Source organism: Novosphingobium sp. CCH12-A3, assembly GCF_001556015.1.
GTDB classification, from domain to species: domain Bacteria; phylum Pseudomonadota; class Alphaproteobacteria; order Sphingomonadales; family Sphingomonadaceae; genus Novosphingobium; species Novosphingobium subterraneum.
Map to the genome: position 1 here is coordinate 1 of NZ_LSIA01000268.1, position 53558 is coordinate 53558.

Annotated in this window: 67 protein-coding genes and 1 tRNA gene (1 of these 68 running past the window's edge); 52 read left to right on the forward strand and 16 right to left on the reverse strand. The window is 62.8% G+C overall.

Features of this window, described 5'->3' with window-relative positions:
• Positions 1 to 422: 422 nt before the first annotated feature.
• From AX703_RS21430 to AX703_RS21440, 3 genes are read left to right on the forward strand one after another with little or no spacing between them, the layout of a single operon-like run.
• Entirely contained in the window at positions 423 to 857 is a 435-nt protein-coding gene (locus AX703_RS21430) for a TIGR01244 family sulfur transferase (RefSeq protein ID WP_062347231.1), read from the forward strand.
• An 18-nt stretch (positions 858 to 875) separates the two neighbouring features.
• Entirely contained in the window at positions 876 to 1319 is a 444-nt protein-coding gene (locus tag AX703_RS21435) for a hypothetical protein (protein WP_231735653.1), read from the forward strand.
• Positions 1316 to 2203, forward strand: a complete 888-nt coding sequence (locus AX703_RS21440) for a sterol desaturase family protein (protein WP_062347088.1) — start codon at positions 1316 to 1318, stop codon at positions 2201 to 2203. Before AX703_RS21435 ends, AX703_RS21440 begins: the two co-directional genes overlap by 4 nt.
• Here the strand turns inward: AX703_RS21440 and AX703_RS21445 are convergent.
• From AX703_RS21445 to AX703_RS21455, 3 genes are read right to left on the reverse strand one after another with little or no spacing between them, the layout of a single operon-like run.
• Positions 2200 to 2988, reverse strand: coding sequence for an SGNH/GDSL hydrolase family protein (locus AX703_RS21445; protein ID WP_062347090.1), 789 nt, complete (start codon positions 2986 to 2988; stop codon positions 2200 to 2202). The genes AX703_RS21440 and AX703_RS21445 overlap by 4 nt on opposite strands.
• Positions 2988 to 4187: an aminotransferase class I/II-fold pyridoxal phosphate-dependent enzyme gene (locus AX703_RS21450; RefSeq protein ID WP_062347092.1), complete on the reverse strand. Its 1200-nt coding sequence runs from the start codon at positions 4185 to 4187 to the stop codon at positions 2988 to 2990. Before AX703_RS21450 ends, AX703_RS21445 begins: the two co-directional genes overlap by 1 nt.
• A gap of 4 nt (positions 4188 to 4191) precedes the next feature.
• A complete protein-coding gene (locus AX703_RS21455) occupies positions 4192 to 4431 on the reverse strand; it encodes an acyl carrier protein (RefSeq protein WP_039332481.1) in 240 nt (79 codons plus the stop codon).
• A gap of 167 nt (positions 4432 to 4598) precedes the next feature.
• Here AX703_RS21455 and AX703_RS21460 point away from each other — a divergent pair, with 167 nt between their 5' ends.
• On the forward strand, positions 4599 to 5183 hold the full coding sequence (locus AX703_RS21460) for a Pycsar system effector family protein (RefSeq protein ID WP_062347094.1): 585 nt from the start codon (positions 4599 to 4601) through the stop codon (positions 5181 to 5183).
• A 3-nt stretch (positions 5184 to 5186) separates the two neighbouring features.
• On the opposite strand, the gene AX703_RS21465 is transcribed toward AX703_RS21460, so the two are convergent.
• Positions 5187 to 5549, reverse strand: coding sequence for a response regulator (locus tag AX703_RS21465; RefSeq protein ID WP_062347096.1), 363 nt, complete (start codon positions 5547 to 5549; stop codon positions 5187 to 5189).
• A 127-nt stretch (positions 5550 to 5676) separates the two neighbouring features.
• On the opposite strand from AX703_RS21465, the gene AX703_RS21470 reads away from it, so the two are divergent.
• The 5 genes from AX703_RS21470 to AX703_RS21490 are packed head-to-tail and all read left to right on the forward strand — an operon-like array spanning position 5677 to position 8859.
• Positions 5677 to 5880, forward strand: coding sequence for a DUF3572 family protein (locus AX703_RS21470; protein WP_369821050.1), 204 nt, complete (start codon positions 5677 to 5679; stop codon positions 5878 to 5880).
• On the forward strand, positions 5877 to 6509 hold the full coding sequence (locus AX703_RS21475) for a hypothetical protein (RefSeq protein ID WP_062347100.1): 633 nt from the start codon (positions 5877 to 5879) through the stop codon (positions 6507 to 6509). Before AX703_RS21470 ends, AX703_RS21475 begins: the two co-directional genes overlap by 4 nt.
• The gene (locus tag AX703_RS21480) at positions 6506 to 6973 is read left to right on the forward strand and encodes a RidA family protein (RefSeq protein ID WP_062347102.1); all 468 of its coding nucleotides are present in this window, start codon (positions 6506 to 6508) and stop codon (positions 6971 to 6973) included. Before AX703_RS21475 ends, AX703_RS21480 begins: the two co-directional genes overlap by 4 nt.
• Positions 6945 to 7721 carry a glycerophosphodiester phosphodiesterase family protein gene (locus AX703_RS21485; RefSeq protein ID WP_062347104.1) on the forward strand — a complete coding sequence of 259 codons (777 nt, stop codon included), beginning with the start codon at positions 6945 to 6947 and terminating at the stop codon, positions 7719 to 7721. The genes AX703_RS21480 and AX703_RS21485 overlap by 29 nt, the downstream gene beginning before the upstream one ends.
• A gap of 7 nt (positions 7722 to 7728) precedes the next feature.
• Positions 7729 to 8859: a GNAT family N-acetyltransferase gene (locus AX703_RS21490; RefSeq protein ID WP_062347106.1), complete on the forward strand. Its 1131-nt coding sequence runs from the start codon at positions 7729 to 7731 to the stop codon at positions 8857 to 8859.
• Between the two features lie 9 nt (positions 8860 to 8868).
• On the opposite strand, the gene AX703_RS21495 is transcribed toward AX703_RS21490, so the two are convergent.
• Positions 8869 to 9207 carry a sel1 repeat family protein gene (locus AX703_RS21495; RefSeq protein ID WP_062347108.1) on the reverse strand — a complete coding sequence of 113 codons (339 nt, stop codon included), beginning with the start codon at positions 9205 to 9207 and terminating at the stop codon, positions 8869 to 8871.
• 294 nt (positions 9208 to 9501) lie between these two features.
• Here AX703_RS21495 and dksA point away from each other — a divergent pair, with 294 nt between their 5' ends.
• From dksA to AX703_RS21520, 5 genes are all read left to right on the forward strand, one after another.
• A complete protein-coding gene (dksA, locus tag AX703_RS21500; RefSeq protein ID WP_039332497.1) occupies positions 9502 to 9960 on the forward strand; it encodes an RNA polymerase-binding protein DksA in 459 nt (152 codons plus the stop codon).
• 180 nt (positions 9961 to 10140) lie between these two features.
• The gene (locus AX703_RS21505) at positions 10141 to 10497 is read left to right on the forward strand and encodes a PilZ domain-containing protein (RefSeq protein ID WP_174544592.1); all 357 of its coding nucleotides are present in this window, start codon (positions 10141 to 10143) and stop codon (positions 10495 to 10497) included.
• Positions 10498 to 10537: 40 nt separating this feature from the next.
• A complete protein-coding gene (locus tag AX703_RS21510) occupies positions 10538 to 12004 on the forward strand; it encodes an ABC transporter substrate-binding protein (RefSeq protein WP_062347110.1) in 1467 nt (488 codons plus the stop codon).
• Positions 12005 to 12009: 5 nt separating this feature from the next.
• Positions 12010 to 12438 (forward strand): DUF4112 domain-containing protein, encoded by a 429-nt coding sequence (locus tag AX703_RS21515; RefSeq protein ID WP_062347112.1) that lies wholly within the window; start codon positions 12010 to 12012, stop codon positions 12436 to 12438.
• A 97-nt stretch (positions 12439 to 12535) separates the two neighbouring features.
• Positions 12536 to 13330, forward strand: a complete 795-nt coding sequence (locus tag AX703_RS21520; RefSeq protein ID WP_062347237.1) for a triacylglycerol lipase — start codon at positions 12536 to 12538, stop codon at positions 13328 to 13330.
• A 203-nt stretch (positions 13331 to 13533) separates the two neighbouring features.
• Here AX703_RS21520 and AX703_RS21525 read toward each other — a convergent pair whose 3' ends face one another.
• Positions 13534 to 15591: a molybdopterin oxidoreductase family protein gene (locus tag AX703_RS21525; RefSeq protein ID WP_062347114.1), complete on the reverse strand. Its 2058-nt coding sequence runs from the start codon at positions 15589 to 15591 to the stop codon at positions 13534 to 13536.
• Positions 15592 to 15786: 195 nt separating this feature from the next.
• Between AX703_RS21525 and AX703_RS21530 the strand changes: the two genes are divergently transcribed.
• From AX703_RS21530 to AX703_RS21550, 5 genes are all read left to right on the forward strand, one after another.
• Positions 15787 to 17220: a circularly permuted type 2 ATP-grasp protein gene (locus tag AX703_RS21530; RefSeq protein WP_039332505.1), complete on the forward strand. Its 1434-nt coding sequence runs from the start codon at positions 15787 to 15789 to the stop codon at positions 17218 to 17220.
• 16 nt (positions 17221 to 17236) lie between these two features.
• On the forward strand, positions 17237 to 18184 hold the full coding sequence (locus AX703_RS21535; protein WP_062347116.1) for an alpha-E domain-containing protein: 948 nt from the start codon (positions 17237 to 17239) through the stop codon (positions 18182 to 18184).
• Positions 18181 to 19008 carry a transglutaminase domain-containing protein gene (locus tag AX703_RS21540; RefSeq protein ID WP_369821047.1) on the forward strand — a complete coding sequence of 276 codons (828 nt, stop codon included), beginning with the start codon at positions 18181 to 18183 and terminating at the stop codon, positions 19006 to 19008. Before AX703_RS21535 ends, AX703_RS21540 begins: the two co-directional genes overlap by 4 nt.
• A 46-nt stretch (positions 19009 to 19054) precedes the next feature.
• Complete coding sequence (locus tag AX703_RS21545) at positions 19055 to 19804, forward strand: proteasome-type protease (RefSeq protein ID WP_062347118.1); 750 nt, start codon at positions 19055 to 19057, stop codon at positions 19802 to 19804.
• Positions 19805 to 20081: 277 nt separating this feature from the next.
• Positions 20082 to 20702: a response regulator transcription factor gene (locus AX703_RS21550; RefSeq protein ID WP_062347238.1), complete on the forward strand. Its 621-nt coding sequence runs from the start codon at positions 20082 to 20084 to the stop codon at positions 20700 to 20702.
• Positions 20703 to 20772: 70 nt separating this feature from the next.
• Here the strand turns inward: AX703_RS21550 and AX703_RS21555 are convergent, their stop codons facing one another.
• From AX703_RS21555 to AX703_RS21570, 4 genes are all read right to left on the reverse strand, one after another.
• On the reverse strand, positions 20773 to 21441 hold the full coding sequence (locus AX703_RS21555) for an extensin family protein (protein ID WP_062347120.1): 669 nt from the start codon (positions 21439 to 21441) through the stop codon (positions 20773 to 20775).
• A gap of 82 nt (positions 21442 to 21523) precedes the next feature.
• Positions 21524 to 21599 (reverse strand) — tRNA-Val (locus AX703_RS21560).
• Positions 21600 to 22327: 728 nt separating this feature from the next.
• On the reverse strand, positions 22328 to 23437 hold the full coding sequence (locus tag AX703_RS21565) for a phage portal protein (protein WP_082734729.1): 1110 nt from the start codon (positions 23435 to 23437) through the stop codon (positions 22328 to 22330).
• A 10-nt stretch (positions 23438 to 23447) separates the two neighbouring features.
• Entirely contained in the window at positions 23448 to 25298 is a 1851-nt protein-coding gene (locus AX703_RS21570; protein WP_197423800.1) for a terminase large subunit domain-containing protein, read from the reverse strand.
• Between the two features lie 237 nt (positions 25299 to 25535).
• Between AX703_RS21570 and AX703_RS21575 the strand changes: the two genes are divergently transcribed.
• From AX703_RS21575 to AX703_RS21620, 9 genes are all read left to right on the forward strand, one after another.
• On the forward strand, positions 25536 to 26375 hold the full coding sequence (locus AX703_RS21575) for a GPO family capsid scaffolding protein (protein WP_062347123.1): 840 nt from the start codon (positions 25536 to 25538) through the stop codon (positions 26373 to 26375).
• 50 nt (positions 26376 to 26425) lie between these two features.
• Positions 26426 to 27526, forward strand: coding sequence for a phage major capsid protein, P2 family (locus AX703_RS21580; protein WP_062347126.1), 1101 nt, complete (start codon positions 26426 to 26428; stop codon positions 27524 to 27526).
• Between the two features lie 157 nt (positions 27527 to 27683).
• Complete coding sequence (gpM, locus tag AX703_RS21585) at positions 27684 to 28475, forward strand: phage terminase small subunit (protein WP_062347128.1); 792 nt, start codon at positions 27684 to 27686, stop codon at positions 28473 to 28475.
• A 119-nt stretch (positions 28476 to 28594) separates the two neighbouring features.
• Complete coding sequence (locus AX703_RS21590; protein ID WP_062347130.1) at positions 28595 to 29098, forward strand: head completion/stabilization protein; 504 nt, start codon at positions 28595 to 28597, stop codon at positions 29096 to 29098.
• Positions 29098 to 29313 carry a tail protein X gene (locus AX703_RS21595; RefSeq protein ID WP_062347132.1) on the forward strand — a complete coding sequence of 72 codons (216 nt, stop codon included), beginning with the start codon at positions 29098 to 29100 and terminating at the stop codon, positions 29311 to 29313. The genes AX703_RS21590 and AX703_RS21595 overlap by 1 nt, the downstream gene beginning before the upstream one ends.
• Before the next feature lie 4 nt (positions 29314 to 29317).
• Positions 29318 to 29794 carry a phage tail protein gene (locus AX703_RS21600; protein ID WP_062347134.1) on the forward strand — a complete coding sequence of 159 codons (477 nt, stop codon included), beginning with the start codon at positions 29318 to 29320 and terminating at the stop codon, positions 29792 to 29794.
• 6 nt (positions 29795 to 29800) lie between these two features.
• Entirely contained in the window at positions 29801 to 30280 is a 480-nt protein-coding gene (locus AX703_RS21605; protein ID WP_062347136.1) for a phage virion morphogenesis protein, read from the forward strand.
• A gap of 380 nt (positions 30281 to 30660) precedes the next feature.
• Positions 30661 to 30936, forward strand: coding sequence for a hypothetical protein (locus tag AX703_RS21615; RefSeq protein WP_156452163.1), 276 nt, complete (start codon positions 30661 to 30663; stop codon positions 30934 to 30936).
• A 12-nt stretch (positions 30937 to 30948) separates the two neighbouring features.
• On the forward strand, positions 30949 to 34557 hold the full coding sequence (locus AX703_RS21620; protein WP_062347142.1) for an Ig domain-containing protein: 3609 nt from the start codon (positions 30949 to 30951) through the stop codon (positions 34555 to 34557).
• A gap of 4 nt (positions 34558 to 34561) precedes the next feature.
• On the opposite strand, the gene AX703_RS26935 is transcribed toward AX703_RS21620, so the two are convergent.
• Positions 34562 to 35146 (reverse strand): PEPxxWA-CTERM sorting domain-containing protein, encoded by a 585-nt coding sequence (locus AX703_RS26935; RefSeq protein WP_082734730.1) that lies wholly within the window; start codon positions 35144 to 35146, stop codon positions 34562 to 34564.
• A 171-nt stretch (positions 35147 to 35317) separates the two neighbouring features.
• On the opposite strand from AX703_RS26935, the gene AX703_RS21625 reads away from it, so the two are divergent.
• Genes AX703_RS21625 through AX703_RS21645 form a run of 5 tightly spaced genes read left to right on the forward strand, consistent with a single transcriptional unit; the run spans position 35318 to position 40027 of the window.
• The gene (locus AX703_RS21625) at positions 35318 to 36178 is read left to right on the forward strand and encodes a baseplate J/gp47 family protein (RefSeq protein ID WP_062347144.1); all 861 of its coding nucleotides are present in this window, start codon (positions 35318 to 35320) and stop codon (positions 36176 to 36178) included.
• Positions 36178 to 36816 carry a phage tail protein I gene (locus tag AX703_RS21630; protein ID WP_062347147.1) on the forward strand — a complete coding sequence of 213 codons (639 nt, stop codon included), beginning with the start codon at positions 36178 to 36180 and terminating at the stop codon, positions 36814 to 36816. The genes AX703_RS21625 and AX703_RS21630 overlap by 1 nt, the downstream gene beginning before the upstream one ends.
• Entirely contained in the window at positions 36816 to 37865 is a 1050-nt protein-coding gene (locus tag AX703_RS21635; protein ID WP_062347150.1) for a hypothetical protein, read from the forward strand. The genes AX703_RS21630 and AX703_RS21635 overlap by 1 nt, the downstream gene beginning before the upstream one ends.
• Before the next feature lie 2 nt (positions 37866 to 37867).
• On the forward strand, positions 37868 to 38098 hold the full coding sequence (locus tag AX703_RS21640; protein ID WP_062347240.1) for a hypothetical protein: 231 nt from the start codon (positions 37868 to 37870) through the stop codon (positions 38096 to 38098).
• Between the two features lie 3 nt (positions 38099 to 38101).
• A complete protein-coding gene (locus AX703_RS21645; RefSeq protein WP_062347151.1) occupies positions 38102 to 40027 on the forward strand; it encodes a hypothetical protein in 1926 nt (641 codons plus the stop codon).
• A gap of 5 nt (positions 40028 to 40032) precedes the next feature.
• Here AX703_RS21645 and AX703_RS21650 read toward each other — a convergent pair whose 3' ends face one another.
• Positions 40033 to 40656 (reverse strand): DapH/DapD/GlmU-related protein, encoded by a 624-nt coding sequence (locus tag AX703_RS21650; RefSeq protein WP_062347154.1) that lies wholly within the window; start codon positions 40654 to 40656, stop codon positions 40033 to 40035.
• 266 nt (positions 40657 to 40922) lie between these two features.
• Between AX703_RS21650 and AX703_RS21655 the strand changes: the two genes are divergently transcribed.
• From AX703_RS21655 to AX703_RS21710, 14 genes are all read left to right on the forward strand, one after another.
• A complete protein-coding gene (locus tag AX703_RS21655) occupies positions 40923 to 41120 on the forward strand; it encodes a hypothetical protein (protein ID WP_062347156.1) in 198 nt (65 codons plus the stop codon).
• A complete protein-coding gene (locus tag AX703_RS21660) occupies positions 41120 to 41731 on the forward strand; it encodes a hypothetical protein (RefSeq protein WP_062347157.1) in 612 nt (203 codons plus the stop codon). Before AX703_RS21655 ends, AX703_RS21660 begins: the two co-directional genes overlap by 1 nt.
• Positions 41728 to 42084 carry a hypothetical protein gene (locus AX703_RS21665; protein ID WP_156452164.1) on the forward strand — a complete coding sequence of 119 codons (357 nt, stop codon included), beginning with the start codon at positions 41728 to 41730 and terminating at the stop codon, positions 42082 to 42084. The genes AX703_RS21660 and AX703_RS21665 overlap by 4 nt, the downstream gene beginning before the upstream one ends.
• Complete coding sequence (locus AX703_RS27575; protein ID WP_156452165.1) at positions 42050 to 42196, forward strand: hypothetical protein; 147 nt, start codon at positions 42050 to 42052, stop codon at positions 42194 to 42196. The genes AX703_RS21665 and AX703_RS27575 overlap by 35 nt, the downstream gene beginning before the upstream one ends.
• A 3-nt stretch (positions 42197 to 42199) precedes the next feature.
• Positions 42200 to 42778, forward strand: a complete 579-nt coding sequence (locus AX703_RS21670) for a phage baseplate assembly protein V (RefSeq protein WP_062347160.1) — start codon at positions 42200 to 42202, stop codon at positions 42776 to 42778.
• Positions 42779 to 42857: 79 nt separating this feature from the next.
• Positions 42858 to 43229 carry a GPW/gp25 family protein gene (locus tag AX703_RS21675; protein ID WP_062347162.1) on the forward strand — a complete coding sequence of 124 codons (372 nt, stop codon included), beginning with the start codon at positions 42858 to 42860 and terminating at the stop codon, positions 43227 to 43229.
• A gap of 11 nt (positions 43230 to 43240) precedes the next feature.
• On the forward strand, positions 43241 to 44404 hold the full coding sequence (locus tag AX703_RS21680; protein ID WP_062347164.1) for a phage tail sheath subtilisin-like domain-containing protein: 1164 nt from the start codon (positions 43241 to 43243) through the stop codon (positions 44402 to 44404).
• A gap of 41 nt (positions 44405 to 44445) precedes the next feature.
• Entirely contained in the window at positions 44446 to 44955 is a 510-nt protein-coding gene (locus AX703_RS21685) for a phage major tail tube protein (protein ID WP_062347166.1), read from the forward strand.
• 132 nt (positions 44956 to 45087) lie between these two features.
• Positions 45088 to 45438, forward strand: a complete 351-nt coding sequence (locus tag AX703_RS21690) for a phage tail assembly protein (protein WP_062347168.1) — start codon at positions 45088 to 45090, stop codon at positions 45436 to 45438.
• A complete protein-coding gene (locus AX703_RS26940; RefSeq protein WP_082734731.1) occupies positions 45438 to 45569 on the forward strand; it encodes a GpE family phage tail protein in 132 nt (43 codons plus the stop codon). The genes AX703_RS21690 and AX703_RS26940 overlap by 1 nt, the downstream gene beginning before the upstream one ends.
• The gene (locus AX703_RS21695) at positions 45566 to 47734 is read left to right on the forward strand and encodes a phage tail tape measure protein (RefSeq protein ID WP_062347170.1); all 2169 of its coding nucleotides are present in this window, start codon (positions 45566 to 45568) and stop codon (positions 47732 to 47734) included. Before AX703_RS26940 ends, AX703_RS21695 begins: the two co-directional genes overlap by 4 nt.
• Positions 47734 to 48162 (forward strand): phage tail protein, encoded by a 429-nt coding sequence (locus AX703_RS28070; RefSeq protein WP_197423801.1) that lies wholly within the window; start codon positions 47734 to 47736, stop codon positions 48160 to 48162. The genes AX703_RS21695 and AX703_RS28070 overlap by 1 nt, the downstream gene beginning before the upstream one ends.
• A gap of 2 nt (positions 48163 to 48164) precedes the next feature.
• On the forward strand, positions 48165 to 49157 hold the full coding sequence (locus tag AX703_RS21705; protein ID WP_062347172.1) for a contractile injection system protein, VgrG/Pvc8 family: 993 nt from the start codon (positions 48165 to 48167) through the stop codon (positions 49155 to 49157).
• Positions 49158 to 49378: 221 nt separating this feature from the next.
• Positions 49379 to 49951: a hypothetical protein gene (locus AX703_RS21710; RefSeq protein ID WP_062347174.1), complete on the forward strand. Its 573-nt coding sequence runs from the start codon at positions 49379 to 49381 to the stop codon at positions 49949 to 49951.
• Between the two features lie 75 nt (positions 49952 to 50026).
• On the opposite strand, the gene AX703_RS21715 is transcribed toward AX703_RS21710, so the two are convergent.
• The 4 genes from AX703_RS21715 to AX703_RS21730 are packed head-to-tail and all read right to left on the reverse strand — an operon-like array spanning position 50027 to position 51694.
• Complete coding sequence (locus tag AX703_RS21715) at positions 50027 to 50467, reverse strand: HIRAN domain-containing protein (protein ID WP_156452166.1); 441 nt, start codon at positions 50465 to 50467, stop codon at positions 50027 to 50029.
• Positions 50446 to 50742: a hypothetical protein gene (locus AX703_RS21720; protein ID WP_062347176.1), complete on the reverse strand. Its 297-nt coding sequence runs from the start codon at positions 50740 to 50742 to the stop codon at positions 50446 to 50448. The genes AX703_RS21715 and AX703_RS21720 overlap by 22 nt, the downstream gene beginning before the upstream one ends.
• Positions 50742 to 51005: a hypothetical protein gene (locus AX703_RS21725; RefSeq protein ID WP_062347178.1), complete on the reverse strand. Its 264-nt coding sequence runs from the start codon at positions 51003 to 51005 to the stop codon at positions 50742 to 50744. The genes AX703_RS21720 and AX703_RS21725 overlap by 1 nt, the downstream gene beginning before the upstream one ends.
• Positions 51005 to 51694: an XRE family transcriptional regulator gene (locus tag AX703_RS21730; protein WP_082734733.1), complete on the reverse strand. Its 690-nt coding sequence runs from the start codon at positions 51692 to 51694 to the stop codon at positions 51005 to 51007. Before AX703_RS21730 ends, AX703_RS21725 begins: the two co-directional genes overlap by 1 nt.
• Before the next feature lie 83 nt (positions 51695 to 51777).
• On the opposite strand from AX703_RS21730, the gene AX703_RS26945 reads away from it, so the two are divergent.
• From AX703_RS26945 to AX703_RS21750, 5 genes are all read left to right on the forward strand, one after another.
• Positions 51778 to 52134: a YdaS family helix-turn-helix protein gene (locus AX703_RS26945; RefSeq protein WP_082734734.1), complete on the forward strand. Its 357-nt coding sequence runs from the start codon at positions 51778 to 51780 to the stop codon at positions 52132 to 52134.
• Entirely contained in the window at positions 52131 to 52298 is a 168-nt protein-coding gene (locus tag AX703_RS27580) for a hypothetical protein (RefSeq protein ID WP_156452167.1), read from the forward strand. The genes AX703_RS26945 and AX703_RS27580 overlap by 4 nt, the downstream gene beginning before the upstream one ends.
• Positions 52295 to 52753, forward strand: a complete 459-nt coding sequence (locus AX703_RS21740; RefSeq protein ID WP_062347183.1) for a hypothetical protein — start codon at positions 52295 to 52297, stop codon at positions 52751 to 52753. Before AX703_RS27580 ends, AX703_RS21740 begins: the two co-directional genes overlap by 4 nt.
• Positions 52743 to 53108 (forward strand): ogr/Delta-like zinc finger family protein, encoded by a 366-nt coding sequence (locus AX703_RS21745; RefSeq protein ID WP_062347185.1) that lies wholly within the window; start codon positions 52743 to 52745, stop codon positions 53106 to 53108. Before AX703_RS21740 ends, AX703_RS21745 begins: the two co-directional genes overlap by 11 nt.
• Before the next feature lie 80 nt (positions 53109 to 53188).
• On the forward strand, positions 53189 to 53558 hold the 5' portion of the coding sequence (locus AX703_RS21750; protein WP_156452168.1) for a hypothetical protein. The gene runs 29 nt beyond the window's last position; only the first 370 of its 399 coding nucleotides appear in the window; it begins with the start codon at positions 53189 to 53191; its stop codon lies beyond the right edge, outside the window.

Consider the following 53558-nt stretch of genomic DNA (forward strand, 5'->3'; position numbering starts at 1 on the left):
CCATAACCGCCGCCGCCAAAGCCGCCACCGCCGCCGCCGTAGGGATCAAAACCGCCTTCGTCGCCGAATCCGTCGCGCTTGTCTCTGCCGCGACCGCGCCGCCCTCTGTCAAAACCCATAGAAATCAATAGACCTTCAATCCGCCCCAACCTTCACGGCACCGCAGGCCGGACGCGGGAACCGGCGGCGCGACGAGGGAATCAGTGCCGGACTCAAGAGGCCGGACCTTACCTTTGCGGCCAAGACTATAGAGCAAAAATGCAGGACCGCTAACGGAATCGACAAGGCGGCCACAATTCGTCCCGAAAACTGTGGCATTTGTGCCGATCTGCCCAATGCTCGTGCCTGCGGCTAGCGCCGTACTTGCCCCGGGCATGAGCATTGGGCAGAAGCGTGGCGAACAGATTGTCAGGACCCACCAGATGTTTCGCAAGATCGACGACAAGACTTATGCCAGTCCGCAGATCGGCCTCGCCGAAGTGGCCTATGCCAAGGCGCTGGGCATCGGCATGATCATCAACAACCGTCCTGAAGGTGAATCCGACGATCAGACTCCGGGCGCCGATATCGAAGCGGCCGCACGCGATGCGGGAATCGCCTATGTCGCGATTCCGGTCAGCCACGCCGGCTTCTCGATGCCGCAGGTCGAGGCGATGCAGGCGGCGCTGGCTCAGGCGGGCGACGCCCCCGTGCTCGCCTACTGTCGCTCCGGCACCCGTTCGACCCTGCTCTGGGCGCTCGCGCAGGCTCGCTCTGGCCTCGATCCTGACGAGATTGCAGCTAGGGCGGCCGGTGCCGGGTATGACATTTCGCCGATCCGGGCGACAGTCGACATGCTCGCCGGGCAGGCCGGATAACGCGCACCGGGGGCGGGGGTGAACACTCTGATCGAAACCGCACTGGGCAATCCGGTCGTGGCCAAGGTTCTGCAATTGCTGGGGTCGCTTCTGGCGATACTCATGCTGGCATGGCTGGCGCGCCGCATGCAACTCGGCGGCGACCCCCGCATTCACGGCGCCGACGAAGCGCGCGCTTTGGCCGAGGATGCGATCTGCGGCTTCGAGGCTCAGGACATCGTCGTCGACCGCGCCGGCATCGGTGCGCTTGCCCGCGACGGGCTCGGCCGGGTCCTGCTCATCCGCCAGCATGGCAGCCATTTCGCCACACGCCAGCTGACCAGCCACGCCGGGGTGCGGCTCGATGGGCGCTTTCTTACCATCGCCACCGATGACCGACGCTTCGGCACGGTCACACTGGACCTGGGCGATCAGGCGCAGGTCTGGGCTGCCAGCCTCCGCCGCCTCGGAGCAGCCGCATGAAGTCGATCGATGTGGTCACCTATGCGGTGCCGTTCTTCGTCATCATGGTGCTCGCCGAGATGATCTGGGCCGCACGCAGCGCCCCCGAAAAGTACGAACCGCGCGATACCCTGACCAGCCTGGCGCTGGGCCTTGGCAGCACCGTTGCCGGGGCACTGACGGCTGGCGTCGTCTTTGCGGCGGCGATGTGGCTTTACGATCACCGTGTGGCAACGGTGCCGTCCGCGTGGTGGGCATGGATCGCCTGCTTCATGCTCGATGACTTCAACTACTATTGGGCTCACCGCACCGGACACCGCGTGCGCTGGTTCTGGGCGAGCCACGTCAATCACCATTCGAGCCAGCACTACAACCTGTCGACCGCGCTGCGGCAGACCTGGACCGGCTTTTTCGCCCTGTCTTTCATCTTCCGCATCTGGCCGGCGTTTCTCGGCTTCCATCCGGCGATGATCGTCACCGTCGGCGGTGCCAACCTGATTTACCAGTTCTGGATCCACACCGAGGCGGTCGGGCGCATGCCACGCTGGTTCGAGGCGGTGTTCAACACGCCGTCGCACCACCGCGTTCATCACGCCACCAACCCGATTTACCTCGATCGCAACTATGCCGGGGCGCTGATCGTGTGGGATCGCCTGTTCGGAACGTTCCAGCGCGAGCGCGACGATCTTGCGATCCGCTACGGCATCGTCAAGCAATTGGGCAGCTTCCACCTGCTGCATGCCGCGTTCCATGAATGGCGGGGAATGCTAGCCGATTTCTGGCACGCGCCGTTCCGGCACAAGCTCTCGTACCTGGTGCGCGAGCCGGGCTGGAGCCACGATGGCAGCCGTGAAGGCTCGGACGCAATCCGCGCACGCTGGCTTGAGCGCAACGGCGCCGATTAACGCTTCTTCGCTGCCTGCTTCTCGGCTTCGGCAATCGCCGCCTTGGCGATGGGCTCCATTACCGCATAGCCTTTGGCGTTCGGATGAATGCCATCGGGTGCCAGCTCCGGATTGATCCCGCCCTCGGCGTTGACCAGCGCTGCGTGGTAATCGGCATAAACCGCACCACGAGCCTTGGCATAGTCCTTGAGCCAGGCATTCAGCGCAACGACCTGCCTTGCGGGCGAAAGCGCCGGTTTCCACGGGAACTTGGCGGCTGGCAGAATGCTGCCGATCACCACGGCGATGCCGTTCGCCTTGGCCAGATCAACCATTGCCGCGATATGGTTGGTGTACATCTCGGGGCTGTTCGGTCCGGTGTTGCCCGCAAGGTCGTTGGTACCGATCATGATGTGCACGACCTTGGGCCGCAGCCTGACCACATCCTGATAGAACCGCACCAGTATCTGCGGGCTGGTCTGTCCGCTGATCCCCCGCCCGACAGCTCCTGCGACGAACAGCGACGGTGCGAGGCCCACCCAGTTCTCGGTGATCGAATCCCCGATGAAGACCACGCGCGGCGCCTGTGCCAACTGCTTGTCAGCCTCGGCATAGCGGCATTGCCACGCCCAGTCGTACTGGCGCACATAGGGATGGCCGAAGAACAGCCCGCGCGTGTCGGTGGGGCAGGGCTTCTCGATCATTCCGTCGCCCGGCGGGGTCACCGTGGGCGCAACGGGAGGACGGTTCTGCGCCCGTGCCGGAAGCGCTGCCAGAGCCAGAACTGCTCCCAGAACCAACCGCATCAGATGATTCCCACGGCCTTTCCGGCGCGTTCGAACATGCCGATGATCTTGCCGACCTGCTCGGCAGAATGCTCGGCGCAAAGCGAACAGCGCAGCAGTGTCATGCCTGCGGGCGTTGCCGGGGGACGGGCAAGGTTCACGTAAAGCCCTTCGTGCAGGAGCGCTTCCCACATTGCCGCGCCCCGCTCGAGATCGGGCATGATCACGGCAATGATCGCGCTCTGCGCTTCGCTGGTGCCCAGCTGGAAGCCCTTGTCGCGCAGGCCCTTGTGCAGCGTCTTCGAGTTCTCCCACAGGTGTGCCCGCTTGTTTCCGGCGTGCATAAGCTTGCGGATAGACGTTGCAGCCGTGTGCACCACGCTCGGCGGAAGTGAGGCGGTGAACACGTAGGGACGGCACACTAGCCGCATAATCTCGAACTTGGGATGGTTGGAAACGCAGAAGCCGCCGACGGTGCCGACCGACTTCGAGAACGTGCCGATCACGAAATCGACGTCCTCGAGACACCCTTGATCCTCGGCCACGCCGCGCCCGTTGGGGCCGATGAAGCCCATCGAGTGCGCCTCGTCCACCAGCACCATCGCGCCATGTTCCTTGGCAACGCGGATCATGTCCTTGAGCGGGGCGATGTCGCCCAGCATCGAGTAGACGCCTTCCAGCACCACCAGCTTGCCCGCACCTTCCGGCACGCGCTTCAGGCGCTTTTCCATGGCCTCGATGTCGTTGTGCTTGAACGGCACCACTTCGGCATCGCCCATCTTGCAGCCGTCCCAGATGGAAGCGTGGCTGTCGATGTCGAGGATGATGTAGTCACCCTTGCCGGCGATCGTGCTGATGATGCCGAGATTGGCCTGGTAGCCGGTGGAGAACACCATGGCATGATCCATGCCATAGAACTCCTTGAGCGCTTCTTCGCAGGCCTTGTGCCCGGCATAGGTTCCGTTCAGCACGCGGCTGCCCGTAGTGCCCGAACCGAAATCATCGAGGGCCTGCTTGCCCGCCGCGATCACGTCGGGGTCGAAGGTCATGCCCATGTAGTTGTAGGTGCCGAGCAGGATCGTCTCGCGCCCGTTGCACACCGCAACGGTCGGGCTGATCACCCGCTCCATCACGAGGTTGAACGGATCTTCCACCCCACCTGCCAGCAGCGCGCGGCGCTGTTCGATCAGTGGGTCGAACTTGCTGAAAAGATCGGTCATTGGCTTATCCCTGCAGCTTCGTCACTGCATCGATCAACTGGCCGTAGGTTTCGATCTCGGCCTGCTGGTTCATGCTGATGATGATGTCGAAGTCATCCTCGATGGCCGCGACGAAATCCATCACGGTCAGGCTATCCCATTCCAGATCGCCAGCAAAAGTGGTCGCTTCGGTGATTGCGATGCCCTTCTTGTTGAAGGGTTCGATCAGTTCGGCGATCTTTTCGGCGGTTGCGGCGCGATCCATCAATTCTTCTCCAAGGAGCAGGAGAGGCCCCCTGCCAGACGATTAAGGCCGAAAAGCGGCCAATGGCACTGCTTGTCAAGCACGCTGCCTCTGTGTCATCCCCGGAATTACGGATAACCGCACAGAACGGCGGCCAGAAACGGCGCACAGAACGGCAGGGGGGAATGATGGCACAAGTCGAGGAACAGGCCGAGCAACCGCTGGCCGCACCATCGATGCCGTCGCCCTCGGGATACTCCAATCACGCCATTCACCTGGTGCGCACATCGCAGCAGATCAACCTGACGCTAAGCCAGATGGCCGATGCCAAGGCCTCGATCCTGATGGGCGCGACGTTCCTCGTGTTCACCATCGCGGTGGGGCAGGCGAAGAGCGGCGCAATGCCGTGGTCGCTGGGCGTGCTGGCGCTGTTTGCGTTCATCTCGGCCATGTGCGCGGTGTTCGCGGTCCTGCCATCGGTCAGCAACCCCAAGTCTGCAAAGCTGAACGATGGCAAGCCCAACAAGCTGTTCTTCGGCTACTTCACCCATATGGACGAGGGCGAGTGGACCGATTCAATCCTGTCCGAATTGCGGGCCGACGAAACCGTGTTCCGCACCATGCTCCACGATATCTACCAGAACGGGCAGGTCCTGCAGCGCAAGAAGTACAAATACCTCGCCTACGCCTACAAGAGCTTCATGACCGGCCTGTGCCTGACAGTCGTCACCTTCGTGATCGAACACGCGAGCAGCGTTGCGGCGGCGATGTAACTCTCAAACCAAGGCGTTCACCGCCACCATGAACGGCCCGATCGACACCGGCTTGGCAAGATAGCCCTCGGCGCCTGCCGCGCGGATAGTCTCTTCGTCGCCCTTGCCGGCATAGGCCGTCACGGCAAGTATCGGAATCGCCTTCAGCTCCTCGTCCGCCTTGATCGCCTCGATCAGGTCAATGCCCGAGAGGTTCGGCAGCTGGATGTCCATGATCACCAGATGCGGCATGAACAGGCGCGTCTTCTCGATCGCCTCGCGGCCGTCGGCCACCGGTTCCACCTCGAAACCCTTGGCGCGCAGCAAGTCGCAGAACAGCTTGCGGTTGAGGTCGTTGTCCTCGACAACCAGAATTCTTTTTGCCACTGACACGCCTGTTTTCGAAAGCTGACGGCGCCACCCTTATTGCCCGCGAAAGGCCCTGACAATCATCCGCGAGCCTTCCTCCCCCATCGATGCCGCTGCCCTTGCGCTGCAGGCTCTCGGCTGGGTCCTGTCCGATGGTGACCGCGCCGAGCGGTTCCTCAGCCTCACTGGCCTGACACCCGACGAGTTGCGCGCGGGCCTTGGCGATCCCTCCATGCTGGGTGCCGTTCTCGATTTTCTTGCCAATCACGAGGCAGACCTTGTCAACGCGGCTTTCGCGCTCGACATCTCGCCCGAAACCCTGATTGCCGCGCGGAAGGAATTGTCATGAGTAGCCGCCCCCTGATCGTCAGCGATTGCGACGAGGTGCTGCTGCACATGGTCGCCCCGTTCCGTGATTGGCTGGACGAAAGCCAAGGCGTCAGCTTCAAGATGGACAGCGCCGATTTCTCCAAGGCGATGCGCTACGCCAAGGATGGCGAGCTGGTGCCGCCACAGGAAATCTGGAACCTGCTCAACAAGTTCTTCGATACCGAGATGTATCGCCAGCAGGCCATTGCCGGTGCCGTCGCCGGGATCAACGCGGTCGGGCAGGATGCCGACGTGGTGATCCTGACCAATCTCAACGATCACCGCCGTGACATGCGCGCGCGCCAGCTGGCCGATGTCGGCATCAACGCTCGCGTCTTCACCAACCAGGGGCCGAAAGGCCCGGCGCTCAAGGCGATCCTCGACGAGTACAATCCCTCGCGCGCCCTGTTCATTGACGACCTGCCGCAGCACCACGATTCGGTTTCGCAACTGACTCCCGAGGTAATCCGCCTGCACTTGTGCGGCGAACCGCTGCTCAGCCCCCATATCGACTGCGCCCACAAGGCCGGCCACGCCCACGCCCGGATCGATGACTGGGAAGCGGCACTGCCCTGGATCATGGCGCAAATACATGGAGAAGACGCGTGACCGATTCCGTTGAAGCAAAGCTGGCCGCCCTCGGGCACACGCTGCCGCAGGCCGCCGCGCCTGTTGCCGCCTATGTGCCGACGGTCGAGGCGAACGGGCTGCTCCACGTCTCGGGCCAGCTTCCCTTCATCGATGGCAAGCTGGTGACTGGCCGCCTCGGCGAGAACGTCAGCCTTGAGGATGGCACCGCCGCCGCCCAGGCTTGCGGGTTGATGATCCTCGCCCAGGTCAAGGCGGCATTGGGCTCGCTCGATCGCGTGGAGCGCGTGGTCAAGCTTGGTGCGTTCATCAGCTCGACCGCAGACTTCACCGATCAGCCGAAGGTCGCCAATGGCGCGTCCGAGCTGATGGCTGCGGCTTTCGGCGACGCTGGCAAGCACGCCCGCAGCGCGGTCGGCGTGCCTGTCCTGCCCTTGGGCGCTGCGGTGGAAGTCGATGCTGTCCTTGCTGTTCGCCCTGCTTGACCGCTTTCTGGTCCCCGCGCCGGATCAGGCGCGGGTCGGCTGGCTGCGAGGCGTAAGCTACGCCCATCGCGGCTTGCACGGGGCCGGCGTTCCCGAAAACTCGCCCAGCGCGTTCGCCCTTGCCATCGAGCGGGGCATGGGCATCGAATGCGATGTCCAGCGCACCGCTGATGGTCAGGCAGTGGTCTTCCACGATTGGGAGCTCGATCGCCTAACCGCCGAAACCGGTCTGGTGATCGAACGCCGCGCCAATGCGCTGGCCAAGATCCAGCTGACCGGCAGCAGCGACTGCATCCCCACCCTGCGCACCTTCCTCGATTCTGTCGCCGGTCGCGCGCCGCTGCTGATCGAACTCAAGTCGAAGCGGGAAATCCGGGTCGCGCCATTGTGCCTGGCCGTGCGCCGTGGGCTTGAAGGCTATCGCGGGCCCGTTGCCGTCATGAGCTTCGACCCGCGCGTGTGCCGCTGGTTCGGTCGCCATTCGCCGCACGTGGTCCACGGCCTTGTCGTGACCGAGGAGGGCAAGCGCACGCTCCTCGCCACGCTCAAACTGCACTTTGCCTTCTGGCGGGCTCGCCCCCAGTTTCTTGCATGGGACGTGCGCGATCTGCCGAGCAAGTTTGCCGCCGCCCATCGCAAGCGCGGCTTCCCGGTCCTGACATGGACCGTCCGCTCCGCCGAGCTCGCCGCACGTGCGGCAGACTGTGCCGATGGACCTATTGCCGAGGGCGCAGGCGTCGGGGCATGACCGCCGGGTGACCTACACCGCACGCATCCACAAGTCCGTCTCGGAAATCGCCGCCGAGGACTGGGACCGGCTGGCAGGTGACGGCAACCCCTTCGTTTCCCACGCTTTCCTGAAACTGCTTGAGGATTCTGGATCGGTCGGCGGCCGCTCCGGCTGGTCACCACTGCCCATCGTGATCGAGGGCGAAGGTGGCAAGCCCGCCGCAGCACTGCCCGCCTACCTCAAGAGCCACAGCCAGGGCGAGTACGTGTTCGACCATTCGTGGGCGGACGCTTGGGCCAGGGCAGGGGGCAACTATTACCCCAAGCTGCAGATCAGCGCTCCGTTCACTCCCGCCACCGGCCCCCGCCTGCTGCTCGGAGATCGCCCGGAACTCGCAATCCCGCTCCTGCGCGCCGCTGAACAGCTCTGTAACAGCAACGGCCTGTCCTCAGCCCACGCCACCTTCATCGAGCCGGGTCAGTTGCCGCTCTTCGAACAGGCCGGCTGGCTCCCCCGCTCGGACATCCAGTTCCACTGGGAGAACCGTGGCTACGAGAGCTTCGCCGATTTCCTCGGCGCGCTGAGTTCCGAAAAGCGCAAGAACCTGCGCAAGGAGCGGGCCAAGGCGCAGGACGGCGTCAAGATCCGCCAGCTGACCGGCGATGCCATCCGCCCCCAACACTGGGACGCGTTCTGGGTGTTCTATCAGGATACGGGGATGCGCAAATGGGGCCGCCCCTATCTGACCCGTGCCGCCTTCGACCTGATCGGCAAACGCATGGCTGACAAGGTCCTCCTCGTCCTCGCCTTCGATAGCGACGAACCCGTGGCGGGCGCGCTCAACTTCATTGGCAGGGACGCGCTCTACGGCCGTTACTGGGGCGCAGTGGTGGAGAAGCCCTTCCTCCACTTCGAACTCTGCTATTATCAAGCAATCGATGCTGCCATCGCGCTCGGCCTGTCGCGGGTGGAAGCAGGCGCCCAAGGGGGCCACAAGCTTGCAAGGGGTTACGAACCCGTCCGCACCTGGTCAGCCCATTACATCGCCGATCCAAACTTCCGCAGCGCGGTCGCCGATTTCCTCGAACGTGAACGCGCAGGCATCGCGCAAGACCAGATGTATCTTGGAAAGCGGACCCCGTTCAGGAAGGGATGAATTGGCAGTTCAAGCCGCCGCGCGTCCTGCCCGCAGCCATTCACGTGCTCGGCGCTGCGCTTCGGCAATCTCGCGCGCGGTCATCTCGTCGGCCACGTCTGCCCGGCATTGGGCAGCTTCGTCATGACCGCCGACGGCTGCAAGGTTGAACCACTTGTGTGCCTCGATCAGGTCGCAGTCCACGCCGTGACTGCCGGTCGAATAGGCAACGCCCAGATCGAACAGCGCGCTCGTGTCGCCTGCGGCGGCGGCAGCAAGGCAAGTTGCCACCAGCATGTCGGCAACATCGCGCGATTCACTGATCGGTGTCCCTTCGTTGGTAATCAGCTTTATCCAGGTCTGTCCCATAACCTCTACCCCCTGAAAGGAAGGCCGAACCCCCGGTCTTCCGACAGGACGAAGGTCAACGATCTTGGTCAACAAATGGTTAATGCTGAAACAAATCAGCTTTCGGATGAAACAGATTGGGAAAACCCTGTGCGTCTTCTCACGCTTAAGTCGTCATTAATGCATCATGGCCGCCTAAGTGCTTGTGTGCGTCACGGGCCAATCCTATAGGCGCGCGAAGACAAGAGCTTGCACGCCTGACAAGGGAATGATGCAGGCCGGGAGGGGCGGATAGCTTGTTATGCGGAGGGCCGAATGGCTGGGGTCTTGAGTGACGAGATTGACGTTCTGGCAAAAGCGCGTCGTGCGATGCCGAGCGATTATGTTCCCAATGACGACGAACCCTACATGAATGAAGCCCAGCAGGATTGGTTTCGCCGCCTGCTGATGGAATGGAAGAAGTCGATCCTCTCCGCTGCGGCTGGCACGCTGACCGCGCTGCAGGACGGACCGATCCGCGAACCCGACCTCAACGACCGCGCCTCGAGCGAGACCGACTGGGGCATTGAACTGCGCACCCGTGATCGCCAGCGCAAGCTCATCGCCAAGATTGATTCCGCCATGCGCCGGATTGATGAAGGCGAATATGGTTACTGCGAAGTGACCGGTGAGCCCATCGGCCTCGGTCGCCTCATCGCCCGCCCGATCGCGACGATGACAGTCGAAGCGCAGGAAGCGCATGAACGCAGGGAAAAAATTTCCCGCGATATGTAAGGCATGCGTCCCGGCCACACCGTGTCCGGGACCATGACATTCAGGTTAACAAAGAGCGGCAGCAACCTCTTGTTTACCCTCGACGTTTAGGAAAGTTCTACGAATTATCGGAAGTTCGGTGCGTGCGGGCCCACATGGGTTGGCATGCGTGGGTTTCCTCGAAGGAAGACAGGACCTTTGGTGACAGACATCGACCATCGGCAACTGGGGCGCGACAGCCTTTTCCTGATGGCCGAAGTGCGCCTTTCTGGGAGCGAGGCCGAGCACCGCGTAAAGGTTCGCAACCTTTCCGCAGGCGGCATGATGGCCGAAGGCGAGATGAAGGTGATGCGGGGAACTCCGGTTCAGGTAAACTTGCGAAACATCGGCTGGGTCGAAGGGGTTGTTGCCTGGATTCAGGATAACCGTTTCGGCATTGCCTTCGTCGAGGAGGTCGATCCCAAGCTCGCTCGCGCTCCTGTCGGCAACGGGCCTTCGACACCGCGTTTCGTGAAGGTCCCGATCGCCACGCAGACGGGGCCATTGCGCAAGATCTGACCTTCTGGACGCTGGCGCGCTGCTGGCTTAGGCTGGCGCCATGATCCCGCGCCATGCCGTTATGACTGCCTTGGCCCTTGCGCTCGGCGCTTGCGGCCAATCGCGTGAAGGCACCCTCGAAATTGCCGTGATGGGCAATTCCTCCGCGCTCAAGGAGTCTGGCCAGCGCCTTTCGCCTGCCGCGCAACTCCTGCGCTCCGCCACCCACGAAGGCCTTGTCAGCTTCGATGAGCAAGGCCGCGTTGTGCCCGCGCTGGCCGACCGCTGGATCGTTACCGACAACGGGCAAAGCTACATTTTCCGCCTGCGCGACGGCACCTGGCCCGATGGCAAGCGCATTACCGCCGATGCTGCCGCCGCTGCCCTGCGCAAGACGATTGCCGGGTTGAAGGGCAGGGCCCTGGGGCTCGATCTGGCCGCGATCGACGAAGTGCGCGTGATGGCCGATCGCGTGATCGAGATAGACCTGTCAGCTCCAGTTCCAGAATTGCTGATATTGCTGGCCCAGCCTGAAATGGCGCTGCTGTGGCAGGGCAAGGGCACCGGGCCCATGGCGAAGGGACAGGATGAGGAAGGTGCCAGCATCTTCACGCTCATTCCGCCCGAACAGCGCGGCTTGCCCAAGCAGCCCGATTTCGCGCGGCGCGCGCGCAAGCTTGCACTGACTTTCGCCTCGCCCGACAAGGCTGTGGCTCTTTTCAACGACGGTTACGCCGATGTCCTGCTCGGTGGGCGGATCGATACGCTGCCCCTGGCCGGCTCGATCGGGCTCACGCGGGGCAACGTCCAGCTTGATCCGGTCATCGGCCTGTTTGGCCTGATGGTCGATAGCACCCAGGGTTTTCTCGGCGCGTCCGCCAATCGAGAGGCGCTGGCCATGGCGATCGACCGGGAAGCAGTGATCGGCCGCTTCAATATCGGCGGCTGGCAAGGCACCACCCGCGTCGTTTCGCCCGATGTCGAGGATGATCTCGGCACGATTGGCGAACGATGGCAGGGCATGTCGGTTGAGCAACGCCAGGATCAGGCCGCCGCCCGCGTTGCGGCCTGGAAAGGCGCGGGCAAGGCCATCCCGACGCTGAATATAGCCATGCCGGCGGGACCTGGTTCAGGACGGGTCTTCGATCAGCTGCAAAGCGATTTTGCCCGCATCGGCCTGTCGATCCGGCGCGTGGGCGAGCGTGACCGTGCGGACCTTCGCCTCGTTGACATCGCCGCGCGATATGGCCGTGCGACGTGGTTTCTCAATCAGTTGTCATGCACGGTGCAGAAGGCGGTGTGCAGTCCGGTAGGAGACGAGCGCGTGGCCGAAGCCCGCAAATCGATCGATCCGGCAGCCCGTGCCGCATTGCTGGCCGAGGCCGAGGCGGAAATCACTGCGGCCAACGGTTTCATCCCTATCGCCCGGCCCTTGCGCTGGTCGATGGTCCGCAGCGGCACATCGGGCTTCGCGGCGAATCCCTGGGGCTGGCATCCCTTGCCGCCGATGGCATGGCTTCCCAGATAAGGGGCATGGATAACAATGCTTCTGCCACCCGCCCGCAACCGCTGCGCCCGGAAATTCCGGGGCTGGGCTCGGATGCCGCTTCGGTACGGCAGCGCGTCGAAATGCTGGAGCGTGTGCTGGAGCGTAGCTTCACCATCCCCGGCATCCGGCGCGATGTGGGCCTTGATGCGATTGCCGGTCTTGTCCCCGTTCTTGGCGATGTGCTGACCGCCGCGATGGGCGCCTACATTGTGTGGGAAGCGCGCAACCTTGGCCTGCCGAAATGGAAGCTGTGGCGCATGGGCGCGAATGTTGCGTTCGACACTGCACTCGGCGCCGTGCCGCTGGTGGGCGACGCCTTCGACCTGTTCTTCCGCTCGAACTCGCGCAATCTCCGGATTCTGCGCAAGCATCTCGACAAGCACCATCCCCAGAGCCGCGTCATCGAGGGTTGATATCGCGCTCGCTTGTCAATTCTTGACGCGAATTTGAAACAATTGCCAAATGCTGGCGTTCATCGCCGGTTCGGTCGATAGCGGGCAGGCAATGGCAATGATCTTCAATCTTCAGCAAGGGGCGGCGGGACTCGGGCAGGCGACTGCCCGCCTTTCGCTGCTGCGCGAGGAGATCGCGCGGCGCGGAAGTCTTGCCTTGCAGTCGCGCCCTGTGGATGTGCGTGGACCGAAGTGGCAGGCGTTTCTGGGTGAGTTGCGCACGCCGATAGAGCATTGGCAGGCCTCGCGGCAGATGCCTGTGCAAGATGAACCTGCCGGCGAATCGCGCGCTGTGATGCTGCTGCCCGGCTTCGGCACCCATCCGGTGCGGATGAAGCCGCTGCGCCTTGCGCTTGAAGCCGCAGGGCACCGCGTCAGCGACTGGGGCCTGGGCTTCAACTTCGGCCCGACCGAGGACCGCTTCGAACGGCTGTGCGAACGTGTCGTCGCCATGGCGCGCAAGGAAGGCGAGCCGCTGGTGCTGGTCGGCTGGAGCCTCGGCGGCCTGTTCGCGCGCGAGGTGGCCAAGGCCCACCCCGAAGCGGTGCGGCTGGTCGTCACCATGGGCACGCCCTTTTCCGGAGACCGCCGCGCCAACAATGCCTGGCGCGCCTACCAGTTGATTGCGGGCCATTCGGTGGACGAACCGCCCATCGGCCGCGACATGGCAACCAAGCCGCCGGTGCCGACTGTCGCCCTGTGGAGCCCCCGCGACGGCATCGTATCCCACCGCTCCGCCTGCGGGCGCAAGGGTGAGCGAGACCTGGCAATTCCAATGCGTTGCACCCACCTGGGCTTCGCCGCCCATCCCGATGTGGCCGCGATGCTGAAGCGGCTGGTGGCTGTTTACTAAAGGAACGATCTTGAAGAGCGGTCAGTGTTGCTTCTGTTCTGAACCCGTTGAAACTGCAGGGCTCGACCCTTGTACGCTTTCAATCATGACCACTGACGGCGGTCAATCATGGTCCTGCCACTCTGCTTGCTTCGCTCAACGACTTGGCGATCTTCCTTATGCTGATGCTTTATTCAGCGCTGAGGATTAAGCCGCAAAGCAAGTCAAGCCAGTTCCACTTCCACCGCGATGCCGCTCAGTGCGGCGTTGCCGGAGAGCGGGTCGATTTCGTTCAGCGTGATATCGTTGACGCTGACGCCGGGCTTGCCGAGGGCATTGGCCATGGCGACGCCGGGGAGGGCGTGGCCCCAGCCGTGGGGGATGGAGACGGTGCCGGGCATCATGTCTTCGGTGACCTCGGCAGAAAGCCTTATTTCTCCAACACTTGAGCGGACCTTGACGGTGGCACCATCAGCGATGCCGCGGCGTTCTGCGTCGGCCGGATTGATCATCACCGTGCAGCGATCGGGGCCCTTGATGAGGCGGCGGCTGTTGGCGAGCCAGGAGTTGTTGGTGCGCAAGTGGCGTCTTCCGATAAGTCTCAGAGAAATAACGGAATCATCATTTTCGGGGATTTCCAACTCTTCGAGGCAAACCATGAACTCTGGTATGGCACAGGCCACACTCTTCGAGGCGGAACGCAGGCGGGCGGGTAACTGACCGGTGGGCGGTGGACCCAGATCGATGCCCGAAGGCGAGGCTTCTACCTGTTGGAGAGTGAGGGCGTAGGGCCCGGTTTGGAGAAGTCCGTCAAGCGCCTCGCGCGGGGTGGGCGCTTGCACCGATTCACCGCTGATCGCGCTGGCGAGGCCCCGCAGGATTTCCCAGTCGTGCAAGCTTCCTTCGGCCTGCGGCAGGGTGGGGGGCGAATAGACCGCAATGGTGCGCGCGGCCATGGGCAGGAGGAACAGGCCGTAGTGGTCGCGCTCCAGCGGGCCAGTGGGTGGCAGGATGTAGTGGGCGTGGGCGCTGGTGGCGTTGCGGTAGATGTCGATGGACACCATCAAGTCCAGCGATTCCAGTGCTTTGGCCAGGCGCGAGCCGTTGGGCGTGGACAGGACGGGGTTGCCGGCGACGACGAACAGCGCCTTGATCTGGCCTTCGCCGGGCGTCTCGATCTCTTCGGCCATGGCGGCGGCGGGAAATTCGCCGAGGACCGAGCGGTGGCCGGAAACGCGGGAGGTGTGCTTGCCGATCGAGCCCGGCGGGAGGACGCTGACGGTGTCTACTGCAGGCCGTCCGAAAACCCAGCCTCCTTCGCGATCGAGCTGGCCTGAGGCAATGTTTATCAAGGAGATAAGCCAGGCGTTAAGCGTGCCGTGCGCCTGCGTGGCAACTCCCATGCGGCCGTAGAGCGCGGCTGGCCCTGCGGCAAAGCGGTCAGCCAGGCGCTCGATTTCAGGCAGGGCGATGCCGCAGGCCGTGCCGCAGGCCTCGCAGTCAAAACGCTGCAGCAGGGCGCCGACTTCGTCGAGGCCGGTGACGAAATCCTGCACGGGGCGGTGGGGTTTGCGCGCCATGACTGCCTTGAGCAGTGCGACGAGGAACCAGACGTCGGTGGCCGGGCGAATGAACAGATGTCTGTCTGCTATCCTGGCGGTTTCGGTGCGGCGCGGGTCGATGACGACGAGTTCGCCACCCCGGTCCCGCAAGTCCTTCATGCGGTTGCGGAAATCCGGGACGGTCCACAGCGAGCCGTTCGACGCCATCGGGTTTCCGCCGAGGATGACCAGCGTCTGCGTGCGGTCCGCATCGGGAATCGGGAACATGCTGGCGTGGCCCCACAGGCGCAGATTGGCGACCTGATGCGGCATCTGGTCGACCGTGCTGGCGGAGAACTTGTTCCGCGTGCGCAGTGCCTTTTCAAGAAAGCCGATGTTGAGCGCGTTGCCATAGGAGTGCGCGTTGGGATTGCCGACGTAGAAGGCCGTGCTGCCGGGATCGCGGGCAAGAATGGCGCGGGTCTTCTCGCCGATCTCGGCAAAGGCCTGTTCAAAGCTGATTTCGTGCCAGTCCGAACCGACGCGCTTCAAGGGTTTGCGCAGGCGGTCAGGGTCTTCCTGCAAGTCCTGCAGGGCGGTGCCCTTTGGGCAGATATGCCCGCGAGACAACGGGTTGTCAGGATCGCCCTTGATCGAAAGTACCTTGCCTGCTTCGACCTCGATCAGCACGCCGCAGTTGGCTTCGCAGATGTGGCAGGTGCGCTTGTGGACCTGTGGCATCGCCGTTCTCCCGAAACTTTTAGTTGAGCGATTAAGTCTCATTCCAGGCAGGCTGAAGCAAGCGGAATTGCTTGCCAGATTCCATGCCCGATCGCTGCAGGCACGCCGGCTCCAACTTTATTTCGCAGTGCAGCATTGGCGCGCTTGGCAAAGCGGATTCGTTGTGCAAGCTTGGGGTTCAGACGGGATGTGCCTATGAAAACAACCTCGCCCTCGTCCTATGACGAGATGCTCAACGCCGATGGCTCGGTGCGGCCTGCTTACGCTGGATATTGCCAGTGGTACGACGAGCAGCCACCGGATCTGCTAAGACGCAAGGGCAGCGAGGCCGAGGCTTTCTTCCGTCGCACCGGAATAACCTTCAACGTCTATGGCAACGAGGACGCGGAAGAGCGCCTCATTCCCTTCGACATGGTGCCCCGGATCATCACGGCGCAGCAATGGCGCAAGCTGTCGCGCGGGATCGAGCAGCGGGTGCGGGCACTCAATGCCTTTCTGCATGACCTTTACCACCGGCAGGAGATCGTGCGTTCGGGCAGACTTCCGGCGCGGCTGCTGAAAGGCAACGTGGCGTTCCTGCCGGAGATGGTCGGCTTCACGCCGCCGGGCGGGGTCTACACCCACATCGTCGGCATCGACCTTGTCCGCACTGGCGAGGACGATTTCATGGTGCTGGAGGACAATGCCCGCACGCCAAGCGGCGTCTCCTACATGCTGGAGAACCGCGAGACGATGATGGCGATGTTCCCGGAACTGTTCACTCGTGTTCGTGTGCGCGAGGTTTCGGACTATCCACGCCGCCTTGCCCGCAGCCTCGCCGCCTGTGCGCCGCCCGCGTGCGATGGGAAGAAGCCTGTCGTCGCGGTGCTGACGCCGGGGATCTACAATTCGGCGTATTTCGAACATGCCTTTCTGGCCGATCAGATGGGTGCGGAACTTGTCGAAGGCAGCGATTTGCGAATCGAGAACGGGCGCATCGCAATGCGCACGACGCGAGGGTATGAGCCGATCGACGTCCTCTATCGGCGGGTGGACGACGAATACCTCGATCCGCTGACATTCAATCCCAATTCGGTGCTGGGCGTATCGGGGATCATGGACGTCTATCGCGCGGGCGGGATCACGATTGCCAATGCGCCGGGAACGGGCATCTGCGACGACAAGGCAATCTATTCGTTCATGCCCGAGATCGTCGAGTTCTACACCGGCGAGAAGCCGATCCTGCAGAACGTGCCGACTTGGCGCTGTGCCGAGCCGGAATCGCTGAAGTATGTGCTCGACAATCTTGCCGAACTGGTGGTCAAGGAAGTTCACGGATCGGGCGGTTATGGCATGCTGATCGGGCCGACCTCCTCGCGCAAGGAACTGGCGGCGTTCGAGGCCAAGCTGCGCGCCAAGCCCGAGAACTACATCGCGCAGCCCACGCTCTCGCTTTCCACCGTGCCGATCCTGACCAAGGCGGGGCTGGCGCCGCGCCACGTCGATCTGCGCCCGTTCGTGCTGGTCAGCCCCAACGGGATCGACATCACGCCGGGCGGCCTCACGCGCGTGGCTCTGAAGAAGGGATCGCTGGTGGTCAACTCGTCGCAGGGCGGCGGGACCAAGGACAGCTGGGTACTGGACGACTGATGCCTAAGGAAATCCAATGTTAGGCAGATCCGCAAACGGCATTTTCTGGCTGTTCCGCTACCTCGAGCGGGCCGAGAACATCTCGCGCCTGATCGAGGCGGGCTTCCGCATGGCGCTGACCCGCGATGCTTCCGATGCTTCGGACGAATGGCGGTCGCTGATCGTCACGCTGGGGCTGCGGCCGGGCTATGAGGCGCGTTACGGCAGCGAATACACGGGCGGTCACGTGTTCAACTACATTCTGCGCGACAAGGACAATCCCGGCAGCGTGCTGGCGATGACCGAGATGGCGCGCACCAACGCCCGCATGGTGCGTGGCGGCATCACCCGCGAGGTGTGGGAATCGGTCAACGACGGCTGGATGAAGCTGAAGGAAGCGCTGGCGCGGCCGGTGACCGAGACGCGGCTGGGCGACGTGCTCGACCTTGTGCGCCGCCAGTCGACGCAAGTGCGCGGGGCCATGGAAGGCACCATGCTGCGCAACGAGATCTACAACTTCGCGAGACTGGGCAGCTTCATCGAGCGGGCGGACAACACCGCGCGCATTCTCGACGTGAAGTATTACGTGCTGCTGCCGTCGATTTCCTATGTCGGATCGAGCCTCGACAACGTGCAGTGGGAAAACGTGCTGCGCTCCGTCGCGGGCGAGCGCGCCTATCGCTGGCTCAACGCCGGGCGGATGGACCCGAGGGGCATTGCCGAGTTCCTGATCCTTGATGGCCGTTTTCCGCGCAGCCTGGCGTTCTGCTATTCCAAGCTGCGTTCGAACCTTGCCAGCCTTGCGCGGGAATATGGCAGCGAGATGCATTGCCATGAAATCCTGCGCGATGCCGATTGCCAGTTCCATCAGGCGACGATCGATGCGATCTTCGAGCAGGGCCTGCACGAATTCATCGGCACGTTCATCCGCAACAACACCACGCTGGCGATGCAGATCCAGCGCGATTACCGCTTCATCGATTGAGCCACCGTCCTATGCGTCTCGCCATCGATCATACCACGCATTACGTCTTTTCCGGGCCGGTCAGCCGCGGGCTGCAGAGGCTTCGGTTGAAGCCGAAGACTTCGGCTGGCCAGCGCGTGCTGGAATGGCGGATGTCGTTCGAGGGTGCGCAGCTTCAGGTGGAGTACGACGATGCGCACTGCAATCACGTCGCCCTGATTTCGTTCGACCAGGGCGTGCAGGAAGTGACGATCCGGTGTGAGGGGCTGGTGGCCACCAACGACGAAGCCGGTATCATGGGCAAGCATTCCGGCTTTGTGCCGATGTGGCAGTTTCTCGAACCGACCGACCTGACCAAGGTTGGCCCACGCATCCGTTCGCTGGCCTCGGCCGTGCCGCAGGAGGGGAACACGCTTGCCACGCTGCATGCCCTCTCGGCGCTGATCCGTGAGCGGGTGGCATATTCGACCGGGCACACCAATGCGGAAACGACCGCCGAGGGTGCCCTCGCAGCAGGGCGGGGCGTGTGCCAGGATCATGCGCACGTGTTCATCGGCGCTGCGCGGTCCCTGGGCATCCCGGCGCGCTATGTCAGCGGCTACCTGATGATGAATGACCGGATCGAGCAGGACGCCGGCCACGCCTGGGCGGAAGCGCATGTCGAAGGGCTGGGCTGGGTCGGTTTTGACGTGTCCAACGGCATCAGCCCCGATGCCCGCTATGTCCGCGTGGCGACCGGTCGTGACTATCAGGATGCAGCCCCAATCACAGGTATCCGATACGGCGCACTTGACGAAACGATGCATGTGAAGCTTGCCGTGGAACAGCAGCGTGTGGAACAATAGGCCACACCATTTTTAGTTTGAGTCCAGGCGGGATCGGGGCAGGGCGATGACATATTGCGTGGGGATGATCCTCGACAAGGGCCTGGTGATGATGAGCGACACCCGGACCAATTCGGGCGTCGACAACATATCCGTATTCCGGAAGATGCATCATTGGTCCGTTCCCGGAGAACGGCAGATCACGATCATGACTGCCGGCAATCTGGCAACGACGCAGGCCGTCATCTCGCAGCTCGAGGAGCGCAACAAGGCGCCGAGCGACCGGCGACCATCGATCCTCGAGGCGCCGACGATGTTCCAGGTGGCGACGCTTGTCGGCAACCTCCTGCGCAACGTGATAGAAGGGCGGCAGGACAACGGAATGCGGTCGGAAGGGCCGCGCTTCACTGCTTCGATGATCGTGGCCGGGCAGATCCAGGACATGGAGCCGCGGCTGTTCATGATCTACCCGGAGGGGAACTTCATCGAGGCGAGCTTCGATACGCCGTTCTTCCAGATCGGCGAGACAAAGTACGGCCGACCGATCCTGCTTCGCGGCTACGATCGGTCCATGAGTTTCGAGGACGCAGTGAAGCTGCTGATGGTCTCGTTCGATTCAACGGTGGCGGCAAATCTTTCGGTAGGTCTGCCGTTCGATCTGCTCGTCATGGAGCGTGATCGGTTCGAGCCGCTGCACCAGCGTCGCATTCTTGCCAGCGACCCCTATTTCAAATCCATCTCGTCCAGCTGGAGCGAAGCTCTGCGGCAGGCATTCCATTCCTTGCCGGATTACAAGTTCGACATCGGCGAGGGGTGATTCTGTAATCTCGATTCGAGAATGGTGATTCGAAAAGGTCCAGTCTGGTTAATGACGACCTTTCAAGACGTCCATAAGTGCTGGATCTCGCTACGAAAAACACGTGAATTTCGTGTGCTGCATCACATTTCTTGGTTAACGTCGCCCTAAATGCTCCGTTCCGGAAGCGTTCATCCTAAGGAAAAACCTTTATAGCGGGTCGGTGAAGGTCAGTTCTGGTTCATTACGAAGCTAACCCAAGTGGCCAAGTGAAAAAATCAGGCGCTTAATGAGCGTCATGGTTGATCGTGTCACTCTTCACATCCTCGATGGGGATTCCACCCGCAGGGCTCAGTTGGCCCGGCTTGCCTTCGCTGCCGGCCATCATGCCGAGATCTATGCCAATGCCGAGGAGCTGCTGGCGCATGCACCTTCCGGCGGCCTTGTCCTCGCCCAGGACGAGCCGGTGGGAGAAGGCATCCCGCGGCTCATTTCGGTGATGATGCAGGCGGGCCACTGGCTGCCGGTCATCGCGATCGCCGAGCCACCCCAGACGGCGGCGGTGGTCCGTGCGATCAAGGCCGGTGCACTCGATTATCTCGCCATGCCGACGCAGATCGGCCCCCTCAACGAAGCCGTCGCCCGCGCCAGCCGCGAAGCCGAAGCCTACCGCGCCCAGCGCGCCCGTGCCGCCGAAGCGCGCCAGCGCATTGCCCGCCTTTCGCTGCGTGAACGTGAAGTCCTCGATCGCCTTGCCGAAGGGCAGAGCAACAAGGCAATTGCGCGTGAGCTCGACATCAGCCCGCGCACGGTGGAGATCCACCGCATGAAGATGATGGGCAAGCTTGGCGCCCGCCATGCCGCCGAAGCGGTCCGCCTGCGGATCGAGGCGACCGGACTGGACGACGTCGCGGCCTGACGTAATATGGCACGATTGACCGGAACGCGAAGGGCGGGGGCAACCTCCGCCCTTTGCTTTTGCGCCAGCTTTAGCGACAGAACGGCTTGAGGCCACCCGGTTCAAGATGCAGATGATCGCGGTGGGCAGCGTTGTAATCTGGGGTCAGCACGGTGCCGAAGCGCTTGCAGGCGCTGTCGCGGATCGTGCGCAGAAAGGCCCGAACCTGCGGTGAGGGGGAGTTCCAGTCGTTGATGATGCTGATCCGTCGGCCATCGGCCAGGCGGAAGGCGGCGATGTCGATGGCATTGGCCGTGGCGTGCGCGGATAGCCGGCTGGTGCCCGCGACATTGCGGCAGGAATAGCTGCCCATGGTCTCGATCCGCTGGAGCGGGCTGCCAAGGATCTGGCGGGCAGCACGGTCCACCCCGAAACGCGCCCAACCTTGCAGCGCGTTTGCGGCCGGGCAGGACACCGGGCCGAGATTGGTGATGTTCAGCAGGCCATTGTCAGCACGCAGGGACTCAAGCCTGACCGTGCCGAGAGTCGAGCAGCCTGCGCCGTAGTACTGGTCAGTGAGCGGGGTGAAGCGGGCTTGCGCAGCGCCAAGATTGGCGAGGCAGGCCCGAGTCTGCGGAGACTGGCTGAGCGAGGCTCCAGTGCTGGAGCGCGACGGCTTGCGCACCGGCTGCTCGGGAGACCCTACGCACCCGGCAGTCAAGGCGGTCAGCGATAAGGCGATGAGTACGCGCCGGACCATGACCCAAGGATACCGGCAATCGCACGGCTTGCACAGCACGCAGACGCACGGACTATCGCATAAGAAATGTGGGTGGGAACGGTGGTGGGCGCTGACGGGCTCGAACCGCCGACCCTCTCGGTGTAAACGAGATGCTCTACCAACTGAGCTAAGCGCCCGGTGACCCGGAGACCGCGCATTTAGGGCATTTTACGCTGCCGTCAACTCCTGCTGTCACGGAACGAAAAGGCACCAAGCGGAACAGATCGGCACCCAGAGTCCCGACATAGTCCCGACCGGAAAGCGGTGTCTGCGTGAGACCGCGTCCATGCATAGAAGCGCACAGCGAAGCCCGCGCCCACCTCATTACCTCAGTCGGCGATTTTTCCTCGAGAAGTCTACGGCTAGAGGCCACTTGCAGACATTGGAGGGTATCTGGCGCATAGACATAACATTTATAACATCCTTGGAATTTCAAAGGCTTAGGACGTAATAATTATATAATATAGACATAACCATATTATATCTAAGAAGGGTAATATCTGGGGCTAGGAAAATCGTTGAAAATCAATGATATTATGTCGCCGCCCTAAAAAGATTATGTCAGTGTTAGGCCTCTGATATCACCTCCGAAACCCAGTATTTCCGGGGCTTTTGACGCCAGATATGGGGGCATGTGAGGAATGTTATGTCATTGCGACACATGGGGGTGCTCGCAGAGCGCATGCCGACTGGGCCAACTTGCATATTTTTCGATGAAGAAGCCGAAAGCGAGGCGTGGGGGCGAGCGCGGCGCGCGGGGGGTGACGGCCGAGGTGCTGACCCTGGCACCCGCCTAGGCCCTCGGGCGCGCAAAAAGGGGCCGAGGCTTGCGCCTCGCCCCCGTCGGCGACCTGTCAGTTGATGATTAGCGCACCTGCACTGCGGGAATTTTCCTGAAGCCGTTGCCTTCCTGCCGGATCACCGAGCCATCGGCGCAGAGGTAATCGGCAAATGACAGCACCGACACACCTGCCCAGTCGTTGACGCGCAGCATGCGCCTCGCGATCGGCACGATCTCAAGTTCGAAGAACGAATCGCGCGCCTCGCGCACGCTGCCGAAGCCGCCGTTGTTCTGCGGGATAACGCCGATCAGCTGGGGCGGTGTGCGGTGCGCGCCAAGCATGTCGTCGCGGCTGATGTTCTTCACGTTCGAGAACTCGTCTTTCGCAGTCACGTCCGCGATCGGGATGACTTGCACGCCGTCCTTCTTCCCCTTGGGCATGTAGAGCAGCATGTTCTTGAAGTTGCCCACGCCGCGCGCCTGGCCCAGCTTCTCCGCAATCTGGTCGACCATGCCCTCATCGGCCAAAGCGTCCGTGATGCTCAGGATGAAGCCAGCATGCGCACTGTTGAGGTAGTAGCGCCGGCGGAACAGCGTGGCGTTCTCCGAAAGCAAACCGCTCTGTAACGCCGATAGCCACTCGGGCAGGCCATAAATTTCCTGCGCTACGTCGGGCTGCTGCAGCTGGAAAATGCGTCCAGGCTCGAACTCGTGGCTCTGACCGATCGTTCCGTTTACGAACCAGAACACGCCAGCCTTTACCCCTGCGCGCATGTGGACCGATGGCGCGTGCTTGATGACCGCCACCCGGTTGCCCAGGTTGGGCACCTGCTCGAAGTAGCCATTGCCCATCTGCACGAAGTCCAGGGCGAAGCGCTCGAAGTCGTCACTGCCCAGCCACCGGCTCTGCACCTGTTGCGAAACCAGCATGTTGACCTTCAGGGCCACCGCGCTGCGATGATAGGGGCTCATGTTGAACACTTGGGCGAGGCGGGCAGTCGGCAGGGGCGGCTCGTACCACTGGCCGTTGTGCCAGATCTCGAAGTACTGGGAGAGCTCGCGCCGATCGAGCACGCTTTCAGGATCACCGAACGAAAAGACGCCGCCCTCGACGGGTCCTTTCGGAATACGGGAAAGCTTCCCCGCGCTTGCTTTCGCCGGTGCCGCCAGTGCGGTCGATTTCCTCGTGCTCATGCTCGGCTCCTCAATCGAAAAATCTGACGGTACCGCTGCTCGCTTGGCTCTCGGTCCCGACGTCCAAAGGTTCATTGGAAAGGGCGTGCAGCAGCGCCCAGGCAATGTCGGCGTGGCCGATCTCGCCATTGCGGCGCGCGGTATAGGTCACGCCCTTCTGGCTTGCGGTAAGCGTGGGGCGGATGGCCATCAGCGCCTGCATAAGGTCGGTCCACCCTGCATCGAACTCGATGCGGCCGGCGCGGAACACGTGCTGACCCTTGATCACCAGCGCGGTCTTGCTGGCCACCGAATATTCGATCTTGCGCACCAGCGGGAACCAGTGGCCGACCAGCTCGAGCACTGCCTGTCCTGACCCGGTAGTGTCGATCGAGATATCGGCGACGTTGTAGCGGCCCGCCACGCCCTTGATGAAATCGGCCTGCCCGGCGAAGTCGAGGCCGTTAAGGCGGTACTTCTCCAAAACGCGGAACTTGCCCCCGGCCTTGTCCGGTGGTGCCAGCACGATCAGCGCGGCATCGTCGCGTCCTTGCTTGTTCGGATCGTAACCCAACCACACCGGCTTCTCGCCGAAGGGACGGCCGCCGGGCACGTCGACCAACGCAGGATGGAAATCGCGCCACTTGAGGAAGCTGTCCACACGCGCCGGGTTGAGGCGGGCGTAGGGGAAGCTGCTCTCGGCATCGTCCACATCCTCGCATTCGAACAGGTTGCGGAACGCATCTTCCGAATACTCGCGGCGCAGCTCGTCGACGTCGACCAGGGTGGAAAGGCCCAGCGCGCAGGCATCGTGGATGGTGAGGATCTGCTGCCAGCTGCCGTCTGGCATGATCGCGCCGCGGCGCAGGTTCTTGTGGCTGATGTCGAAGGGCTTCTGATCGCCCTTCGTGCGGCCCTTGTTCCATTCCTCGCCTGACCAGAAGGCATAGCTCTCGTGCGTCTTGGTCGATGGCGTCGAGAAATAGGTCTTCTTGTAGATCTTGTGGGTGGCCATCCCGCTGGCGACCTTGGCCAGCTCGGCAAACCCATGAACCCACGCGTATTCGTCGAAGTAGAAGTCGCCGCTCTCGCCCTGCGCGGTCGCCGAATTCGTCGAGAGGAAGTAGAAGCCCACCGATTCGATCGGCTTGTGCTCGGTCTGCCCGTCTTGATCCTCGGGATACTGCCCGACGAAGTCGAGCTCGATGATCTTGCCCTTGAGCTCGATCCCGGTGACCTTGCGCACCCACTTGTAGATCTCGCGCCGGAATTTGAGCGCCTGTCGCTCGCTTGCCGAGATGAAGATCTGGTTCCGGGGCTGCTCGCCTTTGAGCACCGCCTCGCCAACCTTGGCGAAGGCCTCACGCGCGAAATAGACGGTGGCGCCAACTTGGCGCGATTTCCGGATCTTGCGGGTGCGCTGCTCGCGCTGGTCCCACCACAGGTCCTGGTATTCGAAGCGCCAGTCGTCGAAGTCTTCGAGCAGCTTCTCCCACTGTTCGATGGTGAGGAAGTTCTTCCGCTTTTCGGCGCGCTTGGCCTTCGCCGGTTCGTCGTTGCGGTTCGCGATCTTGGGATTGAGGTCGCCCTCCTTCCCGGTCTTGTCGTACTTGCGGATCCGCGCCGATCGTTCGAGCTGGCGCATCAGGAAATCCACCCGCTTCATGTCGCCCTCGGTGAAGGGTTCCTTGTCGAGCAGCATGGCGATCTTCGCCTCAAGCCGGTCTTCCACCACCGCTATCGGCGCGTCCTGGTCCCACGCATCGCGCCGCTTCCATGCCGCCACCGTTCCGTAGGGAACCGCCATCTCGTCCGAGATTTGCTTTGCCGTCCACCCGCGATGGTAGAGTGATCGTGCCTCGCGCCGCTGCGCACGGTTCACCTGCCGGCTGATGGCCGGATCTGTTTCCTCATCGGGAACGGTTCGCAGGGGTGGAGCGCAGTGCATGGCGTCAAGCCATGCACCCCGAACCCCGCCTCCTGTCGCCTGCCTCGCCGGGTAAACCCGCGCTCTACCGCGCAGGCGCGTTGCCAGAGCCGCGCCGCCGGTGCCTCAAATGGCACACATTGCAGACCGCCGGACCTGACCCCGCACCAACGCCCCACGGGAGCCCTTTCGATGAAGACCAAGCCCTTCCTGCTCGCCACCGCCGGTTCCACCGTCGATGGCCGCGTGATCGATGAAACGATGCTCGAAGAGATGGTTTCGAGCTACGACCCCAAGGTCTACGGCGCGCGGCTCAACATCGAGCATATCCGGGGAATCAGCGGCGATGGGCCCTTCCGCGCCTACGGGGATGTTCTGGAACTCTCGATCGGCGAGGTCGAGGTGAACTTCAACGGCAAGACCGAGAAGCGCAAGGCTCTCTACGGCATTTTCGACGTCAACGATGATGCCAAGAAACTCAACGAAGCGGGGCAGAAGGTCTATCCTTCGATCGAGATCGAGCCGAACTTCGGTGGCAAGGGCTTTGCCTACATGATGGGCTGCGCGCTCACTGATAGCCCCGCGTCGATCGCCACCGAGCGTCTGCAGTTCAACCGCTCGCTCCCCGGCACGCTCACTGTCTCCGGCGACAAGGCCGAAGCCCTCGAATTCGCGGGCGCCGATGTTACCGAAGGCGGCAACTCGCTGCTGACGGCCATGAGCAAGATGTTCGACGGCTTCGCTGCCAGGTTCGCGCCGAAAGGCGAGGAAAAGCCGGCAGTGAAGGCCGACGACAAGAAGGACGCTGCCGCCGCACTGGATTTCACTCAGCTGCGCCCGCTGTTCGAAGACCTGGGCAAGACCTTCGCTACCGCCGTCGACAGCCTGCGCACCGAATTCCGCGCCGAGGCCGATGCCCTCGCGGTCAAGCTCAAGAAGGTCGAGGAAACGCAGGAGCGCACCCCCGACCAGAACTACCGCCAGCGTCCGATCTCCGACGGCAAGGCCGCTAACTACTCCGGGATCTTCTGATCCAGTCCGCCGCCCGCCCCGCTTACTCCCCTCAATAGGACCTGACAGACATGGGTTACACTCTTTCCGATCGCGGCCGCCGGGCGCTCGACGGCCTTTTCACCGCTATCGTGAACCTCAATGGCGCAATGCGCGGCGTGGCGCACCAGTTCTCGCTTGATCCCACCGCCGAACAGCGGCTCGAGGATCTGCAGCGCGAAGAAGTCGGCTTCCTGCAGCAGATCAACGTCATTGGCGTTCGCGATCTGATCGGCAAGGTGATCGGCCTCGGCACTGATGACATGATCGCTTCGCGCACGGCAGAGGCTGATCTGCCGCGCAAGGCGCGTTACGTCGGCAAACTGCAGGATCGCGAGTATCGGCTCTACGATACCGAGTTCAACACCAAGCTGCCCTGGCAGATCATCGACAACTGGTCGAAGTTCCCCGATTTCGCGCAGCGCTATGCCCGTCACGTCGCGGTGTCGGTGGCCCTCAGCCGTATCTCGGTTGGCTGGAACGGTCTTGCCGCCGCTGCCAGCACGGATGCCGAAGACAACCCGCTGGGCGAAGACGTGAACATCGGTTGGCTGCAGAAGCTTCGCCTTGAAAAGGCCGATCATGTCATGGGGCGCGCCACCGTTACCGCCGGCGGCATCACCACTGCAACTGGTGCGGCCGCGCCAATCTATATCGGGCCCAACGCCGACAGTGCTGATGGCGATTACAAAAACATCGATGCGCTGGCCTATGATCTCATCTCGGGCATGCCCAGCTGGTCGCGCAACAGCACCGACCACGTCGTTCTGGTCAGCCAGGACCTGGTAGACGAGAAGTACTTCCCGATGATCAACCGTCCGCTCTCGGACACGGTCGACGGGGGACGCTCAACGTCTGATCAGGTGGTGGGTGACATCATCATGTCCACCAAGCAGATCGGCGGGCGCCGCGCTGCCATCGTCCCGAAGTTTCCGGAAAAGACGATGGCGGTCACCCCGCTCAAGAATCTGTCGATGTACTACCAGGAAGGCTCGCGCCGCCGGTACATCAAGGATGAGCCCGAAAACAAGGCAAGCCTGGTTGACTACAACAGCGTCAACGAAGGCTACGTCATCGAAGACACTGATTTCATGGTCCTGGCCGAGAACATCGAGTTCGGCGACCGCCCGTAATACCACGCCGGGAGGGCAGTGAAGGCGGTCGCTGACATCCGGGTCGGTTGCCGCAAGAGCCCACATCAGAGACCGGGGAGGGGAGCGGATGCTCCTTAACCGAACCGGTCGGCCGCGCGCCGGATAGCGCGGCCTCCCTTCCATCATGGAGCCCCGCATGAGCAGCCCCTTCCGTCGTCACAAGCAGCGCGTCCTCGGCATCATGTCGGGCACCGTGGCGCCTGAAACGGTCCGCACGACCGAGTTGCAGGAGCCAAAGCCTACTACTGCGGCCGGACAGGAATATGCCGCCCTGCGCGTGCTGCTGCATGACAACCTGCGCACCCTGTCAGACATCGCCAGCCACGAGGCCCGCGTGCCGGTCAAGGTCGAGATGGCCCGCGCCTTTGTGCCGTGGATCGAAGGCGTGCTTGCTGCCGCGGGAACCGATGGCTCTCAGGCCGCGCAGGACGAAATCCTCGTGACCAATCTGGTCTGGGCGATCGACTATCGCGATTTTGACTACGCCCTGCGTCTTGCCACCCATGCCATCCGCCACGGCCTTGCCATGCCGGAAAAGTTCACCCGAACCCCTGCCTGCTATCTGGCCGAGGAAGTGGCCACCATCGCCAATGCCGAGTTCGATGCGGTCAGCTTGGATCACCTGCTCGCGGTGTCCGCGCTGGTCGAAGGGCATGACATGCACGATGCCGTGCGCGCCAAGCTGCTCAAGGCCATTGGCCGGCGCTACGCCAGACGTGCCGAGGAGTTCGATCCAACGGCAGACAACGCCCCCGCTGGCGGCAAGGCTGCCTATGTGGAGACCGCGCTCGAGAACCTGCGCCGCGCGCTGCAGCTGGATGCCAACGTCGGCGTCAAGAAGGATATCGAACGCCTCGACCGCGAGGCGAAGAAGCTTGCACCTGGTGCCGGTGAACCGCTTGACCGCGGAGAGCCTCCCCAGGGCTGACCGGCCCGCCCCACGGCGCTCGGGGGGCGGATGCGCAAGGGCGGGTCTTCCAGTCCCTGCCCGATCGCATCCTCACCCCCCGAAAACTTCGGGGCCGAATCCAAAACGAGTGAACCGCCATGGCAGGCCTGACTGCAAATCCCGTTCCCCTGCTGGATCCGGCCAATGCCACGGTCGGCGCCGATGGCTGGTTTCCCGATATCCCGCTCGCCCTCGTCCGCAATTCGGTGCGCCTGGGCAATGGCGAGGTCACCACCGATCGCCTGCGGGCCTCGATCGAGGCCGCGATGCTCACCGCCTTCCGCCAGCTGGCGGCATGGCGCGCCACGCACGTCCTCGCCGGGGCCGTAGAGCTCGCGGACGTGACGGCGGACATGATCAACGATCGCAACCAGGCCGAGGCACTGTGGGAGCGCCTGATCATCTCGCTCACTGCTGCTGATCTCTTTGCCGGCAACCGCGACATCACCGCCACCGATCGCGGTCTCGATCGCGCGACCGACAAGGAAGACGGTGCCGACGAGTACTACCGCCGCGCCTGGGCAGCCGTGGCCGACCTTAAGACCTTTGCCCCCGGTAACACCCGCGCCGACGTGCCGCGCAACCGTGTCGAGTTGATCTGATGACGATCACAGCCACCGCGCGAGATGGTGAAACAGTTGACGAAGTCTGCTGGCGCGTTCTCGGCCGCACCAGCAACGTGACCGAGCAGGTGCTCGAGCTCAATCCCGGCATCGCCGCGCTCGGCCCACGGCTTCCTGGTGGCACTGAGTTGATCCTGCCCGAAGTGGCAGAGGCAGCGACCGCCACCCGCGAAACCATCCAGCTGTGGGACTGACCTGATGCGTAAGATCGACAGCCTCAGCGCCACCCTTCGCGCCGCCATTCCCGAAGTGTCGAATGACCCTGCCGCTTTGCCCGTCTGGATTGATCGTGGCTCTGCGCGTGCGCGACAGACGGGCAGCAATGCGTTCGAACTCTCCTTTCGGCTTAACGTCCTGGCAATTGGCGTCCGCACCGATCTCTCGATAATCACACTCGCAATCACTCGATGGCTCCGCGCCCACCAACCTGTGAGATTGCAGCCCGGCTCTGACAGCTTCAGCTTCGATGCCGATATTCTCGACAACGGCACTGCCGATGTGCTCATCCAGATCGACCTGACCCAGAATTACGAAGTCTCCACTATCAATGGCGAGGAACGCGTTGAGCCTGTCGAGCAGACCGACTCGGTGCTCGAGGAAGCCAACGCCGAGGGCTTGGCCCCTGATATTGCCGCCATCCTTCTCGGTGGTGAGCAGCTCGTGCCTCCCGCGTAAGCTGCCATGGCAGACGACGATCTTTCGCGCCTGGACGAGTGGATGGGGCAGGTGCTGCATGGCCTTGCGCCGCCCCAGCGCAAGCGCGCGGGCCAGCAGCTTGGCCGCGATCTGCGCAAGTCGAACCTCAAGCGCATCGCCCGAAACGTCGAGCCCGATGGCGCGCCCATGGAGCCCAAGAAGGCCCGCTATGACCGGCGTGGGCGCTTGCGCGAGAAGGCTGGCGGCAAGATGTTTCAGGGCCTGCGCTATGCCAAGCACTGGCGCATCGATGCCACGGAGGACGGTGTGACGGTCGCCCCGGAATCGCCCTTGGTCGATCGCGCCGGCTCGGTCAGCCAGTTCGGCGAGACCAAGACCATCGGGCGCCTGCGTGATCGCACCCCAATCCGCTACCGCTACCCCGTGCGCCGCCTGCTCGGCTTCTCGCCGGAGGATGAGGACCTCGTGATCCAGATCGCGAGCGACATGATCGAGCCGAAGTGAGCACAGGCGAGTGATCGCAATCCCCTTGCCGAATCGTTCCACATACGTTCTCGGACGGCATGGGCTTCAAGCGACTGGAAACCTTGAACGACTACCGGCGGCATCGCCAGATCCTGCGGGTCCGCTGCATAACGTGCAGGCATGTCTCCGATCTCGACCCTGCAAGCTTGGCGCACGAGCTTATGCGACGGAACCAAAGCACAGCCATCAGCGCTGTTGCACTGCGGCTGCGCTGCGCGGAATGCGGCGCCAGGTCGCCCGACCTCTACCCGACTGATCCCACTGCACGGTAAAACCCGCATCTACCCCGCCCGCAGCTAGCGCGCGCGCGAAAGCTGTCCAACCTGCGCTGGAATTTGCTTCTGCGCAGGATGGAACTCATGGCCAAGACCGAAAACGATCTCACCATCGATAGGGATTGGCAGGACCTGGTAGCTACGTACCCGGGCCTTGGCGGCGCGGGGGCCTACGTCCAGAACAAGAGCTTCTACACCGATCGGCACTTGCTGGTGGTGTTCTCGCCCAGTGCTGTTGCTCCCACTGAAAGGAATGGCCTGCGCCTTCCGGCCGGTGAAGTTGCCCAAGGCACAGCTGACCACATCTGGGTCCGCGCGTACCATGATGATGTGCTGATCAGCTGCGGCAGCACAGACTGAGGCGCGGCGTCCATGCGCGTCATCGATTTCCGTCCGGCCGCAAGCCGAAAGCGCAGCGTCGTGGTTCGCCGGGGTTGGAGCCTTGACCTGGTACCGCGTGGTCAGCCGCCTGCGGTGCCGAACCTTGGCAACCTCTATCTCTCTGCCAGCACGATCGTGGAAAACAGCGCGGCCGGGACCGTGGTGGGTGCGATCCTTGGCGCGAGACCTGCATCGACATTGACGCTCGTCGATAGCGCTGGTGGGCGGTTTGCAATCGCCGGGGCAAACATCGTGGCTGCCACGGCCACCAACTTCGAAAGCGCGACCAGTCACCAGATCACGATCCGCGAAACGCTGCCCGGTTCGGCCAATTCGCCGCGTGAAACAGTGATCAGCATCACCGTCACCAACGAGTTCGAGCAGCCCAACCTTTCCGCAATCAGCCTGTCAGCGGCAGTCCTGGCCGAAGGCAGCGCAGCGGGCACGGTAGTGGGTGTGCTCTTGGGCAAGACCTCCGGATCGGCACTGGCACTTGTCGACGATGCGGGTGGACGCTTCGCGATCTCCGAAGGCAATCTCGTCGCCGGCGCAACCAGCACCGATTTCGAAACAGCCACAAGCCACTCGGTTACCTTGCGCGAGACGCTCACGGATTCGGCCAACTCACCGCGTGACACGGTCCTTTCGATCACGATCGGCAACGTCTTCGAACAGCCGAGCCTCGCCGCGCTAACGCTTTCCAGCAGCACTGCCACCGTCGGCACCAGTACCTCCATATCCATCATCGGAGCCACCGCGGGATCGACGTTGGCCGGCGCCGTTCCGGACGGGATGACGCTCAACAGTGCGCTGCGCACTATTACCGGAACGCCAACCGTTGCCGGAACCTACAACTTCACCCTCACCGAGACGTTGGCCGACAGCGCCAACAGCCCGCGTGTTTCGAATGTTTCCGTGGTTGTTGTTGCGGCGCCCGCCGGTTCGGCTGCCGACTTCTACATGGCAGACACCGGGACCGGGAATGGTCTGTCCCCTGCCGCCCCAGGTAATTTTGCGACCGTCTGGGCGGCAGCTAGCGATGGCAAGACCATCAAGCTGGTTGGCGACACCACGGTTCCATCATCGCACGTCTGGAATAAGTCGGTCACGATCCTTGCCGACAAGGGGGCAGCCGATGCTGACCCGCTGGGCGATGGTCTCCCGTTGTCGAATTGCCGCTTCATCCGCCCGATGAAGCTGAAGTTCTCGCCGCCACTGGCGACAGGTGCAATTTCAGCCACCAACGCCAGCATCTCGACGGTCGCCAGTGGCAAGACGCTGACCATCAAGGATGGTGTGAAGTGCGTCTTCGAATACTGGCCGAGCGCGGGTCAGACGTGGGCACAGTATAATCTCACCCTTGGCAGCGGTGCTGCGTCAGCCAAGCCGCTGATCGCTGGTGCGGACTATACGTCCGGGATTGTGATAGACGGTGCAGAGGTGTTCCACGGCTACGGGCCCACCTTCCAGCCATATGACCCGGCTGTTAAGCTGGCTGAGTTCCAATCGCCTGCGAAGTTCCGCATCAATAGTGACGGAACGATCACGGAAGACGCAGCCGGTTCCTTCACTGGCTGGGGCGATCCCGTAACGACCAACTACAATACCCCATTCAATGGCCCGCTTGTGCTGGGTGGGCAGTGGGGTCTGGTCGATATCAAAAACGGCTACTTCCACGACTTCCGTGAGTTCTCGAAGCTCAACATTTCCAGCACCAGCACGGTTCACATCCGGGAAAACTGGTTTGAGCGCAGCATCGGAGACTTTGTTCGGGCGCAGATCGCGTACGGTGCAGGGCAGTTTACCGGCACGTTCAAGTTCGAGCGCAATATCGTCCTCGACGTAATCGGCAACGCTCGTGACGCGGGCAACCCGCACTCGGATGCAACGCAGCTCTATGCCGTAAGTGCAACCGCTGGGAACGACGCCAACAATCCTTTCAAGATCATCCGGCCTGAGGCGAACAACAACTTCTACGGTATCACCCGCAAGGGTAGCCGCGCGCAGCTTCAGACCCACTTCTGGCAGGCTTCGGACAGCCATCAGAATACTGACAAGGCGCTTGTCGATCAGGGCGTCGTCCGCAACAACGTCGCCATCGGGCTCGGCTACAAGATGTTCTACGCCGACGCCTCGCGCGACATGTACATCCGCAACAACATCGGCGTCCTTCCGAACTGGTGGGCGCCGCCGGACGGCGCAAACATCTGCGAGATACGTGTCGACCGGACCTACACGACCTACGCGGTTTCTTACCCCGACAGCGAGGCGCTGGTTTCGGATACCATCGCCGAATTGATCACCGGCAACGCAACGATCCGCGCCGACAACAACCTAACGACCGGTCTACAGGGTGCCGGAATCGCGCACTCGACGATTTTCACCGATCCGTCTGACCCCGGTTCGGGTGTGTTCTCTCCGAATGCGCTGTTCGAGAAGTATAAGCCATTGGCTGCACATGCGACCAAGGGCCCCCAATTTGCATCGCTCCGCGCCCTGCTTTCGCACAACGGCGACTTCACCGGAGAGAAGCCGCACATTGGCCCAATCGACCAGATCGGTGTTGCGGCCAGCACTCTCACGACCTCCAACATGTTCGTGATCCACGGCGGCGATCCGGGTGACACTCTCCCGTTCGTCAACACTTCGGGTCTGGAATGGCGAACTCTGGAACCGTCCGACCGCACTACGGTCATTACTGACTGGACCAGTTCGAACGCGAACGTCCCTGTCGGGAAGCTCATGCAGTTCCGGATGACCAGCGCGGCGGCAGGAAGCTCTGTCACCAAGACCGTCTCTTTGGGCGGGGTCAGTTTCGACTGGCGCCTGGATTCAGTGACGGCATATTCCTACGCGCAGGTTCTGCTGGACCCCGGTACACCGGACACATTCGGCCCAGCTTCGTCGCAGACCCTCGCCGCCAGTGCGGGCACACTCGGTACACTGGCTCTCATGCGCTTCCGGATGGACGGCAAGCCGACTGCGAACATCACTCTGTTCGGGTCGAGCGCTGGCACTCCGAAGGTTCTGGCCCAGATCCTCACCACCGGCCAAATTCGCATTTCTCTTGCGGGGGCTTCCGGTTCGGCATTCGCCCGCGTGGAAAGCAACTTTACGGGCGCGCGCGCAGGCGACGGCCTTTGCGACAACGTGGACCACGACATTCTAGTCTCGTGGGATACTTCGCAAACCGATCAGGCTCTTGGCCGCAGCCTCTACGTCGACGGTTCCGACTCGAACGTTTCCGGGGCTACGTGGGCAGCTGGCACTGTTGGCTACGCAACGGCCATCAACGCCTATCGTATCGGTAACGTCGGAGCTGGTGGCAGGGACCTCATGCTTGGCGCGTTCATTCTCCGCTGCACCGAGCGCGTGGACATTACCGATGGGGCGAAGCGCGCCCTGTTCGCCGCCGACTACCTCAAGGATGGGGGACTTGGCCCGTTCTCGTCCCGCCCCGCTTTCCTGCTTACCGGCACTGCCGGCCAAGCCGGTGGCTGGAACGATGCAGCGACCGGAATGAATTGGGGCACCGGCTTCAAGTTCAAGCCCCTAACGACATCGGCCGTAGCTGATGTGACAGGCTCAGCCTGGTCCTAATGCATCATACCAGCATAGGGCTGGCTCGACGCCTGCGGAGCGCAAAGCCTGCGAGCCCAATGCCGAGTATCATGAGGGACCAGGTTGCCGGCTCGGGGACCAAGGAAAACGAAATCGCTGATATGCTGAAAGCGCTGCCGTCAGCAGAAAAGATACGAGACGCGTATGTTCCCCCGGAATTCGCAATCAGGGCAGTTTGATATCCCGGCTCAGCATCTGCTGAAATGGTCAGCGAAGGTCCAAACATATTTTGGCCGAAAATCAATATTGGCGCAGTTGAAGCAAACGTGATCGAGTTATACGCGTGCCGACGGTAAGAAGCGACATACAAGGAATCTCGCACATCAAGAAAGATTGCGCCGTTGCTTACATTGACGCTCTTTTGGAGAATATCAGCACCGTAGGATGGGGCGGTGGTGTAGGCGTGATTTTGAAAAGCTAGAAATTGTTCGCGCCAGGCCAAAGTTCCCAAGGGATGGGTAACAAAATATCCAGGGCCGACATCGAAATTTACAATCTTCTCTGCCGCCCAACTTGGACTGGCGCCCAAACACAGCAGTGCTCCGACCAATATCGCCTTGAAACGCATGATAATCTCCCCGAGTCGCCGCCCGGGTTGATGCTTTCAGTGCGTTAACCAAGAGTCGAGTCCGAGAATCGGCCTGCGCCTCAGTTTCGTAATTCCACCTTCCATCGGTAAACCCGGCCTCTACCGCGCCCGCGCCTAGCGCGCGCGACGAACCGCGCCATTCCGTCAGGCATGGTCGGCTCCATCGCATCTTCCCCCGCAATCGATCTCTCTGGCCTCCCTGCGCCGGATGTAATCGAACAGCCGAGCTTCGAGACGCGCCTTGCCGCGAAGCTTGCCAGTGCCATCGCCCAGTACCCGGCCTTCGTGGATCTGGTCGAAAGCGATCCGGCAATGAAGCTGCTGCAGGCCGACAGCTACGACGAGATGATCCTTGCCCAGGCCTTCGCCGATGCTGCACGCGGGCTGCTGCTTGCCTACGCCACTGGGCCGCGCCTTGATCACCTTGCCGCGCTGTTCGCCGTGGATCGTCTGGACGGCGAGACCGACACCGCACTGCGCCAGCGCGTGCAGCTCGCCCCGCACAGCTTCTCGGTTGCAGGGCCCGAACTCGCCTATGTCTATTGGGCGCGCTCGGCCGATCCCGACGTTGCCGATGCGACAGCGGTCAGCCCGACGCCAGGGCAAGTGGTGGTGACCGTGCTTTCTGCCAGCGGCGATGGCGTGCCGGCATCTGGCGTGCTTGATGCCGTGACCGAGCTGCTGACCGGGCCGGTGCGCCCCCTGACCGACGAGGTGATCGTCCAGCCCGCCACGCTGGTGGAATTTGGCATCGTTGCCCGTTTGTGGGTTTTCGCAGGCCCCGATCAGGGTCTGATTCTGCAGACCTCAATCGACAGCCTCAACGCTCACCTCGCCGCCTCGCGAAAGCTGGGCCGCGACGTCACGCGGTCCTCGCTGATCGCTGCACTCCACGTAGCCAACGTGCAGCGGGTCGATCTGGATGGGCCTGTTGACGATATCGTGATCGGCACCTCTGAGATCGCCTCGGTCACCGATATCGACGTCACGATCGCCGGGACGGTGATCTGATGACCACGCTCCTGCCTCCCAATGCCACCAGAGCCGAACGCGCGCTCGAGCAGACGATGCGCGCCGGGATTGGCCTTTCGGCAGTGGGAACCTTGTGGAACCCGGAAACCTGCCCCGCAGACGTGCTGCCGTTCCTCGCCTGGGGCCTTGCGATCAGCCACTGGGATCCAACCTGGTCCGAAGCGCAGAAGCGCGCAGCCGTGGCCGGTGCCATCCCGTTCCACCAGATCAAGGGCACTCGCGCCGCTGTTGAGGAAGTGCTTGCCCGCTTTCACCCACTGCTTTCGCTTGTCGAATGGTGGCAGGCAAACCCGCGCCGCGATCCCTACACTTTCGAGGTGCGCGCGCCCGCAGGGCCGGACGGGATCGACGCCAGCTTTCTCACCACCGAGACGGCCGAGGCGATCATCCGCGACGTGGCAGCTGCCAAGAACGCGCGCAGCCACTTCGACTTCGTCTTCGCCTTGGAGGCGCAGGCCGCGCTGTGGATGGCAGGTGGCTTCATGCCGGGGACTACGACCCGCGCCGACTATTCCGCCGAGCTCGACGAGAGCCGCGACTGGAACATCGTCCTGCAGACTGAGGACGGCGAACCAATCCGCACCGAGGACGGCACTGACTTTCTGGAGACCGAGTGATGCCCGGACTTGTCCTCTCGCTTACCAACGCGGGCCTTGCTGCCGTGCAAGGTGCATCGGGCGCCGATCCGGTGACGATTGCCGAGCTGGGGCTGACTGCCACCCCCTTCGATGTCGCGCCCACGCTGACGGCCTTGCCTGGTGAATTCAAGCGCATCGCCGCCATCTCAGGCGCCGCAGCTGCTGCCAACATCACGCACATGACCGCTTACGACACCAGTTCGGACGTGTGGAATGCCACGGGCCTTGGCCTGTGGCTGGCCGATGGCACGCTTTTCGCGGTCTACAGTGCGGGCTCGACGATCATCAACAAGGCCGCAGTCGCCTTCGCGCTGATCAGCTTCGACATCTCCTGGTCGGCTGACCTTGCCGCCTCTATCGCATTCGGCGATCCGATCTTCACCAATCCGCCGGCCACTGAGGACATGCGCGGCCTGATCGAGCTCGCCACGCTCGAAGAGGCGCAGGCCGGGACCGATCTTCTGCGTGCGCTGACGCCGGGCCGCGCCAAAGCGGTGGTCCTCGCGTGGCTGTTGGGCTTGGATGGTGCTGGCTCCGGCCTCGATGCCGACCTGCTCGATGGGCAGCACGGCGCTTGGTACGCCGACATCGCGGCAAGGCTCGGCTACACCCCACTCAATGCCGCAGCCTACACGGCAGCCGATGTGCTGGCCAAGCTGCTGACGGTCGACGGGGCGGGCTCTGGTGTCGATGCCGACACTGTCGATGGGCACCATGCTGCCGCCTTCCGCCGCGTCGTCTCCTCGAACATCGCCGCGAATGGCGGTTACATTGAGTACTCTGACGGCTTCAAGGAGACCTGGGGCTGGGTCGATTGCGGGGCGAATGCCTCCGCCTGGTACGACGTGCCGATCGCACACACCGAATGGATCGTACCGGCTCTCGCCGTCTCGGTGCAGCCGGGTGACGACAACAACTCCGAGAACACTGGCGTCGGCGTGATCACGCTCGGGCCTCCCACCACCATCGAAATCTACAGCGCGGAGAACTTCACCGCGCGCGTCTTCATCCAGACCAAGGGCAAGTGATCATGAGCGAAGCCATGAAGATCACCGTGGGCCGCTTCGATGCCGCCACCGGCACCGTGCCGGTCACCTTCGAGCAGGACGGCAAGAGCCATTCGCGCAGCGTCAACGCCGTGATCGGCGAGGACGGCAAACATGATCGCGCCGCCACGCTGGCCCGCGTCGACGAGGTCGCAGCCGGTGTGGCCAACAAGTTCGTACTTGGTGTCTTGGGCGCCAAGGATGGGGAGGCCTGATCGATGGCGAAGATTACCGAATTGCCGGTGGCTGGCCCGCTTTCGGGCACCGAGCCTGTGATCGTGGTACAAGATGGCGAAGCACGCCAGTCGACGATCGGGGCGGTCGTTGAGGAAGTCGCGCAGCCGTTTGTGGATGAGGCCGCTGATATCGCGGCTGATTTGTCCGATCAGTTGGATGAATTAAGAACAGGCCTTGGCCTCGGTGCCTCTGCCGTCCGCATGGTCGAAGACCCGGGCAGCATCAGTCCCACCGTGTTTCGAGCATTCACACCGACGCTTGGCGTCACCTACGAATTTCCGGTCGTTGCCCGCGCTCAAGGCACGCGGCGTTACCTGAACCTATTCAACAACTCCACCTCGACCGCGATCAATATCACGTTCGACTTGCTGGCCGGAACGTTCGTTGCAACGTCTGGCGCAGGCTCGATGCGTTACCTTGGCGGCGGGTTTTACGAGTGCAAGGCGACTGTCACTTCAACCGGCACGGTGAGCGGCAACTGGCAGGCTCGACCCTCCGTTGCGGCTGCATTCCCTTTCGATGGTGTCACGACAGAAGGGTTGTGGCTTAAGTCAATCAAATTGTGTTTGCAGGGAACCACGACTAACCTGTTCCCATCAAGCGATCCAGCAAATGCGGCTTTCACCAAGACGAGCCTGACCCCAACGCCAGGCACTACGCCGGAACAGCGCACCACTGAACAAGTCGCCAGCATTGATGGTCGGCTTACGTCTGTCGAAACCCTCGTCAACGGCAGCATGACGATGGACAAGCTGGTGGAGGGCAGCGGCACGGTAAGCCCTAGCGTCTATCGCTCAGTGAGTTTCGTAGCCGGGTCAACCTACGCTTTCGAGTACGAACTGAAGGCAGGCGAACGCGGTCGGGCCAACGTGTTCAATAATGGCGGCGGCGGCATCGACGTTACGCTGAACCTGCTGACTGGCGGTCTGTCGATCGCCTCTGCCGACACCACGGCCACTCTGACCGCGCTGAATAACGGCTGTTATCTGCTCTCTATCGTCAAGACAGCGACCGTGACAAACAGCGGCAATCAGCAGTTGCGCATCTATCCTGCGTCGGGCGGCGTTCCATATACAGGCGATGGCACAAGCGGCCTGTTCGCCAACAGCGGCACGCTCTCGGTCAATGGTGGCGCGAACATCTGGACGGCATCGACCGCCTTCAGCAGCGCGGCATGGACCAAGCAGAACATGACCGTCGCGGCGGATACTGGCAAATGGCTGGGCCTTCCAACGATTACCGGCGCGACTAGTTCGGCGCATCCACTCAACGGCAAGAAGGTGGCGATGGTCGGCACTTCGCTGGTCGCGCAGAACGTCATGCCGGTGGCGTTTGCGGGCGAAACTGGGGCAGTGATCCAGAACCTTGGCGTTTCTGGCGGCGCATTGGGCCTTGATGCGCGAGGTTCTCCGCACTCTGGCTCCGGTGCGGTCACCGCATCGCTTCCGTCAATTGCGTCGGATGCGAACGTGATCTTCCTCGACATGCTCGTGAACGACGTTGCGGCGTCGGATGTGCCTCTTGGTGTGGTCACTGACACCACGACGGCAACCTATTGCGGCGCTCTGGCGAACTTCTTCAACTGGTGCGAGACGAACCGGCCCAACGCTGCCGTGGTGGTCGTAGTGCAAACCTCTGCGGCTGCGACCTACTCGCCTTCTGATTATCGGCACGGCGTTGCCAATGCCAACGGCAACTATCTGGAGGACTTCCAGAACGCCACGCGGCGCATGTGCGACTATTACGGCAGGCCTTACATTGACCCGAACCGCTTCGGCATCGGCTTTCTTGATGCTGGCGAGGATACCGCAGACGGCTTGCATTGGGATGCGAGCGGTGGTGCGCGCATTGCCAAAATCTACAGCGCGGCCACGCGCGAACTAGCTGAGGCGGGCTGGCTGGGGTAAAGTCGTCATCCCGCGTATTGGGGCCAATCTTCTATACTGTTTTCGCTGTCGCTCCCGAGGGCGCGAGCAGGATTGCCGCCAACTCGGCTGTCCGCAGGCACGTCTTCAAGAACGACCGAGCCCGCGCCGATGATTGACCGGGCTCCGATAGTGACACCTTTCAAAATCACGCATCCAAAACCAATCCAGACGTCGTCTTCGATAACGATTGGGTTGGAGGAGATGGTGGCGACGTCTGCTGGGTGTCCGGACGTAGCAATAGCTTTATAGTGCAGGTGCCGATCCGTGGCATCGATTGGATGGCCGTTCGTGTCATGGATGTTGACCCCGTGGGAGATCAAGACACGATCACCGATACGAACGCTGCTGGCAGACCAGATGTAGCTATCTTGGCCAACGAAGCACCAGGAGCCAATATCGATCGTTCCGCCATGGGCGAATGTGAAGAGCTCTCCGCGCATCACAGAATTGCCTCCGACGCGGATCCTTCGCCGGTCCCCCGCATCCAAGATGCGCCCGCCTTCACCGATGCGTGCCGTCTGATCAAGTATGCCTATTTTGCGGTAATGGCGGGTGAGAGCTTTAGCCCGAAGTATTTCGGGCAAATCCATGAGGCGCGCGAAGTTCATCCCGGCGGCATACCTATAGACAGGTGTCGCGGCAAGCAGATGGTGGCGTCTGCATGACCGAGGCCGGCAACGCAGGCAACGGACTTCGCCTCCCAGTTCCGTGATGGGTTGGGGTGGAAGCGCCCATAACACGTGCAACCCGCGGCCTTGTAAGCTGTGAAGCGGTAAACCCAGCCTCTACCCACGCGCGCGGTGGCAAATCTGGTCCGGTCGGTGCTGGGTGCTGGTGTTGTGACCGCCCCACCATCGCCAGACGGAGTCCTCCCTTGAAGCCGTCCTTCACCGAACTGCCGGATGGCTTCAAGCACGTCCTCGATGCCACATCCATCGTCGCTTTGCTGGGGAGTCTCATCAGCGTGCTGCCTGCCGTCGCTTCCCTCCTCACCATCGTCTGGACATGCATCCGCATCTGGGAGACGGCCACTGTGCAGGCGATGCTGGGCCGCAAAAAGGACCTGCCGTGATGGATCCTCGCAAGCCCATTTTCGATGCCGTGCGCACGGTGGCGCGTGCTGGTCTGTTCAACGACCCCGGCAACGTTCTCGCGCTCGACAACCTGCTTGATGCCTTTAACGTTCCTCGCGCCGCCGGTCCTGTTGAACAGGCGAAGCCTGCGTCCGACGCCATCCCCCCCGGGTACTTCATTCTCCTCGCCAAGATCGAGAGTGGGCACCGCCCCTACATCAAGGCACCCACGTCGAGCGCGAGCGGTCTTTACCAGTTCATCAAATCGACTTGGGAAGCCGAGGGCGGAAAGTGGGGCAACGATTCCGCGCAAGCCTTTGGGGGACTGCGCCCTTCCGAGGCAGAGCAGACCGACCGCGCCCGTACCTTCACGCTCAAGAACCTGCGCCATCTGCAGTCACAGGGCATCCCGATCAACGCTGCCACGCTCTATGCCGCCCACTTCTTCGGCGCAGGGACGGCGGCAAAGGTGCTCAAGGCGGCAGATCGTGACCGGGCCGACAAGCTTGCGGGCCCATCTGCTACGTCCGCAAATCCCTCGATCCTGCGCGGCAAGTCCGTCGGTGAATTCAAGGCGTGGCTGCAGCGCAAGACGGGCGCATCAGCATGACCGGCAACTTGCCCAGCTGGCCACCGAAGGACTGGCGCGCACTGGCCGCGCTAGTTTTTTCGGTTGCCGGCGCAGTGGCGCTGACCGTGCTGCTCTGGCTGCTATCGGGCATGCTGTTGCCGGAAAAGGGTTGGACACCTGCCAGTGAGGGTGAGCGCGTAACCACCATCCGCTGGGTGCTGTGGCTGTCCGCCTTCTGCATCCTGCTGGTCCTCACTGGACTGGGCTTTGCCATCAATCGTCGTGCCTTGCGCGGACGCTGGGGCGACAAGTCGCTTGATTGGGAAGGCGGGGACGATCCCGCCCGGGGAGAAACCGATGTTCAAGAAGATCCTGACCAAGGTCGTCGGTAAGGCGCTTGCGCCGATCGTGGATGATATCGTGAAGCGTGAGCTCGACCGGCGGACGGGGGGCGCGGCCTCCAAGATCGAGGATGCAGTCGATGCGGTGAAGCGCGTCCTCTGATCCATGCCCCCGATCGAAGAAGACATCCCCCTCGATCCGTCCACGCTCATCCGGCTCGGCCTGATCAGCGAGGTCACCCTGTCACCGCCGCGCTGCAAGGTCCGTTTCGCAGATCCTGACGGCGATGATGATGAGGGCGGAGAAACTCCGCCGATCCGCTGGCTTGCCCTTCGCGCGGGAAAGACCCGCACCTGGTCCCCGCCATCGGTGGGCGAGGAATGCGTGCTGCTTTGCCCCGATGGCCAGATCGGCAATGGCGTGGCCCTGCTCGGCCTGCCGAACGATTCCAATCCTGCACCCGGCTCCACGCTTGCCGAATTGGTAGAATTCGAAGACGGCGCGGTAATCTCCTATGATCCCGAGGCGCACGTCCTCTCTGCCGTCCTTCCTGATGGTGCAACGGCGCTGATCGAAGCGCCGGGGGGCTTGACGATCCGCGGTCCTGTCTCGATTGAAGGTGACGTGACAGTCACCGGCGCAATCACCGCCTCGGAAGATGTCAGCGCAGATGGCATAAGCCTCAAGTCGCACAAGCACGGCGGCGTCCAGGGTGGCGCATCCCAGACTGGAACTCCGGTTTAACCCAACCCCCAACGGTAAACCCGGCCTCTACCATTCCGGACGCTGGCGTGGCCCGCGCAAAGCGCGCTTCTGTGCGGCCATGATCGGCATGGACGCAAACACCGGCAAGGCTCTTTCTGGCGCACCGCGCCGTGCGCAGTCGATCGCGCGCATCCTGACCACGCCTCTTGGCTCCTGCGTGATGCGTCGGGACTTCGGCTCTCTGCTGTTCGAACTGCTCGATCGCCCGCTCAATGTCGCCACCGCCATGCTCCTGCGCGCCGCCACGGCCATCGCCATCCGCCGCTGGGAAACCGGCTTCCAGATCACGCGCGTCACCCTGTCCGGTGATTTCCCCGGCGGCGCGCCCGTCATCGGCATCGAGGGGTATGACCTCGACGCGCCCGATCCCACCGCGCTCGTCTCGCTCTCCATCCCCATCCGGCGAAACACCGCCGCTCTTTCAGCCTGAAGGAACCGCCCATGCACGGCCTGACCATCACCGAATCCGCTACCGGCGTCCGCACGATCGCCCGCAGTTCCATGGCCGTGATCGGCCTTATCGCCACCGCTACCGCTGCCGCCGGTCAGCCAACCACCGACCTCGACGCCGCCTTCCCGCTCAATACCCCGGTGCTGGTCACCAGCGTCGATGCAGCAGCTGGAAAGGCCGGAACCGGCGGCACGCTCAAGGCCGCGCTCGAGGCGATCGGCGATGAAGCGAGCCCGCTGGTGATTGTGGTTCGCGTGGCCGAAGGCGAAGACCAGGCGGAGACCGACGCCAACGTGATCGGCGCGACCGATGGCAATGTCTACACCGGCTTGCAGGCCCTGCTCGCAGCTGAAACGGTGGTCGGCAAGCGCCCCCGCATCCTCGGTGCCCCTGGCCTCGATACGCAGGCCGTCGTGGCAGAGATGGTTATCGCCGCACGCAAGCTGCGCGCCATGGTCTACGCCTCGGCAATTGGCGACGACATTGCCGAGGTCACCACCTATCGCGGCGAGTTCTCCGCTCGCAATCTGATGCTGCTTTGGCCCGACAGCTCGCCCGACTTTGCAGGCGATATTGTGGCTCGCACGCTTGGCCTTCGGGCGCGCATCGATGAAGAGCAGGGCTGGCACAAGACGGTCAGCAACGTGCCCTTCTACGGCGTCACCGGTGTAACGAAGAACGTCCACTTCGATCTGGTCGACAACGATACAGATGCCGGCGTTCTCAATGATGCGCAGGTCACCACGATCATTCGTCAGTCGGGCTATCGCCTCTGGGGTAACCGTACCACGGCAGGTGAAGATCAGCCGGAATTCAGTTTCGAAAGCGCCGTCCGCACCAGCCATGCCCTGCAGGACATCATCGCCGCTGCCGTGCTGCCGTTCCTCGATCAGCCGATGACCGTGGCGCGGGTCAAGGACCTGATGGAAACGGTCAACGCCGAATTCCGCCGCCTGGCCGTGGAAGGCAAGATCATGGGCGCGGAGATTTTCTTCGATGCCGATGCCAACACGCCCGAGCAGCTGGCGGCAGGCCGTCCGAACTTCCGCATCCAGTACACCCCGGTGGCTCCGATGGAGAACCCGCAGGTCAGCCTGGTCATCACCGACTACTACTACTCGGGCTTTGCCGACCAGCTCGCCAACGCGGCCTGATCAGCAACCCCCTGCCCCCCAGCTTCTGAAAGGACACGGCCATGGGCCTCCCGCGCAAACTGAAGAACCTCAACACCTACGTCGACGGCGAGGGCTTCCTCGGCACCGTGGCCGAGTTCGAGGAGCCCAAGCTCGCTATCGCTACCGAAGAGTGGCGCGGCGGCGGCATGCTGGGCCCGGTCATGCTCGACAAGGGGCTGGAGGCTATGGAGGCCACGCTCACCATGGGTGGGCACGTGGCCAGCCTGATCCGCAAGTTCGGCACCACCCGCGTCGATGGCGTCCGCGTGCGCTTCATCGGCGCGTACCAGGCAGACAACGGCAGCGCGGCCGAGGCGGTCGAGGTCTACATTGGTGGTCGCTTCACCGAAATCGATCCCGGCAAGGCCAAGGCGGGCGATGATACCGAGCAGAAGTACAAGGTGCCGCTCGCCTACTACCGCCGCGTGGTCGATGGGCGCACCGAGATCGAGATCGACATGCTGCGCGGCATCTTCCTCGTCGATGGCAATGATCGCTACGCCGAGATCATGGCGATCATCTCCGGCTGACCCTTCTGAGCTTCACCGGGCGGTCCTTTTGCGGGGCGCCGTCCGGTGGGGCCTGCGGTGGTGGCGGGCGTCCCGATCCCTCCACGTCGTCACCCCGCAGGAACCAGCCCCGCACAATCAGGAGCCCCGCAAATGTCAGAACCTTCCGCACCGGTTGCCGAAACCCGGCCATTGTTCGAATCTGTCACGCTCTCGGTGCCGCTGCAGCGCGGCGAAACCTCGATCAGCGCCCTGTCGATCCGTCGTCCCAAGTCTGGCGAGCTGCGCGGCCTCTCGCTGCAGGACATCATGACCACCGATATCGTGGCCATGCTCACCCTGATCCCGCGCGTCAGCGAGCCGCCGCTCACCGCCGACGAAGCCAATGCGCTGGATCCTGCAGACCTTTCCGAGATCGCCGGAACCATCCGGGGTTTTTTCATGACGAAGGGGGAGAAGGCCGTGATGGAAGCGATGGCGGCGCACTATCAGCCGAAGACCTGATGGCCGACATTGCCGCCATCTTCCACTGGCCCAAGGCCGAGCTCGAAAGCCTCACGCTGCCCGAGCTGATTGACTGGCGTGAGCGCGCAGTCGCGTGCTGGAACCGCATGCATGGCAAGGGTGACGCATGAGCAACAAGCTCAACCTCCTGGTGAACTTCATCGGCGTCGACAAGATGTCCGGAGCCCTCCGCAACATCGTCGGCCTGGGACGCGACGGATCGAAGTCGATCCGCGCACTCTCGGGCGAGGCGCGGAAGCTCGAGCGCGAGATGAGCAAGGTGCAGCGCGCCATCTCGCGCGGATCGGGCAATATGACCGATCTGATCAACCGCGAGCGCGAGCTTGAAAGCCAGCTCCGCCAGACCAACGAGCAGCTCAAGCGCCAGCAGCGCCTCGCCTCGATAAACGCTGATGCGCGGGCGATGCAGCGGCGCGGCGATGAATTGAGAGCCCGAGGGCAGGATAACGTCATGGGCGGGGCCTCAATGGCCGCGCCCTTGATCGCGGCCACAGCTGCTGCCGCCCAGTTTTCGAGCGGGATGGTGGATATCCAGCAGAAGGCCGAGCTTTCCGATCAGGCCACTGACCGGCTCGGTAATCGCATCGTGCAATTGGCCCAGATCGCGCGCCAGATGCCCGAAGACATGCGCTCTGGACTGGATGCGCTGCTTGCCAAGGGCATGAACCTGGACGCGGCGACGGCCGCGATCGGCCCCGCCGGCCGTCTCGCCACTGCGTACAAGGTCGAACTGCCCGATGCAGCGAATGCGGCCTTTGCAAGCATCAGCAACCTGAAGGTCGCCTCCGCCGACACCGCGAAGATCTTTGACGCGATGGCAGCGGCGGGCAATGCCGGCGGGTTCGAAGTGAAGGACATGGCGCGTTTCTTCCCGTCGCTTACCGCGCAGATGCAGGCGCTTGGCGAAAAGGGCGTTCCCGCTGTTGCCGACCTATCAGCCGCGCTGCAGGTGGCAATGAACACGGCAGGCAATGCCGACGAGGCAGGGAACAACATCCAGAACCTGCTCGGCAAGATCAACGCCCCGGGCACTATCGCTGCCTTCAAGAAGAACTTTGGCATCGACCTGCCGGCGGCGATGAAAAAGCTGCAGGACCAAGGCTACAGCTCTTTGGAAGCCATCGCTTTGGTGACGCAAAAGGCCACCGGCGGGGACATGAAGAAGCTGGGGTTCGCGTTCGAGGATCAACAGGCCCGCATGGGGATCCTCGCGCTAATCCAGAACATCGACGACTACCGCCGGATACGCGCCCAGGCGATGCAATCGGGCGGCACTGTTGACCGCCAGTTCAACCAGCGCGTTGCCCGCGATGCCACCGTGCAGTGGCGCGCCTTCCTAGGCTCGGCATCCTCGCTGGCGATCGTGCTCGGCACCACGCTCCTGCCGGTGATGACCGAAGTGCTCGGCTATGTCGGGGCGCTCGGCAACCGCATGGCAGCGTGGGCACAGCGCAATCCGGAGCTTGCCGGCACTCTTACAAGGCTGGCTGCAGGTTTCGTCGCCGCCCGCATCGGGCTCGGCGTTCTGCAGTTCGCCTTCGGCTCGATAATCGGCCCGCTAGGAAGCGTGATCCGGTTTGTGCGCATGGCAGGGCCCGCCTTCACCGCGCTCCGCACCGCAGCGCTTTTCCTCGGCCAGGGGATGATGCGCGCCGGCATGATGATGCTCGCCAACCCCATGGTGCTGGCGATCGTGGCGATTGGCGCGGCCATCGGCCTGCTCGCCTACCTGGTCTATTCCAACTGGGACAAGATCAGGGGGGCCTTCGCCGCCGGGTGGAACTGGGTCAAGAGCACGCTCGCCGCGGCACCCTCGTGGCTCACCACGATCGGCAAGCAGATGATGCAGGGCCTGCTCATGGCCATCAACCCGATGGCCTTGGCGCTCAAGCTGATCGACGTGGCGAAGAACGGGATCACCGCCTTCAAGAACTACTTCGGCATCAAAAGCCCGTCGCGCCTGATGATGCAGATGGGTGGCCACGTCGCCACCGGCCTCGCCCAGGGCATCGACGGGGGCAGTGGCAGGCCCCAGCGCGCCATGGGGCGCATGGCCGCTGGCGTGGCCCGTGCAGGTGCCGTCTCGCTTTCGCCCATCGCACCAGCATCGGGCGGAGTGCAGCAGGGCGGCGCGCTGGCCAGTGGCGGCAGCATCACCATTCAGGTCTATGGCGCGCCCGGGCAGAGCGTCGATGAACTGGCCAGTGTCGTCATGCGCAAGCTTGAGCAGGCCAAGGGCGTCAAGGCGCGCAGCTCCTACGAAGGTGATCGCTGATGGCTTCGCTTCCCCCGATCAACGGCGTCACCACCAATACGCTCTCGCCCGGGCACCTGCTCACCCTTGGCATGTTCCTGTTCGGCATCGATGCCATGGCCTATTCCGAGCTCTCGCGCCGCACCAGCTGGCGGCACGGTACCTCGGAGCGCTTCATGGCGCGCCCCGCCAGCCAGTACCTCGGCCCCGGCGAGGACACGATCACGCTTTCGGGCCTGCTCGTGCCAGAGGTCGCGGGGCAGTTCGTTGCGATCCAGATCGTGAAGGCCATGGCCGATACCGGCGAGGACTATCCGCTGGTCGATGGCCTCGGGCGCGTGCTGGGCCATTACAAGATCGTTCGCCTGGAAGAGACGCAGCACGGCATCATGGGGGGTGGCCTGCCGCGAGGAGTGGATTTTGTCATCGAGCTCGAGCGGGTGGACTGACAGTGGGCGCGAATATCGCAGGCCTGCAGCTGCTGCTCGATGACGGCACCGATCTCGCCGCCAAGATCAACCCGCGCTTCCTTGAGCTGACGTTGAGCGAGAAGCGCGGCGACGAGGCCGACGAGCTGTCTTTGACCCTGCACAACCATGACGGCCGTCTCGCTGCGCCCGAGACTGGCCGCGTTCTCACGCTGGCGCTGGGTTGGAAAGTGGGCGGGCCCTTCACCGGCCTCGTCGGCAAGGGCCGCTTCAAGGTTGACGAGGTCGAGGAAAGCGGGCCGCCCGACGTGATCACCATTCGCGCCCGCTCGGCAGATCTGGGCGGAGATTATCGCAAGCGCCGGACCAAGGTTTGGCGCGATACCACCGTTGGCGCGGTGCTCGATACGATCGCTGGACGCTATGGCGTGGAAAGCCTTGTCCATCCCGATCTGCGCGGCCTTGCCATTGCGGTGCTCGATCAGCACGGCAAAAGCGACATGGCCCTGGTCAAGGATCTCGGCAGCCGCTTTGATGCCTTGGCCACGTGGAAGGACCGCAAGCTGATCTTCATGCCCGTTGGCGCGCAGACCACGCCAGGCGGCAAGACCATACCCTCGCTCACGCTCACCCGCCGTGATGGCTGGACATGGCGCTTCTCCCGCGCCGATCGCGAGGAGAACGACGGGGCCGAGGCCGAGTGGCATGATCCCGCCGATGGCAAGCGTAAGAAGGTCGGCACCGGGGGGACGAAGCCGAAGAAGCTCAAGCGGGTCTATGGCAGTCAGGCCGAGGCGCAGCAGGCGGCAAAGGCAGCAGCGGGCAAGGGCAAGCGCAGCGCGTTCAAGTTCGAATACGACCTCGCCCAGGCCGACATGCAGATCCAGCCCAACGCCCGCGTGAAGTTGTCAGGCTGGAACACGCGGGTTGATGGGATGAACTGGCTGGTCGAGAGCGTCGAGACCTCGCTCGGTGCTAACGGCATCCAGCAGAAGGTCTCGCTGGAGAGTGCGTGATGTTGGGCTTGATCTTAGGTGTCGTCGGGATGGCCTCTATTATTGGAAACATCCACTCTCCAGCCGATGTAGCCGCCCAGCCCATGAGTGTAGCTTATGTCCCGCCAACCCACAGTTACGACGAAGTGCGACTTGTAGACCGCGGGTCCGACCGACCGGTATGTTATCCAGCAATCGATAACCGCTTCTGCTCCTCGGGCAGGGGCGGGAAACGCTGGAACTTGGCCCACTTCACCGGGGCCTACAAAGGTCCAACGCGGCGCAGAATTGGGACCTCCGCCAGCAACATCTTTCATCGCTCCGAATTCAATTATCTGGGCAAAAGCACGGCCTCGATTGAGGAACTCAATGGAAACCATGAGCTCGCCGCTATGCGTCGAACGTTCCACCTCCCCACCCTGGGCATGAAGAATACCGCGTTCGGCTTCGTAAAGCGCTTCAATATTTTCGCGGGCATGGCGCGCGGATCGGCCCGAATAGTAAGCCGCAAGGCCAGCGGCGACGAGAGTTGGTACGCCCACGAAAGCGGTGAGGAAAAAAGTGAACCACGCCGCCTTGGCGGATTGCGCTGCCGCATCAACCGCCTTCCTGTTCAGATCCAACGCCTCATCTTCTGGCTTCCGATGCTGTTGGGTTTGATCGTGGGCGCGCGCGGGGGCTATGTCATCTGCCGGGACTTCTGGCCTGATGGTCGCAACGCGCTGCTCATTCTGCTTAGTGGTCCGATCAGCAGCGCTGGCGCTGGGGTGCTGATCTGGGCCGTGTACGCCATCCCCTACGGATACTGCGGCTAGGAAGAGAAGCGAAAGTGCAAGTGCCTTCACGCCTTCCTCACGATTGCGACCGTTGATCCCAAGGATTATCCCCCCTCAATCCGGCCACTCCGGGTCCGGTTCAAACTCAAAATCCGGGTCCACTCCCTCGGCCACCTCTGGCCGGCGAGGAATCGGCTTTGCGTCGAGGTCTACCACCGGAGCCACGCCGTCGAATGCGACGCGGATCACACAACCGTAGGGTGCAGCCTGCTGAAAAACGGCTTTGATTTCGCGGCCTTCGCGGATCAGTGCGCCGATGCGCCCGCATCGTTCTGCAGTGATGTATCCGATCTGGATGCCGCGCTCGGAGAAGACGGCGACGGCGTTGCGATCGGCCTTGTTCTTCGGTTCTGGCACAAGGTGGATCAGGTCACCCGGCTTGCACAGGGCGATCTCGAACCGGCGGTTGCTCCGCGCCTTGTCCTCATTGTCGTAATCCGCGCCCACCACGGCGAGGGAAAGCGATGGCAGCGTCATTTGGCCGTCGGCATCCATGTGGCAAGATTGGCCCGGCAGTCATCAGCGGCCGCGGCTCTCTCTTCGTCGCCAACGCTGCGATAAAGGGCGGCCTTTTCGTCAAGGAAAAGGCTCATGCGTTCAACAACGGCAAACGCATCGGCCAAGCCCGCGCCGGCCAGCACTTCGTCAAGTTCGGCCCAGCCCCCGGCAAAGGTGCCATCCATTATCGCCGCCAATGCAGCCTCTACCTCGGCCACCCGCTCTGGCTGATAGTTGTGAGTTCCCAGTCCGGAAAACATCTTGGGCAGCATCAGTGCGGGCTCAGATAGCTGGCAATCTCATCAGCCAGCTTTTCCATCTGCACCGCGGCTTCGACCTCCCCACGTTCGCGCAGGTCCTGCGCCGTAATCAGAACGTCATCGAGCAAGTCGCGCATGGCATCGAAGACATTGGAATAACCCGCGCGGGCAAGGCGCTCGCCCACTTCCTCATCATGGCCTGCGGCAAGTGTCAGCCAGAACATGTCCAGCTTTGCAGTCACCGTCCCGAACGGATCGCTCTGCTCCTGCTGCATCAGCCGGCCATCCTTCGCACCACGGCCACAACTTTCCCCACCACATGCAGCTCGCCGTCATAGGCAGTTTCTGCCTCGATCAACGGATTGTCAGACATGATCTTCACTCCGCCATCCGGCATCGGGCGCAGGCGTTTGATCAGGCCGGTTTCGCCATAGGCCACCGCCCAGATCTGATCACCCATCTTCACACGTGTGTCGGCTGTATCGATGATGCAGATGTCGGCATTCTGGATCGTCGGCGCCATCGAATCGCCGATACCCTGTGCGATGAAGATCCGCGATGGCGGCGCTTGGGTGAACAGGCGAAGCCACCCGCGCGTGAAGCGGCGCGGCTTGGCCTTGACCGGCAGATCGAGATAGCTGCCACCGCCCATGCCGAAGGCAAGATCAAGCTCTTGGATCTCGACGATCTCGTCGTCTTCGTCTTCGATCTCGTCTGCCGGGACGGGAAACCCTCCGAAGCCGGAACGGGGAGAGGCGATTCGCTCGGCCTCCGGCAGCCCCTCTAGATGCTCTGGCGTAGTCTCGAGCGCCCGTGCGATTTTATGCAGGTGGCTTGAACGACCACCCCGTTTGATCAAATTGGCAATAGCTGGCTGCGTTATTCCAACGCGGCGCGCCAGCTCGGATTGGGTAATTCCAAGAGCTTCAAGCCGTTCAAGAATGCGGGTCCCGATATCAGTCACGGGCCGACCCTATAACCATGCTTATAGCTGTCCACCAAAGTTTGGTGATTGACTGCCTATAACAACGGTGATAGCTATAACACATGGAATTAACCCCGACCCCTTTCGAGGCCCTGCAGTCCGCTTTGGCGAAAGCGGGATCGCAATCCGAACTCGCGCGGATTTGTGGCGTGTCGCAGCCTGCAGTCTGGAAATGGCTGCAAAGCTCGAAGCGCCTTCCGGCCGAGTACGTGCTGCGCGTTGAAAGCGCGACGGGTGTGTCCCGCCATCATCTCCGCCCTGACATCTACCCGTTGGAATCCCGCGGTTCGCATCCGCGCTGGTATGGCATCGACATGGCTTCTGGCCCTGACGTCGCGGTCGTATCCGTCGGACAGCGCAAAGGAAACGGCAATCGGATCAACGTTTTGGACGCGCGTGAGCAGCGGAGGACCGCATGACCGTGCTCGAACAGGAACTCGCAGAATGTCTGCGCCAGTGCCGTTCGGTGCTGCAAACGGCGCTCACCGATCCGGATGTTCCGCATAATCCTACCCGCCAGAGGGTGCTCGAACGCCGCATCGCATCTGCCGATCGCGTGCTCGCCAAGGTGCCCCGCGCATGACCAAGGAACGCACTCCGCTCACACCGCACTCGGCGCTGCTCGATATCGCCAAGGTGCTCGGCTATGACGGCTGCGCAGAGGTGACCGGCATGTCGGAATGGTCGCTGCGCAAGATGTCCGACCCGGATACGGGCCGCAACGTCAGCCTGCAGGCAGCCATGCGCCTTGATGCCGCGTATCGCCGTGCGGGTGGCAACGGCGCGCCGCTCTTCGCGGCATACGAGGCTTTCCTAGAGCTCGACCAGGTCGAACCACAAAGCCCCGAGCACCTTATGACACTCTCGGGCGAAGTCGCGAAGGAAGTGGGCGAGGCCGTTGCCGCTGCTCTGGCATCGGCAAGCCGCGCCAACTGCCCGGCTACACGTGCCCGCGCGATCGACGAAGCGCGCGAGGGACTTTCGAAAATGCAGTCGCTGGTTTCCAGCTTGGAACGGGGGAACGTCCATGAGCGGTGAAGGCCATCTTGCCTCGCGCCCTTTGATCAATGCGCCGCTGCAGACGCGCCTGCGCTCTGGCGGCAAGATGGCGAAGGACAGCGCCTTCATCATCTGTCCCAAGTGTGATGAGCCTTGCTTCATTCGTCGGTCGGAGCGGATCACCGAGAAGGTCAAGCACCTTGAGGCGCACTGCACCAACACCGGTTGCGGCCACACCTTCGCCGCGCAGGTGGTCTTCGTGCATTCCTTCAGCCCTGGCCTGATCGACCGGCCCGACCTCGACCTGCCGGTCTGCCCGCGTGACCAAGTGCCGCACGTCTCGGCACGAAGGGCTGACGAGGACCCGGCGCAGATCAGCATGTTCTCGGGCTGACCTGATCGGGCCTCTCGGCCCCCAACCACTCTGAAATTCTTGGACCATCGAACGCCCGCGATCCGGGCGAGGGGGAAGCTTTGCCTGTTAACACCACCATTGCCGCCAGCATGAAGGCGCTGTTTCCGCCACATCAGATGGAGAAGCGGGCGCGGATGCGCCTGAGCTTCGACAAGGCCCTGCGCCTGGTCGTGCCGCGCCTTACCCGCCGCCAACGCCAGTTCCTCGCCTCGGTCGCCGGGTTCCGCGAGGCCGACATCTTCGACGTTGCGATGATCGAGATGCTCGAAGCCCCGGCGTGGGAGCTCAAGGGCCTCGTGCAGTGGCAGGACAGCCAGTGGAAGCGGCACATGGGCCGCAAGCGCCAGATGAGCAGCAGCTACCGTCTCACCGAGTACGGACGGCTTTACGTCACCTCCGCCGCCAACCTGATAGCCCTTTCAAACGGCG

Excerpts from the sequence above, each read along its gene's own strand:
- AX703_RS21725 (WP_062347178.1), bottom strand. The coding sequence starts at position 51,005 with ATGCAGCAGGAGCAGAGCGATCCGTTCGGGACGGTGACTGCAAAGCTG.
- AX703_RS21475 (WP_062347100.1), top strand. The coding sequence starts at position 5,877 with ATGAGTAGCCGCCCCCTGATCGTCAGCGATTGCGACGAGGTGCTGCTG.
- AX703_RS21615 (WP_156452163.1), top strand. The coding sequence starts at position 30,661 with ATGGCCAAGACCGAAAACGATCTCACCATCGATAGGGATTGGCAGGAC.
- AX703_RS21605 (WP_062347136.1), top strand. The coding sequence starts at position 29,801 with ATGGCAGACGACGATCTTTCGCGCCTGGACGAGTGGATGGGGCAGGTG.
- AX703_RS21520 (WP_062347237.1), top strand. The coding sequence starts at position 12,536 with ATGATCTTCAATCTTCAGCAAGGGGCGGCGGGACTCGGGCAGGCGACT.
- AX703_RS28070 (WP_197423801.1), top strand. The coding sequence starts at position 47,734 with ATGGCTTCGCTTCCCCCGATCAACGGCGTCACCACCAATACGCTCTCG.
- AX703_RS21450 (WP_062347092.1), bottom strand. The coding sequence starts at position 4,187 with ATGACCGATCTTTTCAGCAAGTTCGACCCACTGATCGAACAGCGCCGC.
- AX703_RS21440 (WP_062347088.1), top strand. The coding sequence starts at position 1,316 with ATGAAGTCGATCGATGTGGTCACCTATGCGGTGCCGTTCTTCGTCATC.
- AX703_RS26945 (WP_082734734.1), top strand. The coding sequence starts at position 51,778 with ATGGAATTAACCCCGACCCCTTTCGAGGCCCTGCAGTCCGCTTTGGCG.
- AX703_RS21670 (WP_062347160.1), top strand. The coding sequence starts at position 42,200 with ATGCCCCCGATCGAAGAAGACATCCCCCTCGATCCGTCCACGCTCATC.
- dksA (WP_039332497.1), top strand. The coding sequence starts at position 9,502 with ATGGCTGGGGTCTTGAGTGACGAGATTGACGTTCTGGCAAAAGCGCGT.
- AX703_RS26940 (WP_082734731.1), top strand. The coding sequence starts at position 45,438 with ATGGCCGACATTGCCGCCATCTTCCACTGGCCCAAGGCCGAGCTCGAA.
- AX703_RS21745 (WP_062347185.1), top strand. The coding sequence starts at position 52,743 with ATGAGCGGTGAAGGCCATCTTGCCTCGCGCCCTTTGATCAATGCGCCG.
- AX703_RS21715 (WP_156452166.1), bottom strand. The coding sequence starts at position 50,467 with ATGGATGCCGACGGCCAAATGACGCTGCCATCGCTTTCCCTCGCCGTG.
- AX703_RS21695 (WP_062347170.1), top strand. The coding sequence starts at position 45,566 with ATGAGCAACAAGCTCAACCTCCTGGTGAACTTCATCGGCGTCGACAAG.
- AX703_RS21590 (WP_062347130.1), top strand. The coding sequence starts at position 28,595 with ATGGCAGGCCTGACTGCAAATCCCGTTCCCCTGCTGGATCCGGCCAAT.
- AX703_RS21545 (WP_062347118.1), top strand. The coding sequence starts at position 19,055 with ATGACATATTGCGTGGGGATGATCCTCGACAAGGGCCTGGTGATGATG.
- AX703_RS21535 (WP_062347116.1), top strand. The coding sequence starts at position 17,237 with ATGTTAGGCAGATCCGCAAACGGCATTTTCTGGCTGTTCCGCTACCTC.
- AX703_RS27575 (WP_156452165.1), top strand. The coding sequence starts at position 42,050 with ATGTTCAAGAAGATCCTGACCAAGGTCGTCGGTAAGGCGCTTGCGCCG.
- AX703_RS21645 (WP_062347151.1), top strand. The coding sequence starts at position 38,102 with ATGGCGAAGATTACCGAATTGCCGGTGGCTGGCCCGCTTTCGGGCACC.
- AX703_RS26935 (WP_082734730.1), bottom strand. The coding sequence starts at position 35,146 with ATGCGTTTCAAGGCGATATTGGTCGGAGCACTGCTGTGTTTGGGCGCC.
- AX703_RS27580 (WP_156452167.1), top strand. The coding sequence starts at position 52,131 with ATGACCGTGCTCGAACAGGAACTCGCAGAATGTCTGCGCCAGTGCCGT.
- gpM (WP_062347128.1), top strand. The coding sequence starts at position 27,684 with ATGAGCAGCCCCTTCCGTCGTCACAAGCAGCGCGTCCTCGGCATCATG.
- AX703_RS21455 (WP_039332481.1), bottom strand. The coding sequence starts at position 4,431 with ATGGATCGCGCCGCAACCGCCGAAAAGATCGCCGAACTGATCGAACCC.
- AX703_RS21640 (WP_062347240.1), top strand. The coding sequence starts at position 37,868 with ATGAGCGAAGCCATGAAGATCACCGTGGGCCGCTTCGATGCCGCCACC.
- AX703_RS21740 (WP_062347183.1), top strand. The coding sequence starts at position 52,295 with ATGACCAAGGAACGCACTCCGCTCACACCGCACTCGGCGCTGCTCGAT.
- AX703_RS21675 (WP_062347162.1), top strand. The coding sequence starts at position 42,858 with ATGATCGGCATGGACGCAAACACCGGCAAGGCTCTTTCTGGCGCACCG.
- AX703_RS21515 (WP_062347112.1), top strand. The coding sequence starts at position 12,010 with ATGGATAACAATGCTTCTGCCACCCGCCCGCAACCGCTGCGCCCGGAA.
- AX703_RS21530 (WP_039332505.1), top strand. The coding sequence starts at position 15,787 with ATGAAAACAACCTCGCCCTCGTCCTATGACGAGATGCTCAACGCCGAT.
- AX703_RS21430 (WP_062347231.1), top strand. The coding sequence starts at position 423 with ATGTTTCGCAAGATCGACGACAAGACTTATGCCAGTCCGCAGATCGGC.
- AX703_RS21525 (WP_062347114.1), bottom strand. The coding sequence starts at position 15,591 with ATGCCACAGGTCCACAAGCGCACCTGCCACATCTGCGAAGCCAACTGC.
- AX703_RS21555 (WP_062347120.1), bottom strand. The coding sequence starts at position 21,441 with ATGGTCCGGCGCGTACTCATCGCCTTATCGCTGACCGCCTTGACTGCC.
- AX703_RS21685 (WP_062347166.1), top strand. The coding sequence starts at position 44,446 with ATGGGCCTCCCGCGCAAACTGAAGAACCTCAACACCTACGTCGACGGC.
- AX703_RS21650 (WP_062347154.1), bottom strand. The coding sequence starts at position 40,656 with ATGAACTTCGCGCGCCTCATGGATTTGCCCGAAATACTTCGGGCTAAA.
- AX703_RS21625 (WP_062347144.1), top strand. The coding sequence starts at position 35,318 with ATGGTCGGCTCCATCGCATCTTCCCCCGCAATCGATCTCTCTGGCCTC.
- AX703_RS21495 (WP_062347108.1), bottom strand. The coding sequence starts at position 9,207 with ATGGGACAGACCTGGATAAAGCTGATTACCAACGAAGGGACACCGATC.
- AX703_RS21630 (WP_062347147.1), top strand. The coding sequence starts at position 36,178 with ATGACCACGCTCCTGCCTCCCAATGCCACCAGAGCCGAACGCGCGCTC.
- AX703_RS21620 (WP_062347142.1), top strand. The coding sequence starts at position 30,949 with ATGCGCGTCATCGATTTCCGTCCGGCCGCAAGCCGAAAGCGCAGCGTC.
- AX703_RS21485 (WP_062347104.1), top strand. The coding sequence starts at position 6,945 with ATGCTGTCCTTGCTGTTCGCCCTGCTTGACCGCTTTCTGGTCCCCGCG.
- AX703_RS21445 (WP_062347090.1), bottom strand. The coding sequence starts at position 2,988 with ATGCGGTTGGTTCTGGGAGCAGTTCTGGCTCTGGCAGCGCTTCCGGCA.
- AX703_RS21565 (WP_082734729.1), bottom strand. The coding sequence starts at position 23,437 with ATGAGCACGAGGAAATCGACCGCACTGGCGGCACCGGCGAAAGCAAGC.
- AX703_RS21550 (WP_062347238.1), top strand. The coding sequence starts at position 20,082 with ATGGTTGATCGTGTCACTCTTCACATCCTCGATGGGGATTCCACCCGC.
- AX703_RS21665 (WP_156452164.1), top strand. The coding sequence starts at position 41,728 with ATGACCGGCAACTTGCCCAGCTGGCCACCGAAGGACTGGCGCGCACTG.
- AX703_RS21580 (WP_062347126.1), top strand. The coding sequence starts at position 26,426 with ATGGGTTACACTCTTTCCGATCGCGGCCGCCGGGCGCTCGACGGCCTT.
- AX703_RS21510 (WP_062347110.1), top strand. The coding sequence starts at position 10,538 with ATGATCCCGCGCCATGCCGTTATGACTGCCTTGGCCCTTGCGCTCGGC.
- AX703_RS21575 (WP_062347123.1), top strand. The coding sequence starts at position 25,536 with ATGAAGACCAAGCCCTTCCTGCTCGCCACCGCCGGTTCCACCGTCGAT.
- AX703_RS21680 (WP_062347164.1), top strand. The coding sequence starts at position 43,241 with ATGCACGGCCTGACCATCACCGAATCCGCTACCGGCGTCCGCACGATC.
- AX703_RS21595 (WP_062347132.1), top strand. The coding sequence starts at position 29,098 with ATGACGATCACAGCCACCGCGCGAGATGGTGAAACAGTTGACGAAGTC.
- AX703_RS21720 (WP_062347176.1), bottom strand. The coding sequence starts at position 50,742 with ATGCTGCCCAAGATGTTTTCCGGACTGGGAACTCACAACTATCAGCCA.
- AX703_RS21690 (WP_062347168.1), top strand. The coding sequence starts at position 45,088 with ATGTCAGAACCTTCCGCACCGGTTGCCGAAACCCGGCCATTGTTCGAA.
- AX703_RS21460 (WP_062347094.1), top strand. The coding sequence starts at position 4,599 with ATGGCACAAGTCGAGGAACAGGCCGAGCAACCGCTGGCCGCACCATCG.
- AX703_RS21600 (WP_062347134.1), top strand. The coding sequence starts at position 29,318 with ATGCGTAAGATCGACAGCCTCAGCGCCACCCTTCGCGCCGCCATTCCC.
- AX703_RS21660 (WP_062347157.1), top strand. The coding sequence starts at position 41,120 with ATGGATCCTCGCAAGCCCATTTTCGATGCCGTGCGCACGGTGGCGCGT.
- AX703_RS21635 (WP_062347150.1), top strand. The coding sequence starts at position 36,816 with ATGCCCGGACTTGTCCTCTCGCTTACCAACGCGGGCCTTGCTGCCGTG.